Here is a 53,471-nt window from a genome sequence, read left to right on the forward strand (position 1 = left end):
TGTCATCGAGGACACCCGCCAGGCCAGGCGCTGGCTGGCCCGCGTCGACTCCCGCTGGCTGGGGATCTGCCTCGACACCTGTCATCTCGCCGTCGCGTTCGAAGACCCCGACGCCGCCTGCGCCCGGCTCGCGGATGCCGCGCTGCCCATCGTCAAGGCGCAGGCGTCCTGCGCCCTGCACGCCGGCCTCCCGGCCGATCCGGCGACCCGCGCGGCGTTGCGCGACTTCGCCGAACCGCGCTTCCTGCACCAGACCCGCACACCGCCCGCACGGGGCGGCGTACGAGGCGTGGACGACTTGACCGAGGCGCTGGACGGCGCACTGCCCGGCACCGCGCCCTGGCGGGTCCACTTTCATGTGCCGCTGCATGCCGACGTCCCGCCACCGCTGCGCACCACCCGCCCGGAACTTCTGCGGGCGCTGGCCGCGCTGCTGGGCGGCCCGACGGCGCTGACGGACCACGTCGAGGTGGAGACGTACACCTGGCCCGTGCTGCCCGGCGCACCGTCGCCCGGTGGACAGAGCCTGATCGATGGGATCGCCGCGGAACTGGCCTGGGCCAAGGACGCGCTCGTCGCGCTCGGCCTCGGCGAAGTGCGCGGCACTGACCACACCTTGGGAAAGGGGACCTCGTGAAGCGACTGGTGGTGCTGGACGTGGTCGGGCTCACGCCGCGTCTGTTGTCGTACATGCCCCGGCTCCGCGCACTGCGCGACGAGGGGTTCGGGGCGCGCCTCGAAACTGTGCTGCCCGCCGTCACCTGCTCCGTCCAGTCGACCCTGCTCACCGGTGAACCACCCGCCGGGCACGGCATCGTGGGCAACGGCTGGTATTTCCGCGACCTGGGCGAGGTACTGCTGTGGCGGCAGCACAATGCGCTGGTGGGTGGCGAAAAGGTCTGGGAGACCGCCCGCCGCGCCCGGCCCGGTTACACGGTCGCCAACATCTGCTGGTGGTACGCCATGGGGGCGGACGTGGACTGGACCGTCACGCCCCGCCCCATCTACCGTGCCGACGGCCGCAAGGAGCCCGACTGCTACACCCGACCGCCGGGCCTGCACGACGAACTCGTGGGCCGCTACGGCGACTTCCCGCTCTTCCGGTACTGGGGACCGACAGCCGGGCTGGCCTCGTCGCGCTGGATCACCGACGCCGCCCGGCACTTACTGCGCGCTCGCCGTCCAGACCTCACCCTCGTCTACCTGCCGCACCTCGACTACGACCTGCAGCGCCACGGACCCCTCGGCCCGCAGGCGGCTCGGGCGGCCCGGGGCCTGGACCGCACACTGGCGCCACTGGTCGACGACGCCCGCCGGGAGGGAGCGACCGTGGTCGCCTTGAGCGAATACGGCATCACCCCCGTACAGCGGCCCGTGGACATCAACCGCGCGCTGCGACGGGCAGGGCTGCTGGAGGTCCACACCCAGGCGGGCATGGAGTACCTCGACCCGTGGACCTCACGGGCGTTCGCCGTCGCCGACCACCAGGTCGCCCATGTCCAGGTGCGCGACGCCACCGATCTTCCCCGCGTACGCGACATGCTCGCCGGTCTGGAGGGCGTGCAGGCGGTCCTGGACGAGGCCGCGAAGAAGGAGCACGGGCTCGACCATCCGCGCTCCGGTGACCTGGTGGTCCTGGCCGACGACGATGCGTGGTTCACGTACTACTACTGGCTGGACGACGCGTTCGCCCCGGACTTCGCCCGGCTGGTCGACATCCACCGCAAGCCGGGGTACGACCCGGCGGAGCTGTTCTTCGACCACACCAGGCGGTGGGTCAGGGCCAACGCGGCGGCCGCTCTGGTGCGCAAGAGGCTGGGCCTGCGGTACACGATGGACGTGGTCTCCCTGAACCCGTCCCAGGTGCGCGGCAGCCATGGTCTGCTGCCCGCGCGCCCGCAGGACGGCCCGGTGCTGCTGTGCTCGGACCGCAGCGCGGCCCGCACCTCCGTGGCCGCCACCGGGGTCAAGCGGCTGTTGCTCGAACTGGCGGGTCTGGCAGTCCCGCGCTGACTCGGGTGCGGGCGGTGCGCCGTCAGCCGGTGCGGGAGAACCTGCTGGTGGCCACGGCCAGTGCGGCGGCCGCCAGCAGCGCGACGATGCCCAGTTCGAGGGCGACCGGCGGCGCCCACCCGTTCCAACGCGGCCCGCGCGCCACCCCGCCCAGGTCCAGCGAACCCGACAGGGTGCGGCGCAACGCGTCGATGCCGTAGGTGAGCGGATTGACGAGTACCGCCGCGTTGAGCCAGGCCGGCAACCGGCCCACGGGAAACAACGCGCCCGACAGGAACAGCAGCGGCATGAGGAACAGCCCGGCCACGACCTGGTAGGTGTCCGGTCGCCGCACGCACACCGCCAAGAGGACGCCGAGTGCGGTGAACGCGAAGGAGAGCAGGCCGACCTCCACCAGCGCCAGCAGCAGCCGGGCGTCGTAGGGGACGTGCGCCGTTCCGGCGAGCACCAGGACCAGCGCGCCGTGGGCCGCGCCCGTGCTGGCGCCACCCAGACAGATCCCGGCGATCAGCGCGGGACGGCGGACCGGGGCCACCAGCATCTGCCGCAGGAACCCCGACTGCCGGTCCCACAGGATCGACGCACCGACGGCGAGCGCGGGTGCCTGAGCCGCCATCAACAACATGCCGGGGAAGAGATAGGCGCGGTAGCTCCCCGCGTCGTCGCCGTCGCCGATCGCGGAGCCGAGGCCCGTGCCGAGCACGAGCAGGAACATCAGCGGGCTGACCAGCCCCATCGCGATCCGCACCCGGCGCCTGGCGAACCGGATCATCTCCCGCTGCCACAGAACGCGTATCGTCCGCAGGTCCCCCGCGGCCCGGTTCCGGGCAGGTGGCGGTGTGCCGGCGAACGTGGTCATCCCCTCGCCCCCGTCCAGTCGGTTGCCTCGCTGCCGTCCCTGATGGCCCGGCCGGTGTGATGCAGGAAGACGTCGTCGAGGGTCGGACCGACCGCGGCCTTGAGGTCCTCGGGGGTGCCCTCCGCGACGAGCCGGCCGTGATCCATGATCGCGATCCGGTCGCAGTGCTCGGCCTCCGCCAAGTGGTGCGTGGTCAGGAACACGGTGATGTCCTGCTCGCGCCGCAGCCGGTGCAGGTGCTCCCACACGACGGCCCGGCTCTGCGGGTCGAGTCCGGTGGTCGGCTCGTCCAGGAAGAGCACCCGCGGGGCGTGCAACAGTGCCCGGACGATCTCCAGCCGCCGTCGCATCCCGCCGGACAGCGCACGTACCGGCGTCCTGTGCCGCTCCGTGAGGCCCACCATCGCGAGCAGGTCGTCGATCGCCGCGCGGGCCCGGGCCCGGGGGACCCCGTAGAGATCCGCCTGGAAGCGCAGGTTCTCCTCGGCCGTCAGGTCCTGGTCCAGAGTGGTCTCCTGGAACACCAGCCCGATGGCCCGGCGCACCTGGTCCGGGTGGCGCAGTACGTCGTGCCCGCCGACCGCGGCGCGCCCGGCGTCCGGGCGCAGCAGTGTGCACAGCATGGCGATGGTGGTGGACTTGCCGGCGCCGTTGGGACCGAGGAAGCCGAAGACCTGCCCCGCGGGCACCGTCAGGTCGAGCCCGGCCACCGCGGTGGCCGGGCCGTACGCCTTGCGCAGGCCCTCGGCGAGCACGGCCGGTGCCCCGCCCACGGTCACGAGCGGCTTCCCGGACGCAGGCGTACGGTCATGGTGGTGTGGTACGGCGTCATGTCGCCCTGTTCGCCGACTGCGACCCCGTCCACCTCCACCCAGGCGTGTGCGCGGAAGGGCTGCGTACGGATGCCGGTGCACCAGTCGGGCCACCTGCCCCACAGCCGGCACTGCAGCACGGTGGCGACCGACCGTTGAAGACAGCCCTGCCCCGAGCACCGGGCGCTGACCGTCACGGCCGCCTGCCGTGCCGAGAGCGCCTGGGCCGTGGTGGCGGGCCGGGCTCCCTTGCTCAGCAGCCTCAGGACGCGGGCCAGTCGGCGTGGCGGCAGCAGGATCAGCAGACGTGCCGTCACCACCGCCCAACGGGCGGTGACCTGCCGATGCCAGGACAGGCGCACTCCCGCCTCGTATGTCACGGGCATGCTCATCGAGTCACCACCAGACGTGCCCGTCGCAGCCCGTCCACCAGAGAGCGCACATCGGCAAGGGCCCGCCCGGCCCCGTCCGGGGCCTGGTCGCCCAGTCTGCGGGCGGTGTCCTCGGGGGAGCTGCCGTCGAGCAGCATGCGCAGCGCCGTGGCACCGGTGCCGTTGAGGTGCCAGTACCGGCCGTTGCGCTGGTCGAGCAGCACCAGGCCGTTCTCGACGTCGGTGAGGGTGACGTCGGGGGTCAGAGCGAGGGTCATCGAGCGTCTCCTGCCGGGAGTTCGGCCGGGTCGGCCGCAGCGCTCGGCGAGCGGAGCCAGACCTCCTGGGCCAAGGTGTTGTAGAAGGGGTTGACGTGGCGGCTCTCGGGTCCGAGCGCCAGCAGTGCGGCACGCAGGCGGTCCGCGTCCACCAGACCCAGCCGGGACAGGCGCAGGTCGTCACAGAGCCCGAGCAGGAAGCGGCGGTTGCGGCGCATTCCGTCGTACACCTCGGCGGTGTACTCGCCCTTGCTGCGGCGCTGCAGGATCTCCTCGGGCACGACACCTCGCAGGGCGGCGCCGAGCACGGGCTTGTAGCGCCCGTGGGTGACCCGGTCCTGGACGCGTACGGACAGGGCGGCCTCGACGACCCGGTCGTCGAGGTAGGGGGCGTCCCATTCGACGCCGAACGGTGCGAGGCCCAGCCGCATCTGCCGCAAGGTGCACCCGGCCAGCACGGTCAGCTCCAGGATCTGGTGGGTGAGCCGGTCCGGACCCAGCGGTGCCGGGTCGCCGTCGGCGGCCTCCCGCATCAGGCGGCGGACCGTGCCCACCGCGTCCGGCGTGGCCCAGGACGGCAGCCGGGGCGCGAAGCCCCAGCCCAGGGCCGGCTCGAACGCCCCGCGCTGCGGGGCCTGGAGGAGATCCGCGGCCTGTGCCAGGGACTGGGCGAAGGAGGAGCGGTCCGTGAGGCCACGCAGGGTCGCGCCCGCCCGCCAGCGGTTCACGGCCCGGTGACGCCGTACGACCCGTAGCCCCAGGAGCGGGCTGCGGCGGACCAGGGTCCACAGATAGGTGGGGATCACTCCGAACAACTCGTCGCCGCCGAGCCCGATCAGGTGCACGTCGCAGCCGTCCGCCGCGTCCAGCCGCGCCAGGTGTTCCATCTGCGTGCGGTTGCGGTTCCACGCGGACAGGCCTTCGGCGTCGTCCCGCAGACCGTCGGGATCGTCCTGGCGGGCGAACCAGCCGGGCGCCTCGTGCGCCTCGAACACCTTGTGCCGGGCGTACGGCAGCCGGTCCGCGGCCCGCCGTGCCCAGACGGTGTCGTCGTTCCCCCGGTCCCGGGGCCGCCAGTGATGGGTCAGCAGCCTGGCCCCGGCTTCGGACGCCAGGAAACAGAGGCTGGTGGAGTCCAGTCCGCCGGAGAGGTCGGCCCCGATGCCGTCGCTCGCGCCGGCGCGTACGGCGAGCGCGTCCCGCAACGCCTCGCGCAACCGGTCGGCGGCCTCCTCCAACGGCAGCTCGGCGGCCGGGGGTTGCCACCACGGCACCGTGCGGTGTGTGCCGTCGGGTGAGGTCTCCAGCCAATGCCCGCTGGGCAGTTGGGACACCCCGGTCCACAACGTGCGCAGGGCCAGCGGCCAGGGCACCACCGGGTTCACCAACTGCAGCGCCAGACTCGCCTCGTCGAGAACGGCGCCGGTGAGGGCGGCGAGGGGGCGCGGAGTCGTGGCGGCCACGGTGATTCCGTCGACCCGGGCGAGGAAGAGCTGGCGTGCCGTCGACACGGAACCCTGGCTGCGGGTTCGGCCGCCGAAGGACACAGCGAGGTGCACACCGCCCGGCAGCGCGCGGGCCACCGCGTCGAGGTCCTGCGGGCCGCGAGCCCGGCCGAGCGCCCGGGCCACCGTGTCCGGGTCCAGCCGGGTACGGCCGATGACGGCCAGCCGCCGGTCACCGGCGGTCACCAGGGTCAGGTCCGGCGCGCTCCAAGCGCCGATCGGCACCAGCCAGGGCCGCCCGGAAGCGTGCGGGACGACCTGGCCGGCACCCGACGCGACGACACGTCGGGCCGGGCCCTCCGCCCCGTCACAGTCGGGAAGGATGAGGAAATCCGTGGTCATGACGGTCGACTGCCCTTCCGTGGAATCCTTCGGACGGCACCGGTGGCCGCTGGACGGTGGCCCTCGTGGCCACCGGTGGATGGCGTCAGCCCGGGTAGGACTGCCAGCCGAACCAGTCGTCGCCGGGGAGCACGGCACCCTGGGTGACGGCGGCGAAGTCGCCGATCTCCGTGAGGGCAGGTGGCTCGTGGACGTCTTGCTTCTGGGTCATGCGTGAGCTCTTTCTCGTGCAGGAAGGGTCGCGACGTCGGGGATGGCACCGGTGACCGCGGGGCCGCGGCCCCGCGGTCACCGGCGGACAGCGTCAGCCCAGCCAGGCGTACAGGCCGAACCAGTCGTCGTTTCCGTTGGGGAGGCCCATGGTGAGGTCCGCGAAGTCGCCGATCTCGGTGAGGGCAGGCGGCTCGTAGATGCCTTCGTTCTCGGTCATGCGTGTTCTCCGTCCCGTGAAGGAAGGGGTGAGGGCCGTTGCCGGTCCTCGCTGACACGGCCGAAGCTAGGCAGCCCGTTGTCCCGGGCGCATGGGATGCCGGCACCGTCCGTGTCCTGCTCGGGCCGGGTCAGGCGTCACGGCGGACCAGTACGAGGTAGCCGCCCAGCAGCGCCGCGGCGGTCCAGGCCACCAGGATCAGCAGCCCGGGGATGGGGCCGGGTCCTGGCCCCTGGGGCACGACCGCCATGACCCGAAGGCCGGCCTGGTCGGGCAGGTACCGGGTGACGGTGAGCAGGCCGGGGATCTTGCCGATCAGGCGGGAGAGTGCGAAGAAGAGCGGGATCAGGATGCCCAGGGACAGGGTCGAGCTGCGCAGCATCGCCGCGACCCCCATGGAGAACGCGGTGAGCAGCGTGAGATAGGCGCACATGCCGAGGACCGCGCGCAGCGCACCGGGGTCCTGGAGCGATGCGTTGTACCGTCCGCCGATCGCCGCCTCGGCCGCGAAGAAGGTGACGAACACCGTGAGCACCGACACGCCGAGCGCGGCGAGGGTGCCGGCGAGGACCTTGCAGCCGTAGAAGAGCCCGCGCGAGGGTACGGCGGTCAGGGAGGCTCGGATCATGCCGGTGGTGTACTCGGTGCTGACCACCAGCACCCCGAAGACGACGAACACCACCTGCGTGTAGAGGAAACCGCCGAGGCCGGTGGCGACGGGGTCGTAGTTCCTCACCGGATGGTCGGCCATCAGGGTGCGGACTGCGAATCCGAAGGCCACGCTCAGGCCGACGGTGGTGACAAACGCCAGCGCCAGGGTCCAGGGGGTCGACCGCACGGACCGGATCTTGATCCATTCGGCGGCGATGACCGCCGACAGGGACGACCTGCTCATGCGAGTGTCTCCTTTTCGCCGGCCTCCGCGTCCGCCGCGCGGTACTGCACGGTCTGCGCCGTCAGCCGCATGAACGCCTCTTCCAAGGAGGCCGGACGGGGGCTCAGTTCGTCGAGTGTGATCCCGTGGGCGGCGGCCAGGGAGCCGATGGCGGCCGGCCGGGCGCCGGTCGCCTCCAGGCCCCCGTCCGGCGTCGGCTCGGCGTCGATGCCCGCGCGGCTCAGTACCTCGCGCAGCCGCTGCGGCTCGGGGGTGCCGATCCGTACTCGGCCACGGGAGTTGCGAGCGATGAAGTCGTCCATGCCGGTGTCGGCGAGCACCCGGCCCCGGCCGATCACGATGAGGTGGTCGGCGGTGATGGCCATCTCGCTCATCAGGTGGCTGGAGACGAAGACCGTGCGTCCCTCGGCGGCCAGGCGCTTCATCAGCGTGCGGATCCACAGGATGCCTTCGGGATCGAGGCCGTTGACCGGTTCGTCGAGCAGCAGGACGGCCGGATCGCCCAGCAGGGCAGCGGCGATGCCGAGGCGTTGGGCCATGCCCAGGGAGAAGCCGCCGGCGCGCCGCCGGGCCACGTCGTCGAGACCCACCAGCGCGATCACCTCGTCGACCCGGCGCCTCGGGACACGGTTCGCGCGGGCCAGACACCACAGGTGGTCGTGGGCGCTGCGGCCGCCGTGCAGCGTCCGGGCCTCCAACAGTGCCCCCACGTGCCGCAGCGGTTCCGCGATGCGGTGGTAGGGCCTTCCGTCGAACAGCACGCTTCCCCGGTCGGGCCGGTCCAGGCTCAGCATCATGCGCATCGTGGTGGACTTGCCGGCACCGTTGGGGCCGAGGAAGCCGGTGATCCGGCCCGGTTCGATGTGGAAGGACAGCCCGTCGACGGCCACGGTACGCCCGTAGCGTTTGGTCAGTTCACGCACTTCGATCATCCGTCCACGCTCCTGCAGCACAGGGCGGCGGCACATCGGACCGGCCTCCGATTCACGCCGTCGACCTGAGGGACGACGGTGAACCGCGCGGACGCAGGGTGTCAGACCGGGGAGTGACATACCGGCGGGCGAGGCGCGGCGCGGGCCGGCCCGGTTACGGTCGGGACATGGAGTACCTGGCTTCCCGGTGGACGCCTGTGCCGCCACTCGGTCGACGCGGGCTGATCGCCGCCGACATCCTGGCCTGTCTGGTGTTCAGCGCCGTGCTGGCCGGCTTCACGGTCTCGGCGCACGGGCGGCCGTCGCAGGTGGGAGCACGGTCGGCGCCGCTGTGGGTGCTACTGGTGCTGGCGGCGGCGATCGGGCTGCCCGGGGCCGTCCGCCGGGTCTGGCCGCGCGGTGTGTTCGCGCTGGTGACCGTTGCCTCCGTGCTCTCGGCCTTCTACGGCGTCGTGCACGAGCCGTTCGTGGCGGCTTCCTTCGCCCTGTACACGGTCGCGGTAGGTGAGCCGCGACGGAGATGGCTGCCGACCCCGGTGATCGGCGCGGTGAGCGTGCTGGCTCTGCTTGCCGCCCTGCTGGGCAGTTCTCCGGGACGGTGGCGGGACGGTACCTCGCTGCTGGTCGTCGGATGCGCCCTGTTGGGCGGGGCCTGGACCGTGGGCCGTGCCGTGCGGGAGCGCCGGGCCTCGGCCAGGCGGCTCGCCGACCAGGTCACCCAGCGCGCGGTGGCCGAGGAACGGCTCCGGATCGCACGGGAGTTGCATGATGTGGTCACCCACAGCGTGGGGGTGATCGCCGTCAAGGCGGGCGTCGCCAACCATTTGGGACGCGGTCGCCCGGAGGCGGCGTACGAGGCGCTGGCCGCGATCGAGACGGTCAGCCGGAGCGCGCTGGGGGAACTGCGCCGGCTCCTGGGCGTGTTACGCGCGGAGGAGCCGGAGAGCGCGGCCGAACTGCGTCCCGTTCCCGCGCTGGACGGTCTCACTGTTCTCGTGGAGCAGGCCGAGATGGCGGGCCTACGTGTGGAGTTGTGTACCACGGGCACCGAAATACTCTCGGAGGGTGTCCAGTTGACCGTGTACCGCATCGTGCAGGAGGCACTGACCAATGCGGTGAAACACGCGGCGCCGGCGCGCTGCCAAGCGCGCGTCGTGGCGGAGGAACACGTGGTGACGGTGGAGATCACCGACGACGGACGGGCCGCGCCGGGTCGCGGCGGGTCTGCGACCGGACACGGGCTGACGGGCATGCGGGAGCGGGTGGCGGCGTACAGCGGGGAGTTCGAGGCCGGCCCCCGGCTCGACGGTGGCTACCGGGTGCTGGCCCGCATACCCTACGGGCCCACCGCCCACAGCGAGGGGGAGCCCACGTGACCGACCCCATCCGGGTACTGGTCGTCGACGACCAGGCACTGCTGCGCGGCAGTTTCCGGATGCTGCTGGACGCGGAACCGGACCTGAGGGTGGTCGGAGAAGCCGCCACCGGCGGACAAGCCGTCGAACTGGCCGCCGCGGAACACCCCGACGTGATCCTCATGGATGTCCGCATGCCAGGGATGGACGGAATCGAGGCGACCCGTCGGATCTGCGCCGCCGCCGGAGGGCCGCGGGTGCTCATTCTGACCATGTTCGACCTGGACTCCTACGTCTACACGGCGCTGCGGGCCGGAGCCAGCGGGTTCCTGCTCAAGGACACCCCGCCGGCTGAGCTCCTGACCGGCGTGCGCCTGGTCGCGGCCAGCGAGGGACTTCTCGCGCCCTCGGTGACGCGCCGGCTGATCGCCGAGTTCGCGAACCGGCCCGAGTCGTCCCGCCGGCCGTCCCGTGCGCTCGACGGTACGACCGAGCGGGAGCGGGAGGTGCTCACCTTGGTGGCCCGGGGACTGTCCAACCGCGAGATCGCCGACCATCTGCGGGTCAGCCTGCACACCGTCAAGACCCATGTCGGACACCTGCTGAGCAAACTCGACGCCCGGGACCGGGCACAGCTGGTCATCGTCGGTTACGAAACCGGGCTCGTCGCCCCGGCGAGGGACACCGGCCCGGGCACTCACTGACCCAGACCGGCGTCACGCGCCAGCACCACCGCCGCGGCACGGTCCCCGACCCCGAGCTTGGTGAACACGTGCGAGACGTGGTTGCGCACCGTCTTCTCCGACAGCATCAGCGCACGAGCGATCCGCCGGTTGTTGTGCCCACGGGCCACCAGATCCAGGACCTGCCTTTCCCGGTCGGTGAGTTCGGGCAGGGCGGCCCGGCTGGGCAGCTCGTGCACCGCCGAGAAGAGCGCGGCCAACCGCCCCGCCACCGCCGGGCTGAAAACGGCGCCGCCCCCGGCCGCCACCCGTACCGCCCGGACCAGGTCGTCGCCCGGCGTCTCCTTGACGAGATAACCGTGCGCGCCCGCCCGTAGCGCCATGACGACCGTGGAGTCGCTCTCGGAGGCCGACAGCGCCAGGAAGTACGGCGTCCGCTTCCCCGCTTCCGCGTCGAGCACCAACGACCGGATGACCTCGACACCCGACCGGTCGGGCAACTGGAGATCCACCAGGACGACATCGGCCGCGAAGTCCGGCGCCCGCAGGCTGTCCAGCGCCTGTTTCCCGGTGTGCGCCTCGCCGACCACCGCGATTCCGGCGTCCTCCAGCGCGACGCGCAGGCCGGTCAGGAAGAGCGGGTGGTCATCCACCAGGAAGACTCGCGGCTTCATCGGGGGCTCAGTGGCAACTCGGCGTGGACATCCGTCCCACGGCGGCCGCCCGCCCGGGCGCGCACCGCGCACCAGCCACCGGCCTCCGCCGCGCGCCGCGTCATCGAGGGCAGGCCGGTTCCGTGACGACGTCTCGTTGCCGGTGACGGTCCCACCCCGTCGTCCACGACGTCCAGAACCAGGACGTCCGAGGCGGCGCGGAGGCGTATCTCCACGTGCCGGGCGTGCGCGTGCCGGACGGCGTTGGTGACCGCCTCTGCGGCGATGCGATAGGCGGCCGTCTCGGTCTCCGCTCGCAGCACCCCGGGCAGGCCGGGATCCTCGGCCACCGACACCGTTGTCACAGGTCCCGTCATGCGTGTCGCCAACCGGCCGAGCGCGGCTGGCAGTTGTGCCGCGTCGAGGTCGGTGGGGGGCAGCCCGTCGATGACCCGGCGGGTCTCGGCCATCGCCTGGCGGGCGCCTGCGGCCGCATCCTCGACGAGGGTGCGGGCCCGCGGATCGTGGTCGAGCCGGCGCGCCGCGGTGTCCAGCATCAGCCTGAGCCCCGTCAGGACGGGGGTGAGACCGTCGTGCAGGTCCCGGCGGAGCCGATGGCGTTCCTCCGCACGCGCGACGGCGACCGGGCCTTCGGAATCCTCCCGTGCGTCGGGGGAGCGGCGGTCGGTCCGGTCCAGCCTGAACAGCAGGCGGCCGCCGACGAAGCAGAGCAACGCCGCGCCCAGCGGGGCCGAGAAGACGAACAGCGCGAGCAGCAGAGCGCCTACCAGCAGCACCCTCGCCCGCGCCCAGGAGACCACGCGCGTTCCGCGTAATCGGCCGACCAGGGTCACGTAGAGGGGGAGCAGCAGGACGAGGGGTATCAGTCGCAGGCACCAGATCAGCACCTGTTCCGGGAGCCACTCCGCCACGGAGCCGGAGCGTTCGGTCTGAGGTAGACCCCGAAGCGGGAGCAGGACGTAGGTCATGCACAGCAGCAGGAGTGCCACGGCGACGTCCCGCCGGCGTTCGGTCGGCACGCTTCTGACGTAGCGGAAGCGTGCGCGCTGCGGCCCAGGTGTCCGGATCTTTCGGATTTTGGATGTGACATCTGACAGTGTGGAACCTCGATGCATTTCTTTTCCCCCGTTGCACACCTATCTGACCGAATCCTAACGTCGGGATGGAATGTCCTTGTAGGGAATGATTCGGTCAACCTGTCCCTCGAGTGATGAGGCGCTCACCTCCTGGGACGAGCGGGACGTGTCCCTCCCCACAGAACACACGACCCCATGACGGCACGTCGGCAACACGAGTACCGGGAACCGTCCTTCGACGATTCCCGGGCACCCGCGTGCATGTCGGTCGCGCTACGGATTGAGCGTTATCGAGTTGATCGGCGTCAAGTCGAAGTGCTGGGAGTACTGCGCTTCGAGGGCCACGTGACAACCGACGCCGTTGTAGCCCGTGCACGTGCTCATGCTGGCGCCGCCGTACTGATTGTTGACGATCCAGTGGTCACCGTACTGGTTACTGAGGTTGTGGGCCCCGTAGCTCCAGTAGACGTTGGTCGGATGAGGATCGGCCCACGGGTTGACGTCCCGGCCGTAGATGCAGACGGCACCGTAAGGACAGCCCTGGTAGTCACCGTCTGCGGGCTTCGCCTGCGCCACCCCACTCATCGCCATCACAGCCGCTGCCGCTGCCGCGAAGGCGGCGGCGCCGCGGAAGATCTTGCGCATGTCTCCCCCTACTGCCGAGCCGGTCCCCTTACTGGCGTCACTATCCGGTGGAGAGCGGACAGGGCTGAACCATTTCGATGGTGCTCGAAAGGCCCGACGACTGGCGCAGCACTCCTGCGGCGAGCCCGCCCTACTCGGTCAGCTCAGGCTGAACTTCTGGGCGGTGGCGCCGTTGCAGTCCCAGATCTGCGGGCCGTTGCAGTCCCACAGTTCCACCTTGGTGGCGTTCGCCGTGCCGTTGCCCACGATGTCCAGGCAACGGCCGAGGGTGGATAGGGAGTTGTCGGGGTTGTGGGTCCAGTGCTGGTCCTCGGCATAGGGCTGGCAGTCCCACAGCTGGACGGCGGCGCCGTTGGTGCCGGTGTCGTCGGCGGCGACGCCGACGCACTTGCCGCCCGGTCCGGTGATGGTGCCCTGGGGGCCGTTCGGTACGTCGGTTTCGCCGCTGTAGCCGACGGAGGTGACGTTGGCCTGCACGGCGTTCTCGGCGGCGTCGGTGGGATAGCCGGAGACCATGACGCCCTCGAAGAACGTGCCCCGGTTGTGGCGATGGATACGGCGTCCATGTGTCCGTTGCCGGTGTCGGCCGGGGTGCTTTCGGCGTTGCCGTAGTCGAAGGAGCAGGCGGAGCCGACGTGGGTGCCGCTGGCCACCATGTAGACCCCTTCGGGCCGGCCGTTGACGGCGACGCCGGAGGCGACACCGGTGTAGCGGTAGCCGACGCCCGGCGAGATCCACAGGCCGTAGACCTTGTGGCCGCCCGCGCTGACGGAGATCTCGGAGGCGTCGGCGCCGCGGTCGGCGCCTATGCCGGCGGTGCCGGCGGTGCCGGCGGTGCCGGGGGTGAGGTCGTTGTGGCGGCTGCTGTGTTCGTAGATCTTCGTGATGCGGCAGCCGCCGCTGTTCGCGCAGAAGGCGTCCTGCGCCGCCGCGTTGGCGTAACCGCCCTGCGCGAGCAGGCCGATGTGGGCCGTGGCCCCGTCGGACACGCGGGTCACCTGGTAGAGCGGCCCGTTGTACGAGGACAGCAGGGCGCGGGTGACGCTGTGCGCGGCCACACACGGGGTGCCGGCCGCGGCGTAGATGTCGCACGGGAGCGAACCGGCTGCCTCGGAGGCCGTGGGGAGACCGAGCAGGACGCCGAGGGTGAGGACGAGCGCGCTCAGTGCGGAGGCCGCGCACCGCCAGGGTGAGCGCGCCGGGCACAGGTGGAGGTGGACCGGTTTTGGCGAGGATATGACATTATTTGTTGCCTTTCTTGGTACGGACTAAGAGCCCGCGCAGATAGGCAGCGTGGAAAGTGGGTGGGTCCAGGCCCCAGTGATCATGTAGTTGCGACGTTCTGTAACCACTGGCGAGGCCTGTGCCAGTCTGATGTTTCAGGTCGCCTGCCTGGCCAGCCTGTGCAGGGTCCGCGCGGCAGGTGATCCGGGGTCGGCCGTGATCAGGACGACTTCCTGGTCATCCTCGGGCACGAGCAGGACGTCACAGTTCAACCGCAGCGTGCCGGTCTCCGGGTGATCGAGGATCTTGGTGCGGTGCCCGGGGGCGTGGACCGGACGCGTTTGCCATATCTGTCGGAACTCCTCGCTGCCGGTGTGCAGTTCGGCCAGCAGAGCGGTCAGCTGCGGGTCATGCGGGTAGCGGTCGGCGGCCCGTCGCAGCCGCGCCACCACGATGTGCCCGAACTCCTCAGCGCTGGAGCTCTCGTACATCCGCCCCTGGCCAAGGAAGCGGCGCCGGGCCAGGTTCATCCTCCCGCCTCCGAGATCGCCGCCGAGCAGTGCCTGGGCCAGGGGGTTCCAGGCGACGACTCCGTACGCCGCATCAGTGACGATGGCACCGGTCTCCGGCAACCGCTCCAGCATCCCGGCCACATGCGGGCGTACCCGCCGCACGGCGCTGATGCCGGGCGGCGCGCTCGATCCCGCCAGGCGGAACAGGTGGCTGCGCTCGGCCGGCGTGAGCCGCAGTGCCTGGGACAACGCGTCCAGGATCCGGGTGGACGGCCGCGGGCCCCGGGCCTGCTCCAGCCGCGTGTAGTAGTCGACCGACATGTGGGCGAGTTCCGCCACCTCTTCGCGGCGCAGGCCTGGTGTCCGGCGATCGGTGCCCGTCGCCGTCAGGCCGATCTCGTGTGGACGCAGGCCCGCCCGGCGGTCCCGCAGGAAGCGGGCCAGCTCTTGCCGTGCCATGCCGCTTCCTCTCACTGCCTGGTACAGGTTGTCCCTGGCAGGGCGCGCACAGCCAGGGAACGGTAGTTGCCATGAACGATCGCACAGCTCTTGTCACCGGTGCCAACAAGGGCATCGGCAAGCACATCGCCCGGCTCCTGGCCGCCGAGGGCCTCACCGTGTACGTGGGCTCACGCAACCGCGGGCTCGGACAGCGAGCCGTCGAGGAGATCGGCGCAGGCGCCCGCCTGCTGGTCCTCGACGTGACAGATCTTGACGGCATCGCACGGGCCGCGAGCCGGGTGGACCGTCTGGACGTGCTGGTCAACAACGCCGGGATCTCACCGTCACTCGCCCCGCCGGCCGACACGAGCGTCGAGGAGTTCCGGCGCACATACGAGACCAACGTCTTCGGGGTGGTGGCGGTGACCAATGCCTTCCTGCCCGCCCTGCGCCGGTCCCCGCATCCGCGCATCGTCAACATCTCCAGTGGCACCGCATCGCTGACCTGGAGCACGAACCCCAACCCCCAGTTCACCCCGGGAAGCGGTGGCGCCGCCGCCTACCGGTCGTCCAAAGCCGCCCTCAACGCCCTCACCGTCCTTTACGCCCAGACGCTGGCCGAGGACGGCTTCAAGGTCAACGCGCTCGCCCCCGGCATGCGGGCCACCGACCTCAACCCCCTGGCCGCCGCTGCCGGCGACGACCCGGCCGAGGCCGCCCAGGGAGCCGCCCGCCTGGCCCTGCTGCCAGACGACGGCCCCACCGGTGGCTTCTTCTCCTGGGACGGAACGCCCGTGCCCTGGTGAGCGGCGCTGAGATCCCAGGCGACGGCACTGGCACGGATCGATCGTGGGATGCCTGGGCAACAACGCCGCGAATTGGTCCCACAGCGGGTCGGTCAGCCATGAAGGAAGAACGGGCACAGGTCTCCCAGTGGTCACAGAGCGTCGCAACTCCATGATCGCCGGGATCTGGCCTGCCTCCATGCCGGGCCTCCCCAGGCCGCCTATCTGCGCGAGCTCTAAAGTGGAGGCGCTGGGGCGTCGTCGACGGTTGACCGCCGACATCGAGCCGCGGGGATACTGAGTCATGGGATTCGTCTTCTTCATGACTCTGCCCGGCCTGGTCGTCGTCCTGACCCTGCTGGCCTTCGCCGACCAGTTGATGCTGCGCGCGGGACGGGCCGGCGTGCTGCCGTGGCGGAACAGCGTACGGCAGGGGCAGATATCGGCGACCGGATTCGAGCAGCTGCACGCGAGTCTTTCGCCCGGGAAGCAGAACGAGTTGAAGGAACGGCAGTCGGCACTCGTCATGCCGGACAACGAGGACGACGGAGCCCCGCCGAACAGGACCACGGTCGATCTGGCCGGAGGAACCGCGGTCGTCCGGATGCCTCGCCTGGACCGATGAGCCAACACCCCCGAGCGGTGCGGGGTGCGCGGGCCGCTGGCCGTATGGGTGGTGGAACACGGTGGCCCACTCGACCAGGGCGCTGGTCTGGTCGAGTGCGGCAGTGCGTGGGCCTTCCGCGCGGCACCGTGATCACCTGGAAGCCGCCGCAGCGGCTTGCCGACGGACGTCAGGCGGGCTGCTCTTCCGCCGCCTCGTCCCGCTGGGCGGCCTCGGCGGTCTCGGGGGTGGTGTAGAAGACGGACCTGCCTTGCTTGGTGCGCTGGGCCTGGTTCTTGGCCACGAGTCCTTCCAGCGTGAGACGCACGATCTTGGCCTTGAACTCGCGCTCGGGATGCTGCTGTTCCAGAGAGGCCGCGATTTCGGCGGCGGAGCGGGGCTCGTGCAGTTCGGTCAGGTGTTGGCGGACGAGATCGACGAGCTTGGTCGAGGGCGACGGCGCGGCCGGCGACGCGACGGCGGTCTTCTTGGCGGCCCGCTTACGTGCCGGGGCGGATGACTTGGCGGCGCGGGCCTGCTTGCTCGCGGCCGGTCGGGCCGATGTCTTCCGCTTGCGGGGAGCGGGAACCGCCGCGACGGCCTCCGCCTCCGGCTGAACGGACGCCGCCGGGCCCCCGAGAGCCTGCTGAATGTTCACCAGGACGGTCTGGTCCTGCTGCAGGGCGGACAACTGTGCCTGCAGTGCCTCGATCTCGCCCTGTACGCGCTCCTGTTCCTTGAGGTTGCGCTCAAGGTCGCCGGCCACCTGTGTGCTGTACTGCGAGGTCAACTCGGTGGTACTCGTCGTGGTTTCGGACATGGTGCTCACACCCTTTCCCGGGCGCCACGGCCGGTGGGTAGCAGGCTGCGGCATGTGCGGAATTTCATGCGTGTGCTGTTCATCCTGATAGCCAGGTTTGCGGCAGCGGTTACTGCTGCACACCTGCGTCCTAGCGATAGTACGGAAGACATGTGCATTGTTCTCTACCGGATGGCTGAAATCCAACAAATGAGTGCCTTGCCGTGGTCAGGGAGCAAGTTGTGTGCAGCGGTGCGCATGCCATGCCCTGATGAGCACGCGTGAAGGCCGGAAGTGTCTCGGAAACGAACAACGCGCCCTGCTGGAGGGCGAGTTGACCGGCGCGACAGGCCTTGAACTCCGCTTGTGCGTGGGACGACGGTCCGCCCTTGTGCCCGCTCGGCGTCGGCGAAGAGCTCGAACACTCGGCCGATCACGTCGTGTGCCTCGTTCACGATCCGTTCCACCAGATCCCCCGCCGGTGCGATGTCACGCACCAGTCCCTGTGACAGGCCGACGGACCAGATGCCGGTTTCGAGGTCGCCGTCCTCGAAGACCCGGCGCCCGCGCACACCGGCCACCAGGTGCTGGACGTCAGGGAACGTAACGCCGTCAGCCAGGATCCGGACGACCTTGTCGCTGACCGAGTTGCGGGCCACTCGGGCGGTGTTGCGCAGCTCGCGGAAGACAAGGTCGGTGTCGAGCTCGCCGGCCTCGACGATCCGTCGCTCGACCGGCTCGGCGACCGGTGCCTCCGTCGAACACAGGAAACGGGTGCCCATGTTGACCCCGTCGGCGCCCAGCATGAGTGCGGCCGCCAGGCCGCGGCCGTCGCAGAAGCCGCCGGAAGCGATGACAGGGATCGACAGCGCGTCCGCGGCGGCGGGAATCAGTATCAGCCCGGGTATGTCGTCCTCACCGGGGTGCCCCGCGCATTCGAATCCGTCGATCGAGACGGCTGCCACACCGAGTCGTTCGGCCGTGACGGCGTGCCGGACGCTCGTGCACCTGTGGATCACCTGGACGCCGTGTCCGGCGAAGAACTCCATGTGTGGTTCCGGGCTCGACCCCGCCGTCTCGACGATCGTCACCCCGGAGTCGACGATGGTCCGCCGATACTCGTCGTACGGCGGGGGCGTGATCGTCGGCAGGATCGTGAGGTTGACGCCGAACGGCTTGTCGGTGAGCTTGCGCGTGCGCTCGATCTCGCGCCCGAGGTCGGCCGGGGTGGGCTGGGTGAGGGCCGTGACGATGCCCAGGCCGCCCGCCTCGGAGACGGCGGCGGCCAGGTCGGCCCGGCCGACCCACATCATCCTCCCCTGGACGACGGGGTGTTCGATGCCCAGGAGCTCGGTGAGCCGGGTGCGCAGCGAGGCTCCGGCCGGGGCGCGCTCAGGCAAGGATCTCACCGCGCTCGGCGCGCTCCACCAGCGAGGCGGACGGCAGGAACCGCTCGCCGTAGGCCGCGGCGCTGCTTGAGCGGTGCCGACTCGAAGACCGCTTCGATGACGAGGTCGACTCCGGTGAAGTCGGCGGCATCGGCCGTCGTGCGGATCCGCCCCAGGAGCGCGTCGGACGCCTCCTGGGTCGTCCTGCCTTCCGCCAGTGCAAGGGGGACGGCCCGCGGAGTCACGCCTCGGAGCGGAGGTTCAGACGGTGGCGGCCGGAGCCGAGCCGCTCAGTGGGACATGGGCAATTCCAAGAACCACATGATCCCTCGAGGTGCGGTGATCCCGCACCTCGACAAACCCCTTTGAGACAGGTGCGCGGGCCACGGCAGGATGATCGCGGATCACCCGCCGTGTGAGAGGAACGTCGGATGAGGCTGAGGCGGCTCGGAAAGAGCGGTGTGCAGGTCACGGAACTGGGCTTCGGGGGTGGTCCGCTCGGCGGCCTGTTCGCCCCGCTGGACGACGAGACCGCCGCGGAGGCCCTCGAGGCGGCCTGGGACAGCGGGATTCGCTACTTCGACACCTCTCCGCACTACGGGATCGGACACTCCGAACGCCGCGTCGGCGGGTTACTGCGGAGCAGGCCGCGGGCGGAGGCGACCCTGTCGACGAAGGTCGGCAGGCTGCTGGTCCCGCAGGATCCGGCGGGCCGCACGGACGAGGCCTTCGCGGTGCCCGCCACGCACCGTCGAGTGTGGGACTTCTCGCGGGACGGTGTGCTGCGCAGTGTGGAGGACTCGCTCGAGCGGCTGGGCGTCGACCGTATCGACCTGCTGCTACTGCACGACGCGGAGGAGCACTTCGAGGACGCGCTGAGCCAGGGCCTGCCGGCCCTCGTCGAGCTGCGCGCCCAGGGAGTGGTGGGCGCGATCGGCGCAGGCATGTACCACCCCGGCAAGCTGACCCGGCTGGTCGAGGAGTCGGACGTCGATGTGGTGATGCTGTCCGGCCGCTACACGCTCCTGGACCAGAGCGCCCTGGACGAGTTGCTGCCCGCGTGTACCGATCGGGGAGTCTCGGTCCTCGCAGCCTCGATCTTCAACTCCGGCCTCCTCGCCACGGCCCGCCCCTCGGTCGGAGCCACCTTCGATTACGCCCCCGCCGCACCACAGATGATCGAACGCGCCCACCGCATCGCTGACGTCTGCGAAGCACACGGTGTGACACTCCCGGCCCTGGCGATGGCCTTCCCCCTGCTCCACCCGGCCGTCTCGGGCATCGTGGTCGGCATGCGCACCGCGGAGGAAGTACACCGCAACGTCGCCGCGTTCGCCACGGAATTCCCGGACCAGGTCTGGGACGACCTACGAGGCGAAGGACTGCTCGACGAGCGGGCACCGGTGCGCGCCTGACCAGGGGTGAGCCGGAAGGACACGAAACCCGCGTGGAGGGTTCGAGGTGGGTTACGCATTGCAGGCGGTGATCGCGGGCAACGAGTTGCTGCGGGCCGCGTCGCGGGAGGTCCCTGCAGCCCTGGTGGCGCCTCTTCGTCAGGGTCTGGCACTGATGCCGATGACCGATGAGGTCTTCGACGCCGTCACGGACGGCAGCGAAGAAGCAGCCCTGGGGTTCTGGCGGCTGCCGGGCGGCTTCGACAAGATGCTGGCCCAGTGGTCCGCCGCGGGACCCGTCGCGTATGTGGAGTCCCAGTACTTCGGTGGGGCCGGCGAGCAACGAGCGGCTGTCTGGGCCGACGGGGCACTCACGTTGGGACCGCTGGAAGATCCGGCGAAGAAGCGGTTCTCCAGAGCAGTCAGCCCCATCTCCCAGGCCCTCCAGCGGCTGGGCGCACGAGCGAGCCTGGCCGGGGACGAGTTCGAGGCCGTGGGCCTGGACCGGCACCGCAGCAACGAGGCGTGGATCGCGTCGAGCGCCTGACAGGGACGACCACACCTGCGGCAGCGGCCCTCATCCCTGCCGGGGTCGTTCGTGTGTCCCCGTGGCTCTCGGGGCGATCACGGAATGCCGGCTCAGGTGACCGGATTTCCGCCCCCGCGTCCCCGTCCCCGGTCCTGATCCATCCGGAAACGGGCACCCAACGGGCACGCATCAGTCCTCGAGCAGTCACCCGTTCCCCTTTCCCCGACGCGCTCCACCGCGGCGAGCAGGGATTCCGTGCTCCGAAAGACGGTCACATTCGGTCACGAACTTCGCTACGACGAGCCTGGTCAGTAGCCGCTGTCCCCTTGTAGAAATTTGGCCACCGGAGGCCGCACGGGACGGGCTCCGGACTCGGCCCACTCGGGCACACAACGCGGAGCCGTGGAACGGAGGTGTCGCCGTGGACACCGAGGAACGAAGACGTGGAATCCTGGAATCGGCACGCCGTGACGGCTCCGTCGACGTCGGGCAACTCGCCGTCGAGCTGAAAGTCTCCAAGGAGACCGTGCGGCGAGACCTCAACGCACTGGAAAGACACGGGCTGGTCCGGCGCACGCACGGCGGCGCACACCCCGTGGAGAGCGCGGGCTTCGAGACCACGCTCGCCTTCCGAACCACCATGCACGTCCCCGAGAAGTCCCGCATCGCGGCCGCCGCGGTGGAACTCCTCGGCGACGCGGAGACCGTCTACATCGACGAGGGCTACACCCCCCAGCTCATCGCCGCCGCCCTTCCCCGCGACCGGCCACTGACCGTGGTCACCGCCTCGCTGTCCACCGCCGGCGCCCTGGCATCCGCCGAGAACATCAACGTGCTGCTGCTCGGCGGCCGGGTGCGCGGCGGAACGCTGGCCACCGTCGACCACTGGGCCACCCGCATGCTGTCCGGCTTCGTCATCGACCTGGCGTACGTCGGCGCGAACGGCATCTCCCGCGAGTACGGACTCACCACTCCCGACCCCGCGGTCGGCGCACTGAAGGCCGAGGTCATGCGGGTCGCCGAACGCCGGGTGTTCTCCGGCGTCCACACCAAGTTCGGTGCCGTCAGCTTCTGCCGTTTCGCGCAGGTCACCGACTTCGAGGCCATCGTCACCGACACGGGACTGCACAGTTCCGAGGCCCGCCGCTACGCACTGCTGGGCCCCCAGGTCATCCAGGCCTGAGCCGCAGCCCACCTCTCGCACATCCCACCCTCAAGGCCCTGGGCCTGGTTCCCCATGCCCTCGAACACCCCTGGAGTCAGTCATGCGTACACGGAGAATGATCCAACTCCTCGCCACGGCCACGGCCGCCGGCTCACTGCTGGTCGCCTGCAGCGGCGCGGGTGGTTCGTCGAGCTCCGGTGGCGGCGGCAAGAGCATCAACGTGCTGATGGTCGGCAACCCGCAGATGGAGGACATCGCCAAGCTGACCAAGAGCACGTTCACCAAGGACACCGGCATCAAGGTCAACTTCACCATCCTTCCCGAGAACGAACTGCGCGACAAGGTCACCCAGGACATCGCCACCCAGGCCGGCCAGTACGACGTCGCCACCATCGGCGCCTACGAGGTACCGATCTGGACCAAGAACGGCTGGCTGCACGAACTGGGTTCCTACGCCGACAAGGACACGGGCTTCGACAAGGCCGATCTGCTCAAGCCCATGGTGCAGTCACTGTCCGGCGCCGACGGCAAGCTGTACGCCCTTCCGTTCTACGGCGAGTCGTCCTTCCTCATGTACAACAAGGACGTCATGAAGGCGAAGGGCGTCACGGTGCCCGAGCATCCGACTTGGCAGCAGGTCGCCGACATCGCGGCCAAGGTCGACGGCGCCGAGCCCGGCATGCGGGGTATCTGCCTGCGCGGTCTGGCCGGCTGGGGCGAGCTCGGCGCACCGCTGACCACCATGGTGAACACCTTCGGCGGCACCTGGTTCACCAAGGACTGGAAGGCGCAGGTCGACAGCCCCGCGTTCAAGAAGGCCACCAACTTCTACGTGGACCTGGTCAAGAAGCACGGCGAGGCGGGCGCGGCGCAGTCCGGCTTCACCGAGTGCCTCAACGCCATGAGCCAGAAGAAGGTCGCCATGTGGTACGACGCCACCAGCGCCGCCGGATCCCTGGAAGACCCCGCGTCCAGCAAGATCGCCGGTCACGTCGGCTACGCCTACGCCCCGACCGCCCAGACCAAGAGCAGCGGATGGCTGTGGAGTTGGGCCTGGGCCATGCCCAAGACCACCAAGAACGCGGACGCCGCGGCGAAGTTCATGCTGTGGGCATCCAGCAAGAAGTACGAGAACCTGGTCGGCCAGAAGCTGGGCTGGGCCCGGGTTCCCTCCGGCAAGCGGGCCAGCACGTACGCCATTCCGCAGTACCAGAAGGCCGCCGGGTCGTTCGGTGACATCACCCTGAAGTCCATCGAGCAGGCCGACCCGGCCAACCCGGGCGTCCAGCCGCGCCCGACGGTCGGTGTCCAGTACGTGGCCATCCCGGAGTTCCAGGACCTGGGCACGAAGGTCACCCAGGAGATCTCCGCCGCCATCGCCGGCAAGACCAGCGTGGACAAGGCGCTGAACGACGGCCAGAAGCTCGCCGCGGACGTCGCCAAGAACTACCAGAAGTGACCTTCACCGCCCGGCCGGCCCCGCATCGGCCGGGCACCGCTTCCCCACCCCGGCCGTCATCGGCGGAGGAACCATTCATGACCACGCTCACCGCCCCACCCAAGACAGCGTCCCCTCCCGTCCGCCCGCGCACATCCCAGGGCGCCGGCGCGTGGAAGCGCCGCTTCCCGCTGCTGCCGGCGCTGGTCTTCACGATCATCGTGACCCAACTGCCCTTCGTGGCCACGCTCGTGATCTCCACCTTGCAGTGGAACATCCTCAAGCCGGGCGAGCGGCACTTCGTGGGCCTGTCCAACTTCAAGTTCGTCTTCACCGATGAGCGGCTGCGCACGGCGGTCCTCAACACCGTCGTCCTCACCGCGTCGGTGGTGCTCATCAGCGTGGTCCTGGGCCTCGGTCTGGCCATGCTGCTGGACCGGCGGTTCGTCGGCCGGGGCCTGGCACGGACGATGCTCATCGCGCCGTTCCTGGTCATGCCGGTCGCGGCGGCGCTGCTGTGGAAGCACGCGATCTACAACCCCGACTACGGGCTGCTCAACGGCACCCTGAACGCCCTATGGCGCCTGTTCGGAGCCGCCAACGGCCCCACGGTCGACTGGGTCTCGTCGTATCCCATGCCCGCCGTCGTCATCTCCCTGGTGTGGCAGTGGACGCCGTTCATGATGCTGATCCTGCTGGCCGGTCTGCAGGCCCAGCCCGGAGACGTGCTGGAGGCGGCGCGCATGGACGGGGCGTCGGCGCTGCAGACCTTCCGCCACATCACGCTGCCGCACCTGCGCCAGTACATCGAACTGGGCGTCCTGCTCGGCACCATCTACGTCGTGCAGACCTTCGACGCGGTCTACACGATCACCCAGGGCGGCCCCGGCTCCCAGACCACCAACCTGCCCTACGAGATCTACCTGACCATGTTCCGCAAGTACGAGTACGGCCAGGCGGCCGCCGCCGGCGTGGTCGTCGTCCTGGGCTCGATCGTGATCGCGACCTTCGCGCTGCGCACCATCGCGTCCCTGTTCCGCGAGGAGGTGTCCCGATGACCGCTCACGCAGCGACAACCCTGCCCGGCGCGAGGCTGAGGAAACTCGTCCGCCGCCGAGACGACCACGGCGGTGCGCCGAAGCTGTCCCCGCTGTGGACGTTCGTGGCCTGGCTCGCGACGCTGGCGTTCTTCGCGCCGGTGGCCTGGATGGTCCTCACCTCCTTCCACCAGGAGGCCGACGCGGCCACCAACCCGCCCAGCCTCCTCGCGCCCCTCACCTTCGACCAGTACAAGCTGCTGTTCAGCCGCGACATCACCCCGTTCCTCCTCAACTCGGCCATGGCCAGCGTCATTTCGACCCTGCTGGTCCTCGCCCTGGCCGTCCCCACGGCCTACGCGCTGTCCATCAAGCCGGTGCGGAAGTGGACGGACGTGATGTTCTTCTTCCTGTCCACCAAGTTCCTGCCGGCCATCGCGGCCCTGCTGCCGGTGTACCTGATCGTCAAGGACGCCGGGATGCTCGACAACGTCTGGACCCTGATCGTCCTCTACACCGCCATGAACCTCCCCATCGCGGTGTGGATGATGCGCTCCTTCCTCGCCGAGGTCCCCAAGGAGATCCTGGAGGCCGCCGAGGTCGACGGCGCCAACCTGCTCACCGTGCTGTGGCGGGTCGTCGCCCCCGTCGCCATGCCCGGGCTCGCCGCGACCGCGCTGATCTGCTTCATCTTCAGCTGGAACGAGTTCATGTTCGCGGTCAACCTCACCGCGACCAACGCCTCGACCGCGCCGGTCTTCCTGGTCGGCTTCATCACCAGCGAGGGCCTCTTCCTCGCCCGGCTCTGCGCCGCCGCCACGCTGGTGTCCCTGCCCGTGCTCATCGCCGGTTTCGCCGCCCAGGACAAACTGGTCCGCGGCCTGTCCCTAGGAGCAGTCAAGTGAAAGCCGCCGTCATCGAAGCCCCCGGCCAGGTCACCGTCACCACGGTGCCCGACCCCACTCCCGGGCCGCGCGAAGTCGTGGTCGACGTGGCGGCCTGCGGACTGTGCGGAACCGACCTGCACATCCTTCAGGGGGAGTTCGCGCCGACCCTCCCCGTCGTCCCGGGCCACGAGTTCGCCGGCGAGGTCGTCGGCCTCGGCAGCGAGGTCACCGAACTCGCCCTCGGCGACCGGGTCGCCGTAGACCCCTCGCTGTACTGCAACGAGTGCCGCTACTGCCGGGTCGGCCGCAACAACCTGTGCGACCGCTGGCAGGCGATCGGCGTGACCGTGGCGGGAGGCGCCGCCGAGTACGCCGTGGCACCCGTCGCCAACTGCGTACGGCTGCCCGACCACGTGGACGTCCAGGACGCGGCCCTGATCGAACCCCTGTCCTGCGCCGTGCGCGGCTACGACGTCCTCAACAGCAGACTCGGCGCGCACGTGCTGATCTACGGCAGCGGGACCATGGGCCTGATGATGCTGGAACTCGCCAAGCGCACCGGCGCCGCCTCGGTGGACGTCGTCGACATCAACGCCGAGCGCCTGGCGACCGCCGAGAAGCTGGGCTGCTCCCAAGCAGCCGCGAACGCCGACGAGTTGGGCCACCCGCAGGGCTGGGACGTGGTGATCGACGCGACCGGCAACGCCGCAGCCATCCAGGACGGCCTGGAACGCGTCGCCAAGGCCGGCACCTTCCTGCAGTTCGGTGTCTCGGACTACGCGACGACGGCCACCATCTCGCCGTACCGCATCTACAACCAGGAAATCACCATCACCGGTTCCATGGCCGTCCTGCACAGCTACGAGCGGGCGGCGGAACTCTTCGCGACGGGAGTCCTCGATCCCCAGATCTTCATCAGCCACCGCATGCCCCTGACTCAATACCCGCAGGCGCTCGACCAGTTCGCTGCAGGCCAGGGACGCAAGATCGTCGTACTGCCGTAGCCCCCTCGTCGCACAGGTATCGTGTCCCGCCCGTGCGAACGGGTGAGGCGGGACGTCGGCCGACCGGCGGGACTTCAGCTCTGGATCCTGCGCAGGTACTGGGTGAGGGTCCGACCAGGGATCGACCCGGACGGCACACGGCCGACCGGGACGCCTCCCATGGCCTCATAGAAAGGCTCCGCGTTCGGGTCCGCGTCAATGGTGAACCGGCTGAAGCCCAGCGCCTCGGCAGTCTCCACCGCATGAGTGAACAGCAGTCGGCCGACACCCTGCCCAATGGCACGGGGCTCGACGAACATCATGCCGAGGACCCCCTGCGGTGGCTCGCCCTCCAAGGTCACGAAGCCCACGACGTCGCCGTCGCGCTCCGCAACGGCCGTGCGACGGCCGGCGAGTTCGGGACCTTTGAGGGTGAGTTCCTCGCGACACGACGCAAGAAACTCGGCGTCATACCCCCAGTGGGCCTTCGAACGAAGCGCCAGCTCGGTCAGGAAGCCGGCTTCCTCGTCCCGGGCGGGCCGGATCGAGATCGTCACTCGGCGCTTCCAGACAGCGTGTCGATCTCGGCGATCAGGGCCTCGACGCGCTTCTGGATCTCGTCGCGAATGGGGCGTACGGCCTCGACGCCCTTGCCCGCCGGGTCCTCCAGGGCCCAGTCGAGGTAGGTCTTACCGGGGAAGACCGGGCAGGCGTCGCCGCAGCCCATGGTGATGACGTAGTCGGACGCCTGGACGGCCTCGGTGGTCAGGATCTTCGGCGTGGCCGCGGCGATGTCGACGCCGACCTCCCGCATGGCCTCGACCGCTGCCGGGTTGACCTGGTCACCGGGGACGGAGCCGGCGGAGCGGACCTCGATCCGGTCGCCCGCCAGGTGGTCGAGGAATCCGGCGGCCATCTGCGAACGCCCGGCGTTGTGGACGCAGACGAACAGCACGGACGCGAGCGGGCTGGAGGACATCGTTCTTCCTTCGTCGATGGACCAAGAACGCAGGAGCGGCAGGATACTGCGGCGATGCGCATCCCGCGGATCAGTGCTGGCTGGTATCAGTGCAGAATGATGTGACAGTATCAGCCCATGATGACCTCGGTCGACCCTGACCTGATGCGGGTTCTCGCGGACCCGCTCCGCCTCCGGATCGTCACTTTGCTGGCCCAGGAGACGCTCTGCAGCACCCACCTCATCGAGGAGACCGGTGCGAAGCAGACCAATGTCTCCAACCACCTGAGAGTGCTGCGTGAGGCGGGGGTCGTGGAGACCGAACCGTGTGGCCGGTACCTGTACTACAGGCTGCGTCCCGACGTCATCGCCTCGCTCGCCGGCCAGTTCGCCGGACTGGCCGAGTCCGCCCGCCGCGCCGCCGACAACAAGAGGGCCTGCCCGTGACCCGCACAGAAGCCACGACCACCGGGGAGTCCTCGGTCGTCGCGAAGCTGTCGACGCTCGACCGATTCCTCGCGGTCTGGATCCTGGCCGCCATGGCCGCCGGCCTCGGTCTGGGCCGGGCGGTACCCGGCCTGAACGACGCCCTCGCCGAGGTCGAGATCGGCGGCGTATCCCTGCCGATCGCCGTCGGCCTGCTGATCATGATGTACCCGGTCCTGGCCAAGGTCCGCTACGACAGACTCGACGCCGTCACCGGCGACCGGCGGCTCATGATCTCGTCGCTGGTCATCAACTGGCTGATCGGCCCGGCCGTGATGTTCGCGCTGGCGTGGATCTTCCTGCCGGACCTGCCCGAGTATCGCACCGGCCTGATCATCGTCGGGCTCGCCCGCTGCATCGCCATGGTCATCATCTGGAACGACCTCGCCTGCGGCGACCGGGAGGCTGCCGCCGTCCTGGTCGCGCTCAACTCCGTCTTCCAGGTCCTCGCGTTCGGCCTGCTCGGCTGGTTCTACCTCGAACTGCTGCCAGGCTGGCTGGGATTGGGCGACGGTCGGCATCTGGACATCTCCATGGGGAAGATCGCCCTGAACGTCGTCATCTTCCTCGGTGTCCCGCTGCTGGCCGGATTCCTCACCCGCCGCATCGGCGAAAGGAAGCTGGGCCGCGAAGGGTACGAAACGCGTTTCCTGCCGAGGATCGGCCCGTGGGCGTTGTACGGCCTGCTCTTCACGATCGTCGTCCTGTTCGCACTGCAAGGAAAGACGATCACTTCCCAGCCCCTGGACGTGGCCCGCATCGCACTGCCGCTGCTGGCCTACTTCGCGATCATGTGGTTCGGCACCTTCGCCCTGGGCAAGGCCATCGGCCTGGCCTACGACCGCACCGCCACCCTCGCCTTCACCGCCGCGGGCAACAACTTCGAGCTGGCGATCGCGGTGGCCATCGCCACCTTCGGAGTCACGTCCGGCCAGGCACTCTCCGGCGTCGTCGGCCCGCTGATCGAGGTACCCGTCCTGGTCGCGCTCGTCTACGTCTCCCTCGCCTGGCGGCGCAAGTTCGCAGCCGCCCGGCAACGCGTCCTCGCGCCGCAGGAGGGTTGAGGGACTGCCCGGACCACTCCGGCGTCGGGGCGCCGCCGCGGTGGGCGTGGGCGACAGAAGGACCGGGGCTGCGTGGAGCCCCGCATCCCGCTCACGTCGCCGACGGCGGAAGCGTCAGCAGCCTGCCCATCGTGGCCAGTACGGACGGCTCGACCCGGTAGTAGACCCAGGTGCCGCGCCGTTCGGAACTGAGGAGGCCGGCGTCCTTGAGCTTCTTCAGATGGTGGGAGACGGTCGGCTGTGAGACGCCGACGTCGGAGATGTCGCACACGCACGCCTCGCCGCCCTCGTGCGAGGCGACCGCGGAGAACAGCCGCAGCCGCACCGGATCACCGAGAGCCTTGAACATGCGCGCGGCGGTCTCCGCCTCGTCCGCGGTGAACGGGCGCTCGGTGAGGGGCGGGCAGCATGGTGCCGCCCCCTCACCGACGGCGGGCTCCAGCAGCGGCAGCACCTTGGTGTTCGACATGCATCTATGTTGACACATGTCGAACCAACCTTACTGATTCGATTAACGTCTATATTGACTTTCATCGAATCCATTGCCATGCTGGCCGCGTACTCATCGACGAATGTCGAAGCAAAGGGGAATCCCGTGGCTGTGCCCATCAACAGCGTGCCCGCGACCGACCAGCCGCCCGTCGTGGTCGTCGGCGCCGGTCCCATCGGCCTGGCCGCCGCTGCCCACCTCGTCGAGCGCGGCATCGAACCGCTGGTCCTGGAGGCCGGACCGTCCGCCGGCACCGCCGTACGGGCCTGGGCGCATGTGCGGCTGTTCTCGCCCTGGGCCGAGGTCACCGACCCCGCCGCCGAGAAGCTGCTCGCCCCGACCGGCTGGACCCGCCCCGACAGTGCCGCCTACCCGACCGGCGGCGACTGGGCCGAGAAGTACCTGCAGCCGCTCGCCGACGTCCTGGGCGACAAGGTCCGCTACGGCGCCACGGTCACCGGCGTCGCCCGCGCGGGCCGAGACCGCATCGTCGACTCCGGCCGCGACGAGCAGCCCTTCACCGTGCACCTTCGCACCACGGACGGCCGCGAGGAGCGGATCACCGCCCGCGCCGTCATCGACGCCTCCGGCACCTGGTCCACCCCCGGTCCGATGGGAGCGGACGGACTGCCCGCCCTCGGCGAGAAGGCCGCCGCCGACCGCGTCTCCTACCGCGTACCCGACCTGAGTGACCCGTCCGTCCGCGCCCGGTACGCAGGCAAGCGGACCGCAGTCGTCGGCTCGGGCGCCTCGGCTTTCACCGCCCTGGCCCACCTCGCCGACCTGGCGGAGGAGGACGACGCCACGCACGCGGTGTGGATCCTCCGGCGCGGCATCGGCACGGACACCTACGGCGGCGGCGAGGCCGACCAGCTCCCCGCACGCGGCGCCCTGGGGCTGCGTGCCAAAGCAGCCGTCGACAGCGGACACGCCGGCGCGGCCACGGGCTTCCGCGTCGAGGCCGTGGAGCGTGACAGCGACGACCGTCTGGTCCTGGTCGCCGAGGACGGCCGCCGCCTCGACCCGGTCGACGAGGTGATCGTCCTGACCGGCTTCCGCCCCGACCTGTCGTTCCTCTCCGAGGTCCGCCTGGGCCTCGACGAGCGCCTGCAGGCCCCGACCGCGCTGGCCCCGCTGATCGACCCGAACGTCCACTCCTGCGGCACCGTCTACCCGCACGGCGTCAACGAGCTCTCCCATCCCGAGCAGGGCGTCTACCTGGTCGGCATGAAGTCCTACGGCCGTGCCCCCACGTTCCTCGCGATGACCGGCTACGAGCAGGTCCGCTCCATCACCGCCGCCATCGCCGGGGACCAAGAGGCCGCCGAACGCGTCGAGTTGACCCTGCCGGAAACCGGCGTGTGCGGTGGCGCCGGTCTGTTCGACGACCCCGACGCCGCACAGGGCGGTGAAGGCGGCGGGTGCTGCGCCGCCCCGGCCACGCTCCAGATCGGCATCGGTGCCCCGGCCTCGACCGGCGGCTGCTGAACCTCCCGTCCACGAAGAGAGGTTGGCGGAGCTCGGCGGCCTGGACGGTGTCGTCGTGTGCGTCGGTGTCGCGGCCTTCGGGCCGGCCGGCGACGTGGAGGACGCGGTCTCCGAACATCTGATGGCGGTGAACGCGCTCGCCCCCATGGCGTTCCTGCGGGCCGCCGTGGACCGGGTGTCCGAGGGCGGTGTCCTCGCCGCCGTCACCGGGATCGTGGCCGAGTCGGCACCGGCCCGGATGGCGGACTACGCCGCCGCCAAGGCGGCGCTGGCCACCTGGCTGACCGCCGTCCGCCGCGAGCAGCGGCGCAGGGGAGTGAGCGTGCTGGAGATCAACCTGCCTCACATGGACACGGGCTTCGCCGGGCGCGCCGTCGTGGGCGAAGCGCCGCCGCTGCCGCGGGGCCTGGCGGTCCAGGAGGCCGTGGACACCATCGTGCAGGCGCTCTCCGAAGGGGCGAAACTGGTGCGCCCCGGCTCCGGTACGGCGCTCGAAGTGGTGCGGTAGGGCGGGCATGCCGAGAATACGTCTCGCGTACAGCCCTCCGTCCCACCACGCCCGGCCCGCGGAGGCGTTGACACCTCTGGCTCCCCATACGGTGCGGCGCGTGCTGTTCCGGCAGCAGTGGTGGGACCTGGTGTTCCTGCACTGGACGGCCGACCCGTTCGAGGTGGCCCGGCTGCTGCCGGCCGGCACCGTGCCCGACCTGCACCAGGGCCGGGCGTACGTCGGCCTGGTCTTCTTCCGCATGGACGACCTCGCCTTCGGCCGGACGCCCGCCCTGCCGTACCTGGGGAGCTTCGGCGAGGTCAACGTCCGGCTCTACAGCCGCGACGCCTCGGGCCGACGCGGGGTGGTCTTCCGCTCGCTCGACTGCGACCGGCTGCTGCCCGTACTGACCGCGCGTGGCGCCTTCGGACTGCCCTACCGGTGGTCCCGCATCAGCAGCCAGTGGTTCGACAACCGGCTGCTGTACAGCACGAATCGGCGCCAAGGTGCGCGTGCGGGGGCACGTGTGTGGCTGGACGTGGAGGACGAGCCGGTGGCGGCGGGACCGCTCGAGGCGTTCCTCACCCAGCGGTGGGGGCTGCACGAGCGGTTCCTCGGGCGCACCTACTACCTGCCCAACGCCCACCCCGCCTGGTCCTTCCGCAGGTGCACCCTGCTGGGGTGGAAGGACGACCTGGTCGCGGCGGCGGGTCTGTCGAGGCCGCAGGGCGAGCCCGTGAGTGTTCTGTACGCGCCCGGCGTTCCGGTGGTCTTCGGCGCGCCGGTGCCCCTGCCCGCGTCCGGCACGCGGCTCGGCTGACCCACCGTGGCACGCCGGCGGTGCGCATCAGTCCGTCGACGAATGCCGGCCCATGGCGGCCAGCAGCTTCCCGGCCGCCCACCCGGGCCCCCGCCGCCGTACCGACGCGGCCAGTTGGGGCATGCGCGGGCTCACGGTGAGCCACAGTGTCTTCAGCGCCGCGGGGACGTCGGCCGGCGACAGCCTGTTCGGGTCGAGCACCACACCGGCGCCCGCGCGCTCCGCGTCCCGGGCCACGGAGAACTGGTCGCTGGAGAACGGCAGTACCACCGCGGGCACACCCGCCCGCAGGCACTCGGTGAAGGAGTTGCTGCCACCGTGATGCACCATCGCGTCCACACGCTCCAGCAGCGCACGCTGCGGCACCGAAGGCACCACCACGGCCCTTGCGCCGGCGAGGTCGTCCAGCGCGGCGGCCCGTTCTCCGGCCGCGACGACGACCGACACCTCCGGCATGCCCTCGAGCAGTCCCTCGACGACGGTGCGCAGGACGTCGTCGCGCGCGGACAGGAACGTGCCGAGCGCGACGAGGACGACGCGCTCTCCGCTCGTACGCAGCATCTTCAGCCGCGCGTCCCATTCCGCGTCGAGGGGGTCCGGGACGGCGGCCATGTGCCCGGCGAACAGGCGCGCCGGGCCCGGTGGAGGCGCCGGCAGCCACGGGAACGCCGGGTAGGCGTAGACGACGGCGTGCGGTGAGCTCAGGGCGAAGGCCCGGCCCGGAGCCGGCCGGGAGGGTGCCTGTCGCCGGGCGAAGGCCGCGAACAGGGCGGTGAAGGCCTCGTCGTTCTGCCGCGCCGCGGCCTGCAGTTCCCGCAGCCGCTCCGCATCGGGCCGCAGCGCGTCGGGCCAGGCGTAGGGGACGCCGAAGTAGGCATCGGGACCGCAGAGCACGTAGCTGGGATGCCCGGGGCAGAAGGTCGCGTACGGCAGTCCCAGGCAGTGCAGCGCCAGGGTGACCGGGTAGCTGAGCTGGTCCACGACGTACCAGTCGGGTCGTAGCCGCCGGTCGGCCGAGCGCAGCGCGTCGAGCACGCCGTCCGGGTCGGCCAGCATGTCCGCGCGCCGGTGGCGGGCCTGGGCCAGCAACGCGGCTACGGCACCCTCCCGGGTGGCGTCGAGGAACTCCGCGAGCCGGGCAGCCTCCCGAGCGCCCTGCTCGGTCGCCTCGGCCACCCCGGTGTTGGCGTTGCGCGTCACGGACAGCGACTCGAAGCCCACCCCCGCCTCCCGGGCCAGGTGCTCGAACGCCGGAGCACAGGCGAAGTACACGTCCGCACCGCGCAGGCGCAGGGCACCGGCCAGCACCGACAACGGCCGCGCATGGGACATGAAGGGCGGACTGACGACAACGACACGCGGCATGCGAACCCCTCGGCCAGACATGTTCCGTCCGCTGCCCGTCGGAGCGGCGCCAGCGCATCGTAGCCACGTTCGGGCAGGTCGGACGCTGTGGCGATCAGCACCGCAGGCAGGTGCATCCAGAAGGCCGACACCCCGGGAACCACAGAGGTCAGCGCCGTCCCTGAGACAGGAGAACCCGTGGCCGGCACCGCTTACGCACCCCCCTCGGCGGCCCACGACCCCGGACGGTCAGCAGGAGTCGGCCACGGGGACCGTGACCCCTTGGTGACCGCCCGAACCGCGTTCTTCAACGGCTCCGGCTGGACCGCACACCTCCCCGAGCCGAGACACGACCGACGCCTTCCGGGCGCGACGGGCGAACTAGCGAGGCTGCTGGAAGCCGAGTACGGGCTGCGGCCACGGGCCGTGCCGCCCGGCGACGGGCCCGGCGTCGCCCGCCGGGACAAGGCCGTGGCGGGACTGCGCCGCGCGGCCCGCCTGGGCGTACCGCTGACGCCGGAGGCCCTGCTCGCCCACCGGGAGGGCGACCCACGGCTCATGGCCGTGTTGACGGAGCTGTGGCCGGAGACCGTGCGCTGGCACGGCCCCCGGCACGCCGAGGACGTGCTGCGCGCCATGCTCGGCGAGTCCTGCGACGGACCGGCCGCGGGCCACCTTCTGGACCTCGCGGTGGCCGCCGGCCTGCATCCCCTCACCCCGTCCGCGTGCGCGTCCCTCGCGCGCAAGAGCACCCACCGGGCAGTACGCCACTCCGCGTGGCGGTACCTGCGTCAGCTCCCCGGCGGTTCGGCTCACCTGCCCGGCCCTTCCGAGGCCGGGGATGTCTACGAACGGCTTCTGCTGGCGCCGCCGGCGCCCGTGCTCGGCCCGGAGCGGGACGGGCCCGCGGGCCGGCTGGTCGCCCAGAGCATGCTGCTGGGCGGCCTGGACACCCCCGGGCAGGGACTGAGCGGTGGACTGGCGGTGCTGCTGGGCGGGCTCGGCGACCGACTGGCCGCGACCGACGGAATAGCCGGCGTGATCACGGTCGTGACGGCCGGGCACGAGGACCTGGCGGCCGACGACCGGCTCGCCCACGAACGCGCGCCCGGGCAGTGGGTCCTGCGGCTTCCCGTGGACACGCCCTCAGCCCCCGCCCAGCCGGAGATGCACCGCCACCGCCCCGCACTCACCTGGCGGGCGGCCCGTCTGCTCGGCGGAATGCCACGGCCCTTGGACGTCCTGCACGTCAGATACGCCGACGACGGCAGCCTCGCGCTCGCCGACGCCGCCGAGCGCCTGAGCGCCGCGCTGGTCTTCACGGCCACACCCGACCCGCATCGCGGATTCGCCGAGCGCCATGCCGCGAGCGATCCGGCCGACCCGACGGCGGCGGAGGCACTGCGGCACGATCTGCACCGGGTGTTCCTGGCCGACCGGCTCGTCGAGCGCGCGGACACGGTCGTCGGCATCCCCGGACGCGGCGGCACACGCGAACTCGTCCGCCACTTCCCCGGCCTCGCCCGGCTCAACGAAGGACGCGGGCCCAGCGCGCCGCCCGAAGGCATCGCCCCCTACCGGCCCGCACCCGACGAGGACGACCGGCGGCGCGAGGCGCTGGAACGGCTCTACCGGGACGGGACACGCCCCGACGCCCTGGACCCCCGGGACCGTGAACTGCCCGTGCTGCTGTGCGTGGGCCGACTCCACCCGGTCAAGCAGCAGGACCTCCTGGTCCGGGCCTGGCTGGCGACGGGCGCCCACCGCACCACGACCCTGGTCCTCGTCGGCGGCAGTCCCGGCGCCGGCACGGCCGTCGAGGACGACATCCGGCGCCGTATCGACGCACTGCTCGCCGCGTGCCCGCAGGCCGCCGGACGGCTGGCGCTGCTGCCCGCCCTGCCGAACGCGGAGGTACGCCGCCTGCAGCGTGCCCTGACGCAGCGCACGACGGACGCCTGCTGCTGGTACGTGTGCCCGAGTGCGAAGGAGGAGTTCGGGATCGCGGTACTGGAGGCGATGGACGCGGGCCTTCCCGTGGCCGGTCCCCGCCGCGGGGGAGTCGCGCACTACCTCCGCGACCAGGTCAACGGCATCCTGATGGACACCTCCGGTCAGGCAGGGCTGATGCGGGGCCTACGGCGCATCACGGCCGCTTCCGCCGACGACCGACGCCGCTACGCGGCCGCGGGCAGGAAGCTGGTCGCCGAGCGGTTCTCCGTGGCACGCATGGCGGACGAACTGGCCGCCGAGTACGCCGCCCTGCACACGGGCTGACGGGCGGCTGCGCGGGGCTGTCGACAAGGGGAGGAGCCGTGCCGTGGCTCGGAGCAGCCTCCCCGCCGCTTCACCACAACCGCGTGCCCGGCCCGCCCTTGAACGGCCCCCGCACCTCCGACGTGATCCAGCCGCCGTAGAAGTCGCCCTCCTGGGCCGTGACGTCCTCTCCGGCGACCGCGCAGCGGTCCATGCGGCTCGGGTAGAAGGCGAAGAAGTCGGTGAGAGCCGCGTAGTCGGGCTCGGGACGGGGATAGCTCCAAGCGGCGCGGGCGCGTACGTCGTCTCCCACGACGACGTCCCAGTAGCGGGCCGAGCCCTTCCACTCACACCAGGTCCGGCCCGAGACCGCCGGGAGCAGAAACTCCGTACGGACGTCCTCCGGAGGGATGTAGAACACCGGGGGATGACTGGTCTCCAGCACCCGGACCGACCTCCTGGTCTCCGCCACCACATGGCCGGCGCACTCGACACGCACGAGGCGGTCGTCCTCCCGTACGGCGGGCGGCCGCGGGTAGTCCCAGACGGACTCGGGCGGCCGCGGGGCGGGGTGTGGCACGACTTCTTCGGGCAGCGGGTCCAGGTACACCTCGTCCTCGTAGCACCAGGCCCATTCCTGGCCGCGTGCCAGGGAGCGTGCCACCGGGTGGCCGCTGGAGTCGAAGTGCTGCGTGGCGTGAGCGCCGGGGGAGCCGTCGCTGCAGCCCACGTGACCGCAGGTCAGGCAGAGCAGCAGACCGTCCGGTGCCCGTCCGCGCGCCGCGCAGGGCGGGCAGGTCTCACTCAGCTGCGCCGGGTCGGCCGTCCAGGCATGGGAACAGGAAGTCCCCGAGGGCCGTCCACCGTCGGGTAGGGGCACCCACTTCGTCATCGGTGATCACCGGCCGGTGAAGTGCTGTTCACGATCTCTCCTCTGCCGTCCCTGTCCTCCCCCTTGCTTCACCCCCACCCCGCGCAGGGGATGCAGACGGTGAGCATGTGTGAAGCACATCGAGCACGTTGGACTTGCCATGGAGTGCGCTCCAAGTCATAGCGTCGAGGACGCAACGGCGCACAAGGACCAGGAGAGGCTGGGACACGACATGCAGAAGCGTAGTCTGCGGGATTTGCGGGTATCGGCGATCGGCCTGGGGTGCATGGGGATGTCCGCCTTCTACGGGTCCACCGACGAGGCGGAGGGCATCGCGACCATCCGGCACGCCCTCGACCTCGGAGTGGACTTCCTCGACACCGCGCAGATGTACGGGCCACTCACCAACGAGTCCCTCGTCGGCGAGGCGGTCCGAGGGCATCGCGACGAATACGTGATCGCCACCAAGTTCAACTACCGGATGGACGACGCCGTCCCGGGCGACATCAGCACGGTCGGGCCGCAGGACGGCTCGGCTGAGCACGTCCGCAGCTCCGTCCACGGCTCCCTGAAGCGTCTGGGGACCGACTACATCGACCTGTACTACCAGCACCGCGTCGACCCGAACGTGCCCATCGAGGAGACGGTCGGCGCGCTGGCCGAACTGGTCGCCGAGGGCAAGGTGCGCCACATCGGGCTGAGCGAGGCGAGCGCGCAGACCATCCGGCGCGCTCACGCCGTGCATCCGGTCACCGCCGTGCAGAGCGAGTACTCGCTGTGGTCGCGGGACGTGGAGGCCGAGGTGCTGCCCGCCTGCCGGGAGCTGGGCATCGGCTTCGTACCGTACTCGCCGCTCGGCCGCGGCTTCCTCGCCGGGCGGTTCACCTCCCCGGACGACCTGGACGCCAACGACTGGCGCCGCCAGAACCCCCGCTTCCAGGACGCCAACCTGGAGGCGAACCTGCGGCTGGCGGCCAAGGTGAAGGAGATCGCCGCCGAGAAGGACGTGACGCCGGCTCAGCTGGCCATCGCGTGGGTGCTGGCACAGGGCGACGACCTGGTGCCGATCCCGGGCACCAAGCGCCGCACCTATCTGGAGCAGAACGCCGCAGCGGTCGACATCGTCCTGACCAAGGACGATCTGGCGCGCATCGACGCGGAGCTGCCGGAGGCGGCCGGTGAGCGCTACGACGAGGCGGGCATGCGGTCCGTCAACCGGTAGACACCCGAGGCAGGCGGCCTCCTCATCCTCCTGAGCGCCTCACGGCACGTGGTGAGGCGCCCAGTTCCCGGTGGCAGGTCTTGTTGAACGCCTGCAGGTCGGGGATGCCGACGGTCGCGGCGATCGCCGGGATGGCGAGCGTGGTGGCGATCAGGAGGTGCCGGGCGCGTTCCATCCGGCGGTGCCGGATGTAGCCGATGACCGTGAGCCCGGTGTCCTTGCGGAACAGGCGCGTGAGCTGAGTGTGGGAGATTCCGGCGGCACGGGCGATGTCCGGGACGCTCAACTGCTCCGCCAGATGCTGCTCGATGTGGGCCATGGCCGCCCGCAGGGCGGGGTGCCGGGCTCCCTCCCCGTTTCCGGGTGTGCGGGCGAGGGCGGTCATGCGCCACAGCACGGTCCAGAGTTCCGCGGCGGCGCGTGCGGGGGAGTGCGTGCCCGCCGCCACCGTCTGCCGCAGCATCGCGGTGAGCAGCGCGGCGTCCGCGCCCGCGTCCTGCATCGCCGGGACGTGACGCCGCTCGCCGTTTCCGGGCAGTGCGAAGTGGGCGTACAGGTGCTGGGAGGGCGTCCGGTCGTAGTGGAAGTGGACCTCTGTGGCGGGCGGTACGAGGCTGACGTGTCCGGGGCGGATCGGATGCCGGAAGCCGTCGAACTCCAAGGTCCCGGAGTAGGCGTAGAGATGGAGCTGCCACAGGTGCGGCAGCCGGAACACCTCGTGAGGCCCGGCGTGCCCGTGGATGCCCACCCCCGCGTTCTTCACGTGCGGAGGCAGGTCGAGGGCCAGCTCCACGAAGTGCGTCATGGCGGAAAATTACCAGCGATCGCTGATTACAGCCCACGACAGCCCAGACGTCTCTTTCTACGGTTGCCGTATGTCAACCACACGACAACTGCTGAGTTCTGCCCAGGTGGCGCGGTTCGTGGCACACGGTTTCCTGCGCCTGGACGGCGTCGTGCCCCGTGAACTGAACGAGGAGGCGCTCGGCGTCTTCGCCGAGGGACTGGCACCGGTTCCGTACGGTACGGCCGTACCGAAGGCGTTCCCCGAGGGATCTTTCGCCCGGCGGCTCGTCGAACTGCCGTCGGTCGCGGGCGCTCTGGAGAGCCTGGTGGGCCCGGATCCCACGGTCGACCACCACTTCGTGCACACGCGTGAGCCGCACGAGGGCAGTGCGCAGCCCCTGCACGCCGACGCCCTCATCGACCTGCGGACCGACGCCTTCGACGTGCAGCTGATGTACTACCCGCAGGAGGTCACCGCGGACATGGGCGGCACGCTCATCGTCCCGGGCAGCCATCTGCGGCGCATCAACGAGTCGGACACCGGCCGGTACCAGAACCTGCGCGGCCAGACCCGGCTGACCTGCCCGGCCGGCACGGTCATGCTGCTGCACCACGGCATCTGGCACGGCGGCCGCCGCAACGACAGCGACACCGTCCGGCACATGTACAAGATCCGTTTCAACCCGACCGTGCCGCAGACACGGCTGTGGGACACCACGGACCTCCACGACCCGGCTGTGCGCGAGGAGTTGGGACGGACCTTCCCCTGGTACGAGCAGGCCACCGGCCGTCTGGAGATCCACAACCGGATCAGGCTCTGGCGGGTCCTGTCCGCCGACCCCGACTTCGACATCGAGTACTGGGCCACCCGGATCTCGAACCGACCTGCGCAGAGGAGCCACGCGTGACCAGCCCGAACACCGTACGGCAGCAGGTCCTCGTCCTGTACCTGGGCACGTCCGCCCTGGACTCCCCGGTCATCGGATGGGCCCGATACGACGGCACCGGCACGACCCGGCCCACCACCGGAGACGACGACCAGCCGCCGTACGAGACCGGCGTCGCCGCACTCCAGGACGGCTGGCGCCTCTTCCAGGCCGCTCAGCTCATCCCCCCGTACCCGGGGGGAGAGCACGAGACGTCGTTCCTCAAGCACGAGTTCTTCTTCGAGAGACTCGTGGCGGCGTGAACCGGATCCGACGCTGCCGCCGTCCTCAGTCGGTGGGTGTGCCGAACCAGCGGGAGAGGTGGCCGTCGAGGTCCTGCTGATCGTCCCCGATCCAGGCGACGTGGCCGTCGGGGCGCAGCAGGACGCACGGGACATCCAGTGCCGCGGTGGGATCGGCGACGTGGTCGACCCGGTCCGACCAGCCACCGACGCTGAGGCGTTCGGTGCGGTCCAGCAGCAGACCGCGGCCGCGGTGGAGCAGATCGTAGAGACGGCCCTGTCTCACGTCGATGTCCCGCAGGCGGCGGCCGAGCAGGTCCGGGCCCGCGCCGAAGTCGTAGCGGATGCCGATCGCGGTGATCTTCTCGGTCAGGTGGCGGTTCACCCCGTCGAAGTCCATCAGTTCGGTGAGCAGCCTGCGCACGGCCTGCGGGCCCGGTTCGGTGGAGTGCAGTTCCATCTGGGCGCGGGTGTTGTCGAGTACGTCCTCGGCGACCGGACGACGTTCGCTCTGGTAGCTGTCCAGGAGTGTTTGCGGTGCCCATCCGCGGATCTGTGCGGCCAGTTTCCAGCCGAGGTTGAACGCGTCCTGGACGCCCAGGTTGAGTCCCTGTCCGCCGGTGGGCGGATGGATGTGTGCCGCGTCGCCGGCCAGCAGCACCCGCCCGACCCGATAACGTTCGGCCAGCCTGGTGGCATCTCCGAAGCGGGACAACCAGCGCGGGGAGTGCACGCCGAAGTCGGTTCCGGCGACGGCCCGCAGCTGTTGTCTGAAATCCTCGAGGGTGGGCGGTTCCGCGCGATCGTCGACCCCCGCGGCGGGCACGATGACGCTGTAGATCTTCTCGCCGAGCGGCCGCAGCCAGAATCGCTGATGGGTTGCGCGGATCTCGTTCACCCTGGCGGCGATCTCCTCCTGCGGCATGTCCACTTCCAGCTCGCCCATCAGCGTCTCGTTGCGCGAGGGTTCGCCGGGGAAGCCGACGCCGAGCAGTTTGCGTACCGTGCTACGGCCGCCGTCGCAGCCGACGAGATAGCGCGAGCGCAGCCGTTCGCCGTCGGCCAGTTCGACGGTCACACCCTCGTCGTCCTGCTCCAGATCGGCGACCGCACAACCGTGCCGGACCTGCGCACCCAGGTGGACCGCGTGTTCCTCCAGCAGGCGGACGACGGTCGGCTGCGGGATGCCCAGCAGATAGGCGTGCGCGGAATCCAGGTCCTTGGGCGCGGGTTTGGCGATGGCGGCGAAGAAGCCGCCGGCCGGGCGCTGCCGTCCGTGGGCGAACATGCGCTCCAGGAGTCCGCGCATGGCCATCAGCTCGACACTGCGCACATGCAGACCCACGATGCGGGCGAAGGACACGGGCTCGGTCTCCCGCTCCAGGACGAGTACCCGTACATCGTGCAGCCGCAGTTCGGCGGCCAGCATCGCGCCGGTCGGCCCGCACCCGGCAATGATCACGTCGTACATGAGGGGCGTGTGGACGGCGCGCCCTGGGGTCCTTTTCGACGACGGCTCGGCGGTGAACTGCACAGAGTCCATTGGTGTTGCCTTTCGGGAGTGCCTTGTGGTGGGGGCGCTCCCGACGACACCTACCTCAGTCGCCGGCCGTGACCACACGGGGGAGCACCCACGTCGATACAGCGTTCATGGGTCTCACCTCCTCGGGTGGTGTCACGATCCACTGCAAGCTACAAGCCCGGGCATCGCCCGTCCAACGCTTTTCGCGGGGGAGCCGGAACGGTGGCCTGTCGCGCAGGGCGGCGTCGGCCAGGTCGACGTATCCGGACCCGGCGTGGTCGACGGCCGTGCGTCGGCGGCTACTTCGCCGGTTTCACTGACGCATCCCCCTTCACAGCAGCTACACACGGCGTGCGAAGATTCCGTCGCCCGCACGTACATCGGTGTGCCGGCAGAGGGGAAAATCGAGTGAAATCAAGGAAACTGAGCCGCAGACGGCGTCACGTGACCATAGTGACGGCGGCCGCCGCATCGGTGGTCGCCGGTGCGGCGCTGCTGCCCAACTGGAGTGCGGGTGCAGCGGTCGGGACCGACCAGCCGACCGTGGACCCCGCGACCAAGGCCACCTTCCAGCGGCTGGCCGACGCGGTCTTCACCGAGCGTACGGACGCTCTGCTGGACAGCGGCAAGGGGCAGCACAAGCCGCTGTCGTCCCGCTTCTCCGGCGACGTGAGCATGTCCTCCACGCTGTCGGACGGCGAAAAGTCCGCTCTGTCCCAGCTGCGGAACCGCAAGTCCCGTCTGCGGGCGCTCGGTGAGAGCTACAGCGCGGGCAACACGAAGGTCTCGCTGGACAAGACGGTCGTCCAGGGCCGGCACGCCACGGTCCAGGTCACCGAGACGACCACGCTGACCTACAAGAAGGTCGGCGGCAAGAAGGTCAGCGGCAACGAGCCGAAGACGACCGGCTTCCAGGCTCACCACCGGCTCACCTTCACGGCCGACGCCAACGGCAACTGGCAGCTGTCGAACATCCGGGAGACCGACGCGGGCTACCTCGCGGTCAACCAGCCGGCCAAGCCGTCCATCAAGGCGGCGCCGACCACCGCCGACGACAACATGCCGCAGGCGGCTCGCTCCGCCACCACGTGGCCCGCGCCGGCGAACCCGAAGAACTTCTCCGCCAGCGGCTACGACTACAAGGCGATGGCCGCGTACGCGGAGAAGTACTGGAGCAACTACAACCCCGCCTACCCGAACTTCAACGGTCAGGGTGGCGGAGGCGACTGCACCAACTTCGTCAGCCAGTCGCTGAAGGCGGGCGGCTGGAAGCACGTTCCCGGCTACGTGTACGACTACACGAAGTGGTTCGGCAACTCCGACATCCAGTCGGACTCGTTCGTCGGCGTCAACGAGTTCTCCTGGTTCGCTCTGAACTCGAAGCGAGTCACCAGCCTTGCCAACGTCTACCAGCTGGACGTCGGCGACGTGCTGCAGATGGACTTCGACAAGGACGGGTCCAAGGACCACACGATGATCGTCACCTACCGCAGCCCCCAGGGCGTGCCGTACGTGACGTACCACTCCACCAACACCTACCGCAGGTCGGTGGCCAGCATCGTCGCGTCGTATCCGAACTCGGCGTACTACGCCTACCGGACCTGACCGGTGCGTGACCGGGGACCGGGCGACCGGTCCCCGACTTCACCGGGGCACTGTGGTGCCGTGCGGTGGCGTCGTCGCCGAGGTCGGCGTGTTCTTGATCCGTGTTCGTAGGCGCCCGCTATGTTTGCCCCGATCACCCGACAGGCGGAGCGGCGATGCAGCGAACAGCGGAACGGGCGGAGGCGGCCGAGCAGGCCGATTCGGACAGAACGGCGAAGGACGAGGCAGCCCCCGGCTGGCCCCGGAGCTGGCCGCTCGTCCTTCTGGCTGCGGCCATCGTCCCCGGAACGGCGCTGTACCTCGTGGGCAAGGGCTTGCAGACGCCCGCGATGCAGGCGTGGCGGACCGTGTGCCTCGCCGTCACGGTGCAGGCACTGCCGTTTCTTCTGCTGGGCACCGCGTTGTCCGGTGCCATCAACGCGTTCGTGCCCGCTCGGGTGTTCAGCCGCGTGCTGCCGCATCGCCCGGTGCTCGCCGTGCCGGTGGCCGGTCTGGCGGGAGTGGTCCTGCCGGGCTGCGAGTGCGCGTCGGTGCCGGTGGCGAACAGTCTGATCGGCCGGGGCGTCACGCCCGCGGCCGCCTTCGCGTTCCTGCTGTCGGCGCCGGCGATCAACCCCGTGGTGCTGACGGCCACCGCTGTCGCCTTCCCCGGGCAGCCGGGCATGGTCGCCGCCAGGCTGCTGGCCTCGCTGGTCACGGCGTCGGTGATGGGCTGGCTGTGGTTGTGGCTGGGCCGCGCCGAATGGCTGCGCCCGGCCGTACGGCACACCGGCCACGAGACCGGGGCCAACCGGTGGCGGGAGTTCCGGGCCGGTTTCCAGCACGACTTCCTGCACGCCGGCGGATTCCTGGTGGTGGGCGCGATGGCGGCGGCCACGTTCAACGTGGCGGTGCCCCGTTCCGTGTTGGAGACCTTCTCCGGTTCGGCCTGGTTGTCGGTGCTGTTCCTGGCCGGGCTGGCGATCGTGCTGGCGGTGTGTTCGGAGGCGGACGCCTTCGTGGCCGCCTCACTGAGCGGATTCTCGCCGGTCGCGCGCCTGGCGTTCATGGTGGTCGGCCCCATGGTCGATCTGAAGCTGATCGCCCTGCAGACGGGCACCTTCGGCCGGGCCTTCGCGATCCGGTTCTCCGCCGCCACGGTCGTCGTCGCGATCCTGTCCAGCGCGCTGATCGGGGGAGCACTGCTGTGAGACGTCCGCTCCAGATCACCCTGCTCGCCCTCAGCGGGATCGGCCTGCTGCACATCGCCCTCTTCACCGACCTGTACCTGCGCTATGTCAAGGAGGGGATGCGCCCGCTGCTCATCGCCTCCGGCGTCGTCCTGATCCTGCTCGGCGTGGCGGACGCGGTGTCGTACGGAAGGAGCGACAAGCACGACGAGCACGCCTCTCATGGCGAGGGCGGCCACGGGCACGACCATTCCGGCGCACCCCTCGTCGCGTGGCTGCTGTTCCTCCCGGCTCTGAGCCTGCTCCTCTACGCGCCGCCCGCCCTCGGCGCGTACACCGCCTCGCGTGAACCGGCCAAGGCGGTCAGACACCAGGACGGATTCGACCCGCTGCCCGCCACCTCGCCGCTTCCGATCACGCTCACCGACTTCACCCTCCGCGTCCAGCAGGACCGTACGCGGGCCATCAAAGGACGCACGGTCCAGTTGAGCGGTCTCGTCACGCCCGGCAAACAGCGTGGCAGCTGGTACCTGACCCGCATCATCATTTCCTGCTGCGCGGCCGACGCCCAGTCCGTGAAGCTACGGATCTACGGCTCGGCCCCGCCCGCCGACACCTGGGTGTCCGTCACGGGTACCTGGCACCCCGGCGGAACCCTGGGGACCAGGACCGCGTCCGTCGCGCTCGACGCCCGTTCCGTGGGGGAAGTCGCCAAGCCGGTGAACTCGTACACCGACGATCTTCCGTTGGTCCCCACGCGATAAGCAGGCGTCCGTGCCGACTGCGGGGGCGAGGCGGCCGTGGGTGTCACACGTGTGGGCCGGGCGGTGTCTTCATGCCGAACAGCCTCACCGGCACCCACACAAGGAGACACGACATGACACTGCGCCTCCCGAAGGCCGAGCTCCCCGCTGAGCTCGCGCAGAGCATGATCAAGCAGTTGGGCCTCGTGCCCGAGAACGTCGAGGTCTCCTGGCACAGTCCCCGGGTGACGCAGGACAACCTGGAGTTCGGTGCGAGGGTGGGGGCCTGGGACGGCGTCGACCCGGGCCTGAAGTCGTTCGCGCACATGGCCGTCGCGTCGCAGGTCGGCTGCAGCTGGTGCCTGGACGTCGGCTACTTCCAGGCGCGGAACGCGAACCTGGACCTGACCAAGGCGAGCCAGGTGCCACGCTGGCGGGAGGCGAGGTCTTCGACATGCCCTACGACGAGGTCGCCGCAGCCGTGGGCAAGACCCCCGCCGCGGTCCGGCAGGTCGCCCGGCGGGCCCGGGCGCACGTCGCCGCTCGCCGGCCACGCGTCGAAGTGAGCCGGTCGGAGCACAGGACCGTCGTGGACCGTTTCATCGCCGCGCTGCACACCGGGCGCATCCAGGACCTCCTGGAGATCATGGCGCCGGATGTGGTCCTCATCGCCGACGGCGGTGGGATCACGGCCGCCGCTCCGGCCCCCCTCCACGGTGCCGAGCTGGTGGCGAAGATGCTCGCGGGCACCGATCGGGCAGCCTTCGAGACCACGGCGGTATGGCTCAACGGCGCCCCCGCCATCCGGATCGCGTCCGACAGCGGAGGGGCCGCGGTCAGCCTCGTGGTCGAGAACGGGCGCGTCACCCGGATCTACGCGACATCCAATCCGCAGAAGCTGTCACGGCTCGACAAGCCGACGGATCTCACCAGGTAGGCACCGGCGCGGGGTGCCGAGGCCCACGCAGAGGGCGTCCTGGTCACGGGGGCGTCCGTCAGACGCTGCTTCGGGGCCCCGCGGCGCGGCGGAGGCGGTTGGCGATCGCCAAGCCCAGTCCTTCCTCCACCGGCAGGGAGGCCACGATCAGGTCGCAGCCCTGTCGGTCCAGCTCGCGAAGGAACCCGAACAGGCCCTGAGCGTAGTCACTCATCGAATCGGGGACCGGCACCACGGCGTGGGCCTTCAGCGAGCCGTCGGCGAAGGAGGACGGAAGGAAGACGCCCACCTGGTGCCCCATTGCCTGCGCGCGCTCCGCTTCGGCGACGACGTCCTCGGGCTCCACGAGGACGACCCGCGCGCGTGGCGCGTAGTGGGACGGATGCTGGCCCGGCACCCGGATGTCACTGCTGGTGGGAACCGCGAGCGGATACCCCAGCACCGCTTCGAGATCCTCTCGCGTGACTCCGCCGGGCCGCAGGATGCCGGGAAGCTCTCCCGTGGCATCGACGATGGTCGACTCGACGCCGACCTCGCACCGGCCGCCGTCCAGCACACAGTCGACGGCATCGCCGAGCTCGGCGCGGACATCGTCGGCGGTGGTGGGGCTGACGGAGCCGAAGCGGTTGGCGGACGGGGCGGTGACACCGCCACCGAAGGCCGACAGCAGCGCGAGGGCGACGGGGTGCGCGGGCACGCGCACGGCCACCGTCTCCAAGCCGCCCGTCGCCTCAAGAGGCACGCGGGGACCGCGCCGCAGGACCAGGGTGAGCGGCCCGGGCCAGAAGTGCTCAGCCAGCAGGCGAGCCGTTTCGGGCACGTCCTTCGCCCAGTCGTCCAGCTGCTCCGCGCCACCGATGTGGACGATCAGCGGGTGGGACGGCGGACGTCCCTTGACCTGGAAGATGCGCGAGACGGCGGCGGGGTCCTCGGCGTTGGCGCCCAGTCCGTAGACGGTTTCGGTCGGAAGGCCCACCAGGCCGCCGGCGCGCAGCACACCGGCTGCCTTGTCGATATCACTGAAGCTTGCCGTCACTCGCGCCATTCTAGGTGCGCCGAGGACCGCCGCCGGCCATGATCAAACGCGCCGGTGTACCGTTCCCGTGGGGTCCGCAGCCCAGGACGCCAGCAGGCGCAGGCTGTCGTGGGTCGGGGTGCCGGCTTCCGCCGTCCACACGATGATCTGCAGGTCGGGGTCGGCGGCCCAGGTCACGGCGTTCCAGTCGAGATACAGGTCCCCGACCACGGGGTGGCGCAGGTGCTTGGTCCCGGTGTCTCTGGACATCGCGAGTGGTTCCACGGCCGCCGGGGCCGCCGTCGTCCAGAGCACACCTTCCAGCGGCGACTCCCAGAAGTGGACGCTCACCGCTCACCGACGCGGGCAGCGGCTACTACAAGGTCAAGAACGCGGGCAGCGGTCTCAGTGTCGGCGTCGCCCAGTCCTCCACCAGCGACGGTGCCGCCGTCATCCAGTGGAACGACCCGAGCGTCGACGACCAGCTCTGGAAGATCGTCCGCATCAACTGACCCGACGAACAGAGCCGCCTGCTACGCCGGGCCGGTGCCGATCCCCGACGAGGAGCCGGTTTCCGTCGCCGGTTCGCTGCGGGCGTCCGGGACTGCCGGGTGCGGCACGGTGGGCGCCGACGGACGGTGTACGGTCAGGGTTTCGACGCGGTAGGACAGTTCGGTGGCCGTGGGGTCGGGGCGCGGGTGGTAACGGCCCGCGCAGACCGAGAGGTTGACGATCAGGTAGGCGTGCCAGCGGGCTCCGACGCCGTGGCCGTCGGCGAAGACCTGCGTCCCGTTCAGGGACCACACCACATCGCGGCGGCCGAACGTGACCTGCAGGTCGATGGTCGCGCCGGGGCCCACCGCGGGGTGCCGCAGGTAACTGTGGCCCTGCCGCACGTGGTTGGAGAGTTCCAGGAGGTCCGGGTTGTCGGGGTGGTATTCGAAGACGTCGACTTCGTTGCCTCCGTCCCGCCAGGTCCAGATCGCGGGCCAGGCGCCGAGCCCGGTGGGCAGGCAGACCCGGGCCTGGAGCCGGTCGCCGGTACGGACCATGAAGCCCTCGTCGCTTCCTTCCGTGGTGAGCAGACCGGCGTTCCACCAGCCGTCCGTTCGACGGGTGGCGCGGAACGTGCCGGTGCGGGAGTAGGCCGGGTCCGCGGTGAGGTAGTCCAGTTTGTTGTCGCCCGGGTTGGTCGGGCCGCCGTCGGGATAGGCCCACGAACGCCCCGCGACCCACTGGCGTTCGGAGGTGAAATCGGCAGTGAAGACGACATCGCTCACGTGCGTGCTCCGTGGTGGCCGAAACGGCGTAGGGATCGGCCGAGTGCTGCCCGTGCGGGGCCCCGGCCATGCGGTGGCCACAGCACCGCGCTCTCATTTCGTTCCCCCGGGTGAGCAAGATGTGCCCCGCGGTCGAACGCTCGGATGAGACGCGAATGCGGGCGCGCCTCCTTCGACCCCGGGTGAGGTGCCGCTCATCCCGTCCCGGGCCCCGACGGCCCGGCCAGGAGAAGATGCTCCATCGCCTCGTAGCGGTCTCCTTCTCGCACGTGTGCCCGTCTGCGCGTCAGCAGGGTGCCCAGTACGCCGCACAGGAAGCCCACCGGTACCGAGACCAGGGCGGTGGTGGTGAAGGGGAACCAGTTGAAGTCGGCCTCGGGGAAGGCCGATTGCGGGCTTCCGGAGACGAGGTTGGTGCCGGTGATGAGGACGAGAACGCTCAGCGTGCCGCCGATGAGGGTGCACAGCAGGCCGGTGCGGGTGTAGCGGCGCCAGAAGAGGCTGAAGACGAGCGCGGGGGCGATGGCCGAGGCGCCCAGGCAGAAGGACAGGATGGCGAGCGGCTGGAGACTGCGGTGCTGGGCCGCCACGGCGAGCAGAATCACCGGGAGACCCACGGTGAGTGCGGCCAGCCGGGCCAGTGCCGTCTCCCGCTGCGGCCCCATGGGGCGGCGCGTGGCGGCGACGTCGTGGGCCAGGGAGTTGGCGCAGGCGAGCGTCATGCTGGACACGGAGGCCAGCAGCGTCAGGAAGATCGCCGTGGTGACCGTGGTGAACAACAGGCTCTCCGCATGGGAGAGCCGCATCCCGAACGCGGCCCGCGCGCCCAGCAGATAGGCGGTGTTGCCGTGTGCGTCCGCGGCCGTGACGCCCGTACGCCCGATCAGGGCCGTCGCTCCGACGGCGATGACGATCACGACGGCCATGAACAGGGCCACCGTGGAGACCGCCCAGCTCATCGCGCGCCGGACCTGGCGTGCGCTGCCCGCGCTGTACATGCGCATGGTGACGTGCGGCAGACAGGCGCCCCCGAGCACGATGGCGCACTGGGTGCTGACCATGTCGAGGTCCCTGTGCGGGCCGCCCGCGAACTGCAGACCGGAGCGCAGGTAGGCGTCACCGGCTCCGCTGTGCCGCGCGGCTGTCTGAAAGAGGCTCCGCGGGTTCCAGCCGAAGGTGTGCAGGATGAGCCCGGCGACGATCAGCCCGGACCCGAGCAGCATCACCGTCTTGAGGATCTGGATCAGCGCCGTGCCCCGCATGCCCCCGATGGCCGCATACGTGATCATCAGCGCGCCGGCTCCGATGACGCAACCCGTCCGCATCGCACTGTCCGTGAAGCCGAGCACGTACGCCAGCAACTGCCCCACACCGGCGAGTTGTACGACCATCATCGGCACCAGTGACGTCAGGGTGACCACACAGGCCGTGATGCGCACGGCTCGGCCCGACAGGCGTCGGCCCAGCGCGTCGCCCATGGTGAACCGGCCGGTGTGATGCAGGGGTTCGGCCAGCAACACCATCAGCAGCAGCAGCGACAGCAAGGTGCTCAGAGCCAGTACGACACCGTCGTAACCGCACAGCGCGATGACGCCGCCGATGGTGAGCACGGTGGCTGCGGAGATGTAGTCACCGGCGATGGCCAGGCCGTTGCGCAGGGGCGACAGGGATCGGTAGCCGGTGTAGAACTCGGCGAGGTCGTCTCGGTCCGGGCCGGTCAGTACGCACAGCAGCAGGGTGAGGGTGACGACCGTGCAGAACGCGACGAGGGACCAGGACTGCGCGGTGCCGGAGAAGTCCGTCACGGCCGCCCCTCCCCGTCGTCGGCGCCGCACGCGTACCGGCGTACGCGCCGGGCGAGGGGGTCGACGTACCGGCGTGCGGTGAACTCGTAGAGGAGCACCGCCAGCCAGGTGACGGGGAGTTGGGCGACGGCGAGCAGAAGGCCGGTGGGCAGCCCGCCGGGTGCGGGGCGGGTCATGAGTGAGGGGAGCCGGACGGTCAGGGTGAGGAAGACGGCGAAGTAGCCCAGTGCGGCGAACGTCGCCACACGGCGCAGTCGGCGGCTCGCCCGTCGCAGCAACCGCAGATCGCGGTGTGGGCCCGTCCACGAACGGACGCGGGCCGGCACCCGGACCTCGCTCGCGCGATGCGACTGAGGGCCCGGGCCCCGGGTGGGAAAGGCGTGCCGGGCGGGCCGGTGCTGCGCCGGGTGTAACTCGGAGCTGTCGGACGACATCCCAAGATCTCCTGGTGGTCGGGGCCCAAGAGGTGCGGACCGCGGGCGTGGGGGAGCGGTTCGGGATTCCGCACGTTATGCGGCCCGCGGGCCCCGCGCAGCGGCTTCCGGGGAAGTGCCTGGTGGCGCCCGGTTCCCGCGCTGACCTTGGGTGTTGCGGGTGTGGCGAGTGTGGCCGAGGTGCCAAAGCGGGTGCGCCGACGGTGTTGCTTACGGCTCCGGCTTCTCTGTGCGGTAACAGCTGTTACCATGTGGTGCATGGCGAAGACACAGCTGGGTGCCCGCGTGGACGAGGACGTGGCGGAGCTCGCGCGGAAACGCGCTGCCGATCTGGGGCTGAGTATCGGCGACTACCTCGCCAGGCTGGTGCAGGACGATGCCAGCGGTCTGCGTGCCCGGGCGGTGGACGCGGCTTCCCGCTTCCTGGCCGAACACCAGAGCGTCTTCGACGAGGCCGAAGAGGCCCAGCAGTCGCCCGGGGGAGCGCGCGCGGCCTGATGGACCTGCACATCGACGTTCCCTGGATCCTTCAGGTCGCCGAGGCCGCCGGGGCGGACGATCCGGCTCCCGACGACTACGGCGTTCCCGTCTCGGCGGTCGCCCGCCACCGGGCCGAGCTGTTCGAGCAGCCCGTCTACGACGGCCCCTACGCCAAAGCCGCCGCCCTCGTGCACACGCTGGGCCGGTGCCGCTGGCTGGAGCGCTCCAACATGGCCGTCGCCGCCGCCTCCGGCGTCATGTACCTGGAAGCCGCCGGCGTCACCGTCAAGCCCGCCCGCGAGGACGCCGTCGCCCTCAAGGACCTGCTGCTCGATCCCACCTGCACCGCCGGGAGGATCGCCGCCTTGCTGCGGACCTGGCCGACCGCCACGTGACGGCGACACGGCGGTGGCCTTGGCGGGCGACGTACGGCCGGCGGCCGATGGAATGTGTCGAACTGCAGCGCTGCGAAAGTCGAACTCCAGCGCAGTGAAAATCGCGTGTCTCCGCGCTTGGTGTACCACTAGCGTGTGCCCATGATCGAGGACATGTGGGCGGGGGTCAGGGAGCGGGTGCTCCGACTGGCCGACCACCCCGGGGCGTCGAAGATCTTCGGCGCGCGAGGCCACGGCTTTCGGCTGAGTCCGGTCATGGACGACGCGGAGCTGCGGGCGCTGGAGGCGGACCTGGGGATCGGCCTGCCGGTGGAGTACCGGAGCTTTCTGCTCCGTGTCGGAGGCGGCGGCGCCGGCCCCGACTACGGCCTCTTGACGCCGGTTTCGGGCGACGACGGGTGGCAATGGCGCGGCGTCGGACTCGCCTTCCCCGGGCAGCCCACCATGGCCCGGTTCGCCGGACAGCCCTTCGTGGCCGAGGCGCTGCAGAAGGAACTCGACTCGCTCGAGACGCAGGAGCCCGAGACGGACGCCTTCGCGTCCGACGAGGCGTTCCGTCGCGCGTACGCGGCATGGGACGCACGCTACGAGGAGCTGAGTGACGCTCAGGAGGCCGGAGCGGTGTTCCTCAGCGAGCAGGGATGCGGCTACACGTCGCTGCTGGTGATGACGGGCCCGCACCGGGGTGCCATCTGGGAGGACCTGAGGCCGGCGGACCTGGGTATCAGGCCGTCCGGACAGAACTTCGCCCAGTGGTACCGGAGTTGGCTCGAGCGCACGGAACAGCGGCTCCGGGCCCTACCGCCGGCACAGCAAGACCCGGATCGGGTCTGACCGACACCACTCCGTCGCGACCACTCCCATCTCGACCACTCGGTCAGCGCCACCGACCCCGTTGAGTACGACTGATCGCGTACGGATAGTTTCTATCCAGCAATGGTTGGCATATAAATCTCTCAGGGTTCCGGTTGTCTACGAGGGAGCATCAGTGGCGTGGTTCTCGAAGCGAAGACGGGACGAACCTGCCTCCGACTTCAAAGATGCCCCCGCGGCCATTGAGCTGAGTCAGGCGGACTTCCGCATCCTCGTCCGCGTGATCGAACATGCCAGAAAGCGGATGGAAGCCATCGGCGGCAGTGACGCCGACACGATCCGCAACGCAAGCGGTGTCGAACTCCTGCCGATGCTCTACCCCCGCGTCGGAACAGCGGTCGCTCGCGGCCACGCGGTGGCGATGCTCGTGTCCGAGATCCGGCATGTCGAGGCTGCCGTCATCAACCTGGAGTCCTACGGCGGACACGAGACCGTCCTCGTAGAGGGCTACGCCCTCTTGAAACGGCTGGACGCACTCAAAGAACAGGCCCGAGTGGCAGAGACGGTCGATGGGATTCTCACGCTGCCGCGCCCCACGCCGCACGCTCCTTGCACCTGAACCAGATCAGTCGGTTCGTCGCAGAACCCTGTGCTCAAACGCGCGCCGCACGAATGTTGCGTAGTGGCCACAGTGTCACGAGGTGTTTGCAGGACCGTGGGCGCACTGTCACGGACAGCAACCAGGCCGGGCCGGTGCCGGTTGGCAACGTCATGAACGAGCACCCCCAGCACGATGAGTACGTTTCCGGCGTGCGCGCCGGACAGGTCGAGCCCTTTGCTCATGACGACGGCTGCTTCGCGAGAGCCGATGCGGAGTGTTCCTGGTGCGCCCAGATGCAGGCCGCAGAGGAGGCGGCCGCCTGCCTCCGCCGACCGGAAGGGCGCGCGTCCCAGCGCCCGTGATCGTGATCGTGATGCAGCGCCGCATGTTTGTCGCCGCCTGCACAGCGGCGGATATGACAACCATCGGATTGCATCCTTCGCGTGGTAGCTCGCGCAGACCGCAACTGACAACCGGCCAACTCGCCTCTCCCACATCGACAACGACACCCCCCGTGAGCAAGGAGCGCGGTATGACCCTGACGACCGACTCGTTGATCAGCACTCTCCACACCGACGACCACCTGCTGCCGCCCCCCAACCCCGCGCACCGGCTGCCCCGTCACATCGAGCCGCGTGATCTGCGCCGGCTGGAACTGCACGCGGTGCTCACCGCGGCCGGCATCGCCCCGCTGCCCGGCGACTGCGAAGCCATCGACCAGATCAGCGCCCTGCCCGCAGAGGTTCATCAAGCCCTGCACCGCTGGCTGACCGCGTAGACGGCCGCCGACCGGTCAAGCCCTGCGGTCGGTTCGGGCCGTGCACCGCAGCCACTCGCCACGACGTCCTCGCACTCGCCGAGGGCCGGATCACGACTCCCACCAGGCGCGTAGGCCGGAGACCGGTCGGCACACGGACTCGACGAACCAACCTCGCCCTGAACCATCCTCCTCGCCCCCTGTATGCCACTGCCGGGCCAAGTCAGCACACCTCTCCTGAGAGCTGTAGCGCGGGCATGCATACAGTGGGGCCAGGTGTCTCGGCCGGAGGCACCGCATGATGCGCTCGTGCGCGCGGCGCAGCCGTGTGCTGTCGTACGGCCGCAGCGAAGATCAGGAGGCCCGACGTGAGCGAGTACCCCAGTAGTCCTGTCGAGCCGTCGGACGGGGAGCAC

At 70.3% G+C, this 53,471-nt stretch carries 61 protein-coding genes and 4 pseudogenes (2 of these 65 running past the window's edge); 33 read left to right on the forward strand and 32 right to left on the reverse strand.

The features are described 5' to 3' along the window. Both eboE and ACQF4J_RS43715 read left to right on the forward strand, forming a co-directional pair. On the forward strand, window positions 1-637 hold the 3' portion of the coding sequence (eboE, locus tag ACQF4J_RS43710) for a metabolite traffic protein EboE (protein WP_427168280.1). It extends 563 nt beyond the left edge of the window; only the last 637 of its 1,200 coding nucleotides appear in the window; its start codon lies beyond the left edge, outside the window; the stop codon is at window positions 635-637. Beyond that, window positions 634-2,013: an alkaline phosphatase family protein gene (locus ACQF4J_RS43715; protein WP_427168281.1), complete on the forward strand. Its 1,380-nt coding sequence runs from the start codon at window positions 634-636 to the stop codon at window positions 2,011-2,013. The genes eboE and ACQF4J_RS43715 overlap by 4 nt, the downstream gene beginning before the upstream one ends. 22 nt (window positions 2,014-2,035) lie before the next feature. Here ACQF4J_RS43715 and ACQF4J_RS43720 read toward each other — a convergent pair whose 3' ends face one another. The 9 genes from ACQF4J_RS43720 to ACQF4J_RS43760 form a co-directional block, all read right to left on the reverse strand. Then, window positions 2,036-2,872 carry an ABC transporter permease gene (locus ACQF4J_RS43720; protein ID WP_351806611.1) on the reverse strand — a complete coding sequence of 279 codons (837 nt, stop codon included), beginning with the start codon at window positions 2,870-2,872 and terminating at the stop codon, window positions 2,036-2,038. Then, on the reverse strand, window positions 2,869-3,651 hold the full coding sequence (locus tag ACQF4J_RS43725) for an ABC transporter ATP-binding protein (protein WP_427168282.1): 783 nt from the start codon (window positions 3,649-3,651) through the stop codon (window positions 2,869-2,871). The genes ACQF4J_RS43720 and ACQF4J_RS43725 overlap by 4 nt, the downstream gene beginning before the upstream one ends. Then, a complete protein-coding gene (locus tag ACQF4J_RS43730; protein ID WP_351806609.1) occupies window positions 3,648-4,076 on the reverse strand; it encodes a lasso peptide biosynthesis B2 protein in 429 nt (142 codons plus the stop codon). The genes ACQF4J_RS43725 and ACQF4J_RS43730 overlap by 4 nt, the downstream gene beginning before the upstream one ends. Continuing rightward, entirely contained in the window at window positions 4,073-4,333 is a 261-nt protein-coding gene (locus tag ACQF4J_RS43735) for a lasso peptide biosynthesis PqqD family chaperone (protein ID WP_351582942.1), read from the reverse strand. The genes ACQF4J_RS43730 and ACQF4J_RS43735 overlap by 4 nt, the downstream gene beginning before the upstream one ends. Next, window positions 4,330-6,180, reverse strand: coding sequence for an asparagine synthase-related protein (locus ACQF4J_RS43740; protein WP_427168283.1), 1,851 nt, complete (start codon window positions 6,178-6,180; stop codon window positions 4,330-4,332). Before ACQF4J_RS43740 ends, ACQF4J_RS43735 begins: the two co-directional genes overlap by 4 nt. A gap of 85 nt (window positions 6,181-6,265) precedes the next feature. After that, a complete protein-coding gene (locus ACQF4J_RS43745) occupies window positions 6,266-6,391 on the reverse strand; it encodes a lasso RiPP family leader peptide-containing protein (RefSeq protein ID WP_351582936.1) in 126 nt (41 codons plus the stop codon). A 93-nt stretch (window positions 6,392-6,484) separates the two neighbouring features. Next, complete coding sequence (locus ACQF4J_RS43750; protein WP_351806603.1) at window positions 6,485-6,610, reverse strand: lasso RiPP family leader peptide-containing protein; 126 nt, start codon at window positions 6,608-6,610, stop codon at window positions 6,485-6,487. Window positions 6,611-6,740: 130 nt separating this feature from the next. Next, on the reverse strand, window positions 6,741-7,505 hold the full coding sequence (locus ACQF4J_RS43755) for an ABC transporter permease (protein ID WP_351584763.1): 765 nt from the start codon (window positions 7,503-7,505) through the stop codon (window positions 6,741-6,743). Then, window positions 7,502-8,437 carry an ABC transporter ATP-binding protein gene (locus ACQF4J_RS43760; RefSeq protein WP_427168284.1) on the reverse strand — a complete coding sequence of 312 codons (936 nt, stop codon included), beginning with the start codon at window positions 8,435-8,437 and terminating at the stop codon, window positions 7,502-7,504. Before ACQF4J_RS43760 ends, ACQF4J_RS43755 begins: the two co-directional genes overlap by 4 nt. Before the next feature lie 167 nt (window positions 8,438-8,604). On the opposite strand from ACQF4J_RS43760, the gene ACQF4J_RS43765 reads away from it, so the two are divergent. Continuing rightward, window positions 8,605-9,813, forward strand: a complete 1,209-nt coding sequence (locus ACQF4J_RS43765; protein ID WP_427168285.1) for a sensor histidine kinase — start codon at window positions 8,605-8,607, stop codon at window positions 9,811-9,813. Next, entirely contained in the window at window positions 9,810-10,496 is a 687-nt protein-coding gene (locus ACQF4J_RS43770) for a response regulator (RefSeq protein ID WP_427168286.1), read from the forward strand. Before ACQF4J_RS43765 ends, ACQF4J_RS43770 begins: the two co-directional genes overlap by 4 nt. On the opposite strand, the gene ACQF4J_RS43775 is transcribed toward ACQF4J_RS43770, so the two are convergent. The 6 genes and pseudogenes from ACQF4J_RS43775 to ACQF4J_RS43800 all read right to left on the reverse strand — a co-directional run bounded on the left by ACQF4J_RS43775 (window position 10,490) and on the right by ACQF4J_RS43800 (window position 15,065). Then, window positions 10,490-11,149, reverse strand: coding sequence for a response regulator transcription factor (locus ACQF4J_RS43775; RefSeq protein ID WP_351584769.1), 660 nt, complete (start codon window positions 11,147-11,149; stop codon window positions 10,490-10,492). The two genes, ACQF4J_RS43770 and ACQF4J_RS43775, sit on opposite strands and share 7 nt — an antisense overlap. Beyond that, window positions 11,146-12,168 (reverse strand): sensor histidine kinase, encoded by a 1,023-nt coding sequence (locus ACQF4J_RS43780; RefSeq protein WP_351584771.1) that lies wholly within the window; start codon window positions 12,166-12,168, stop codon window positions 11,146-11,148. Before ACQF4J_RS43780 ends, ACQF4J_RS43775 begins: the two co-directional genes overlap by 4 nt. 330 nt (window positions 12,169-12,498) lie before the next feature. Next, the gene (locus ACQF4J_RS43785) at window positions 12,499-12,870 is read right to left on the reverse strand and encodes a hypothetical protein (protein WP_351584773.1); all 372 of its coding nucleotides are present in this window, start codon (window positions 12,868-12,870) and stop codon (window positions 12,499-12,501) included. A 138-nt stretch (window positions 12,871-13,008) separates the two neighbouring features. Further along, window positions 13,009-13,386: a ricin-type beta-trefoil lectin domain protein gene (locus tag ACQF4J_RS43790; protein ID WP_427168287.1), complete on the reverse strand. Its 378-nt coding sequence runs from the start codon at window positions 13,384-13,386 to the stop codon at window positions 13,009-13,011. 53 nt (window positions 13,387-13,439) lie between these two features. Further along, a pseudogene (locus ACQF4J_RS43795) lies at window positions 13,440-13,928 on the reverse strand (arabinofuranosidase catalytic domain-containing protein); the annotation flags it as partial. Window positions 13,929-14,249: 321 nt separating this feature from the next. Then, window positions 14,250-15,065: a helix-turn-helix transcriptional regulator gene (locus ACQF4J_RS43800; protein ID WP_351584775.1), complete on the reverse strand. Its 816-nt coding sequence runs from the start codon at window positions 15,063-15,065 to the stop codon at window positions 14,250-14,252. Between the two features lie 71 nt (window positions 15,066-15,136). Here ACQF4J_RS43800 and ACQF4J_RS43805 point away from each other — a divergent pair, with 71 nt between their 5' ends. Beyond that, complete coding sequence (locus tag ACQF4J_RS43805; RefSeq protein ID WP_351584777.1) at window positions 15,137-15,853, forward strand: SDR family oxidoreductase; 717 nt, start codon at window positions 15,137-15,139, stop codon at window positions 15,851-15,853. 33 nt (window positions 15,854-15,886) lie between these two features. Here ACQF4J_RS43805 and ACQF4J_RS43810 read toward each other — a convergent pair. Beyond that, window positions 15,887-15,970: pseudogene (locus ACQF4J_RS43810) on the reverse strand (IS5/IS1182 family transposase); the annotation flags it as partial. A 166-nt stretch (window positions 15,971-16,136) separates the two neighbouring features. Here ACQF4J_RS43810 and ACQF4J_RS43815 point away from each other — a divergent pair. Continuing rightward, on the forward strand, window positions 16,137-16,457 hold the full coding sequence (locus ACQF4J_RS43815; RefSeq protein ID WP_427168288.1) for a DUF6191 domain-containing protein: 321 nt from the start codon (window positions 16,137-16,139) through the stop codon (window positions 16,455-16,457). Window positions 16,458-16,626: 169 nt separating this feature from the next. On the opposite strand, the gene ACQF4J_RS43820 is transcribed toward ACQF4J_RS43815, so the two are convergent. The 3 genes from ACQF4J_RS43820 to ACQF4J_RS43830 all read right to left on the reverse strand — a co-directional run bounded on the left by ACQF4J_RS43820 (window position 16,627) and on the right by ACQF4J_RS43830 (window position 18,868). Next, the gene (locus tag ACQF4J_RS43820; RefSeq protein ID WP_351806593.1) at window positions 16,627-17,256 is read right to left on the reverse strand and encodes a hypothetical protein; all 630 of its coding nucleotides are present in this window, start codon (window positions 17,254-17,256) and stop codon (window positions 16,627-16,629) included. Window positions 17,257-17,420: 164 nt separating this feature from the next. Continuing rightward, complete coding sequence (locus ACQF4J_RS43825) at window positions 17,421-18,644, reverse strand: NAD(P)H-dependent flavin oxidoreductase (RefSeq protein ID WP_427168289.1); 1,224 nt, start codon at window positions 18,642-18,644, stop codon at window positions 17,421-17,423. Further along, window positions 18,641-18,868 carry a 3-hydroxyacyl-CoA dehydrogenase NAD-binding domain-containing protein gene (locus ACQF4J_RS43830; protein WP_427168290.1) on the reverse strand — a complete coding sequence of 76 codons (228 nt, stop codon included), beginning with the start codon at window positions 18,866-18,868 and terminating at the stop codon, window positions 18,641-18,643. The genes ACQF4J_RS43825 and ACQF4J_RS43830 overlap by 4 nt, the downstream gene beginning before the upstream one ends. 186 nt (window positions 18,869-19,054) lie before the next feature. On the opposite strand from ACQF4J_RS43830, the gene ACQF4J_RS43835 reads away from it, so the two are divergent. The 7 genes from ACQF4J_RS43835 to ACQF4J_RS43865 all read left to right on the forward strand — a co-directional run bounded on the left by ACQF4J_RS43835 (window position 19,055) and on the right by ACQF4J_RS43865 (window position 26,077). Then, a complete protein-coding gene (locus tag ACQF4J_RS43835; RefSeq protein ID WP_427168291.1) occupies window positions 19,055-20,038 on the forward strand; it encodes an aldo/keto reductase in 984 nt (327 codons plus the stop codon). A gap of 46 nt (window positions 20,039-20,084) precedes the next feature. Beyond that, window positions 20,085-20,564: a hypothetical protein gene (locus tag ACQF4J_RS43840; protein WP_427168292.1), complete on the forward strand. Its 480-nt coding sequence runs from the start codon at window positions 20,085-20,087 to the stop codon at window positions 20,562-20,564. A 403-nt stretch (window positions 20,565-20,967) separates the two neighbouring features. Further along, the gene (locus tag ACQF4J_RS43845; protein WP_351584962.1) at window positions 20,968-21,729 is read left to right on the forward strand and encodes a DeoR/GlpR family DNA-binding transcription regulator; all 762 of its coding nucleotides are present in this window, start codon (window positions 20,968-20,970) and stop codon (window positions 21,727-21,729) included. 82 nt (window positions 21,730-21,811) lie between these two features. Then, window positions 21,812-23,170 carry an ABC transporter substrate-binding protein gene (locus ACQF4J_RS43850; RefSeq protein ID WP_427168293.1) on the forward strand — a complete coding sequence of 453 codons (1,359 nt, stop codon included), beginning with the start codon at window positions 21,812-21,814 and terminating at the stop codon, window positions 23,168-23,170. Between the two features lie 77 nt (window positions 23,171-23,247). After that, a complete protein-coding gene (locus tag ACQF4J_RS43855) occupies window positions 23,248-24,207 on the forward strand; it encodes a carbohydrate ABC transporter permease (protein WP_427168294.1) in 960 nt (319 codons plus the stop codon). Beyond that, window positions 24,204-25,091 carry a carbohydrate ABC transporter permease gene (locus tag ACQF4J_RS43860; RefSeq protein WP_427168295.1) on the forward strand — a complete coding sequence of 296 codons (888 nt, stop codon included), beginning with the start codon at window positions 24,204-24,206 and terminating at the stop codon, window positions 25,089-25,091. The genes ACQF4J_RS43855 and ACQF4J_RS43860 overlap by 4 nt, the downstream gene beginning before the upstream one ends. Next, a complete protein-coding gene (locus tag ACQF4J_RS43865; RefSeq protein WP_427168296.1) occupies window positions 25,088-26,077 on the forward strand; it encodes a zinc-dependent alcohol dehydrogenase family protein in 990 nt (329 codons plus the stop codon). The genes ACQF4J_RS43860 and ACQF4J_RS43865 overlap by 4 nt, the downstream gene beginning before the upstream one ends. Window positions 26,078-26,151: 74 nt before the next feature. On the opposite strand, the gene ACQF4J_RS43870 is transcribed toward ACQF4J_RS43865, so the two are convergent. After that, window positions 26,152-26,613, reverse strand: a complete 462-nt coding sequence (locus ACQF4J_RS43870; protein ID WP_351573865.1) for a GNAT family N-acetyltransferase — start codon at window positions 26,611-26,613, stop codon at window positions 26,152-26,154. Continuing rightward, window positions 26,610-27,035 (reverse strand): arsenate reductase ArsC, encoded by a 426-nt coding sequence (locus ACQF4J_RS43875; RefSeq protein WP_351573862.1) that lies wholly within the window; start codon window positions 27,033-27,035, stop codon window positions 26,610-26,612. The genes ACQF4J_RS43870 and ACQF4J_RS43875 overlap by 4 nt, the downstream gene beginning before the upstream one ends. Before the next feature lie 117 nt (window positions 27,036-27,152). On the opposite strand from ACQF4J_RS43875, the gene ACQF4J_RS43880 reads away from it, so the two are divergent. Both ACQF4J_RS43880 and arsB read left to right on the forward strand, forming a co-directional pair. Then, a complete protein-coding gene (locus ACQF4J_RS43880) occupies window positions 27,153-27,461 on the forward strand; it encodes an ArsR/SmtB family transcription factor (protein WP_351573859.1) in 309 nt (102 codons plus the stop codon). Further along, on the forward strand, window positions 27,458-28,564 hold the full coding sequence (gene arsB / locus ACQF4J_RS43885; protein ID WP_427168297.1) for an ACR3 family arsenite efflux transporter: 1,107 nt from the start codon (window positions 27,458-27,460) through the stop codon (window positions 28,562-28,564). Before ACQF4J_RS43880 ends, arsB begins: the two co-directional genes overlap by 4 nt. Before the next feature lie 91 nt (window positions 28,565-28,655). On the opposite strand, the gene ACQF4J_RS43890 is transcribed toward arsB, so the two are convergent. Continuing rightward, the gene (locus ACQF4J_RS43890; protein WP_351573853.1) at window positions 28,656-29,033 is read right to left on the reverse strand and encodes an ArsR/SmtB family transcription factor; all 378 of its coding nucleotides are present in this window, start codon (window positions 29,031-29,033) and stop codon (window positions 28,656-28,658) included. A 126-nt stretch (window positions 29,034-29,159) separates the two neighbouring features. Between ACQF4J_RS43890 and ACQF4J_RS43895 the strand changes: the two genes are divergently transcribed. The 3 genes from ACQF4J_RS43895 (at window position 29,160) to ACQF4J_RS43905 (ending at window position 31,852) form a co-directional block, all read left to right on the forward strand. Then, entirely contained in the window at window positions 29,160-30,542 is a 1,383-nt protein-coding gene (locus ACQF4J_RS43895) for an FAD-dependent oxidoreductase (RefSeq protein ID WP_427168298.1), read from the forward strand. Between the two features lie 22 nt (window positions 30,543-30,564). After that, entirely contained in the window at window positions 30,565-31,050 is a 486-nt protein-coding gene (locus ACQF4J_RS43900) for an SDR family NAD(P)-dependent oxidoreductase (protein WP_351804062.1), read from the forward strand. Between the two features lie 100 nt (window positions 31,051-31,150). Then, entirely contained in the window at window positions 31,151-31,852 is a 702-nt protein-coding gene (locus tag ACQF4J_RS43905; protein WP_427168299.1) for a DUF2071 domain-containing protein, read from the forward strand. Window positions 31,853-31,879: 27 nt separating this feature from the next. Here the strand turns inward: ACQF4J_RS43905 and ACQF4J_RS43910 are convergent, their stop codons facing one another. Further along, window positions 31,880-33,217 carry a glycosyltransferase gene (locus tag ACQF4J_RS43910; RefSeq protein WP_427168300.1) on the reverse strand — a complete coding sequence of 446 codons (1,338 nt, stop codon included), beginning with the start codon at window positions 33,215-33,217 and terminating at the stop codon, window positions 31,880-31,882. Between the two features lie 264 nt (window positions 33,218-33,481). Here ACQF4J_RS43910 and ACQF4J_RS43915 point away from each other — a divergent pair, with 264 nt between their 5' ends. Further along, window positions 33,482-35,473 carry a glycosyltransferase gene (locus ACQF4J_RS43915; protein ID WP_427168688.1) on the forward strand — a complete coding sequence of 664 codons (1,992 nt, stop codon included), beginning with the start codon at window positions 33,482-33,484 and terminating at the stop codon, window positions 35,471-35,473. A gap of 70 nt (window positions 35,474-35,543) precedes the next feature. Here ACQF4J_RS43915 and ACQF4J_RS43920 read toward each other — a convergent pair whose 3' ends face one another. Next, window positions 35,544-36,062: a DUF427 domain-containing protein gene (locus tag ACQF4J_RS43920; RefSeq protein WP_427168690.1), complete on the reverse strand. Its 519-nt coding sequence runs from the start codon at window positions 36,060-36,062 to the stop codon at window positions 35,544-35,546. Beyond that, window positions 36,060-36,344: pseudogene (locus ACQF4J_RS43925) on the reverse strand (UBP-type zinc finger domain-containing protein); the annotation flags it as partial. The gene ACQF4J_RS43920 and the pseudogene ACQF4J_RS43925, both read right to left, overlap by 3 nt. A gap of 211 nt (window positions 36,345-36,555) precedes the next feature. On the opposite strand from ACQF4J_RS43925, the gene ACQF4J_RS43930 reads away from it, so the two are divergent. After that, a complete protein-coding gene (locus ACQF4J_RS43930; protein ID WP_351573841.1) occupies window positions 36,556-37,545 on the forward strand; it encodes an aldo/keto reductase in 990 nt (329 codons plus the stop codon). Window positions 37,546-37,567: 22 nt separating this feature from the next. Here the strand turns inward: ACQF4J_RS43930 and ACQF4J_RS43935 are convergent, their stop codons facing one another. Next, a complete protein-coding gene (locus ACQF4J_RS43935; RefSeq protein WP_351804056.1) occupies window positions 37,568-38,350 on the reverse strand; it encodes an AraC family transcriptional regulator in 783 nt (260 codons plus the stop codon). 70 nt (window positions 38,351-38,420) lie between these two features. Between ACQF4J_RS43935 and ACQF4J_RS43940 the strand changes: the two genes are divergently transcribed. Then, window positions 38,421-39,239, forward strand: a complete 819-nt coding sequence (locus ACQF4J_RS43940) for a phytanoyl-CoA dioxygenase family protein (RefSeq protein ID WP_427168301.1) — start codon at window positions 38,421-38,423, stop codon at window positions 39,237-39,239. After that, window positions 39,236-39,520, forward strand: a complete 285-nt coding sequence (locus tag ACQF4J_RS43945) for a hypothetical protein (protein ID WP_427168302.1) — start codon at window positions 39,236-39,238, stop codon at window positions 39,518-39,520. The genes ACQF4J_RS43940 and ACQF4J_RS43945 overlap by 4 nt, the downstream gene beginning before the upstream one ends. Before the next feature lie 25 nt (window positions 39,521-39,545). Here ACQF4J_RS43945 and rox read toward each other — a convergent pair whose 3' ends face one another. Further along, entirely contained in the window at window positions 39,546-41,042 is a 1,497-nt protein-coding gene (gene rox, locus ACQF4J_RS43950; protein ID WP_427168303.1) for a rifampin monooxygenase, read from the reverse strand. 423 nt (window positions 41,043-41,465) lie between these two features. Between rox and ACQF4J_RS43955 the strand changes: the two genes are divergently transcribed. The 4 genes and pseudogenes from ACQF4J_RS43955 to ACQF4J_RS43970 form a co-directional block, all read left to right on the forward strand. Beyond that, complete coding sequence (locus tag ACQF4J_RS43955; RefSeq protein ID WP_351573826.1) at window positions 41,466-42,626, forward strand: amidase domain-containing protein; 1,161 nt, start codon at window positions 41,466-41,468, stop codon at window positions 42,624-42,626. 155 nt (window positions 42,627-42,781) lie between these two features. Then, the gene (locus tag ACQF4J_RS43960) at window positions 42,782-43,816 is read left to right on the forward strand and encodes a permease (protein WP_427168304.1); all 1,035 of its coding nucleotides are present in this window, start codon (window positions 42,782-42,784) and stop codon (window positions 43,814-43,816) included. Further along, window positions 43,813-44,559 (forward strand): TIGR03943 family putative permease subunit, encoded by a 747-nt coding sequence (locus ACQF4J_RS43965; RefSeq protein ID WP_427168305.1) that lies wholly within the window; start codon window positions 43,813-43,815, stop codon window positions 44,557-44,559. The genes ACQF4J_RS43960 and ACQF4J_RS43965 overlap by 4 nt, the downstream gene beginning before the upstream one ends. Before the next feature lie 421 nt (window positions 44,560-44,980). Beyond that, window positions 44,981-45,475: pseudogene (locus ACQF4J_RS43970) on the forward strand (RNA polymerase subunit sigma-24); the annotation flags it as partial. 58 nt (window positions 45,476-45,533) lie between these two features. On the opposite strand, the gene ACQF4J_RS43975 reads toward ACQF4J_RS43970, so the two are convergent. Both ACQF4J_RS43975 and ACQF4J_RS43980 read right to left on the reverse strand, forming a co-directional pair. Continuing rightward, window positions 45,534-46,520: an L-threonylcarbamoyladenylate synthase gene (locus ACQF4J_RS43975; protein ID WP_351804050.1), complete on the reverse strand. Its 987-nt coding sequence runs from the start codon at window positions 46,518-46,520 to the stop codon at window positions 45,534-45,536. A gap of 33 nt (window positions 46,521-46,553) precedes the next feature. Then, window positions 46,554-46,760 (reverse strand): hypothetical protein, encoded by a 207-nt coding sequence (locus ACQF4J_RS43980; protein ID WP_427168306.1) that lies wholly within the window; start codon window positions 46,758-46,760, stop codon window positions 46,554-46,556. Window positions 46,761-46,765: 5 nt separating this feature from the next. On the opposite strand from ACQF4J_RS43980, the gene ACQF4J_RS43985 reads away from it, so the two are divergent. Further along, window positions 46,766-47,002 (forward strand): RICIN domain-containing protein, encoded by a 237-nt coding sequence (locus ACQF4J_RS43985; RefSeq protein ID WP_427168307.1) that lies wholly within the window; start codon window positions 46,766-46,768, stop codon window positions 47,000-47,002. A 21-nt stretch (window positions 47,003-47,023) separates the two neighbouring features. Here the strand turns inward: ACQF4J_RS43985 and ACQF4J_RS43990 are convergent, their stop codons facing one another. The 3 genes from ACQF4J_RS43990 to ACQF4J_RS44000 form a co-directional block, all read right to left on the reverse strand. Then, window positions 47,024-47,770, reverse strand: a complete 747-nt coding sequence (locus ACQF4J_RS43990; RefSeq protein ID WP_427168308.1) for a beta-glucanase — start codon at window positions 47,768-47,770, stop codon at window positions 47,024-47,026. A 194-nt stretch (window positions 47,771-47,964) separates the two neighbouring features. Continuing rightward, window positions 47,965-49,575 (reverse strand): cation acetate symporter, encoded by a 1,611-nt coding sequence (locus ACQF4J_RS43995; protein WP_427168309.1) that lies wholly within the window; start codon window positions 49,573-49,575, stop codon window positions 47,965-47,967. Beyond that, window positions 49,572-50,009: a DUF485 domain-containing protein gene (locus tag ACQF4J_RS44000; protein WP_351573802.1), complete on the reverse strand. Its 438-nt coding sequence runs from the start codon at window positions 50,007-50,009 to the stop codon at window positions 49,572-49,574. Before ACQF4J_RS44000 ends, ACQF4J_RS43995 begins: the two co-directional genes overlap by 4 nt. Window positions 50,010-50,267: 258 nt before the next feature. On the opposite strand from ACQF4J_RS44000, the gene ACQF4J_RS44005 reads away from it, so the two are divergent. From ACQF4J_RS44005 to ACQF4J_RS44030, 6 genes are all read left to right on the forward strand, one after another. Then, window positions 50,268-50,507 carry a hypothetical protein gene (locus tag ACQF4J_RS44005; RefSeq protein ID WP_200699468.1) on the forward strand — a complete coding sequence of 80 codons (240 nt, stop codon included), beginning with the start codon at window positions 50,268-50,270 and terminating at the stop codon, window positions 50,505-50,507. After that, window positions 50,507-50,884, forward strand: coding sequence for a fic family toxin-antitoxin system, toxin component (locus ACQF4J_RS44010; protein ID WP_351573799.1), 378 nt, complete (start codon window positions 50,507-50,509; stop codon window positions 50,882-50,884). Before ACQF4J_RS44005 ends, ACQF4J_RS44010 begins: the two co-directional genes overlap by 1 nt. Before the next feature lie 141 nt (window positions 50,885-51,025). Further along, on the forward strand, window positions 51,026-51,718 hold the full coding sequence (locus tag ACQF4J_RS44015; protein WP_427168310.1) for an SMI1/KNR4 family protein: 693 nt from the start codon (window positions 51,026-51,028) through the stop codon (window positions 51,716-51,718). A gap of 154 nt (window positions 51,719-51,872) precedes the next feature. Further along, the gene (locus ACQF4J_RS44020) at window positions 51,873-52,316 is read left to right on the forward strand and encodes a hypothetical protein (RefSeq protein ID WP_351573793.1); all 444 of its coding nucleotides are present in this window, start codon (window positions 51,873-51,875) and stop codon (window positions 52,314-52,316) included. A 514-nt stretch (window positions 52,317-52,830) separates the two neighbouring features. Then, a complete protein-coding gene (locus tag ACQF4J_RS44025) occupies window positions 52,831-53,076 on the forward strand; it encodes a hypothetical protein (RefSeq protein WP_351573791.1) in 246 nt (81 codons plus the stop codon). A 347-nt stretch (window positions 53,077-53,423) separates the two neighbouring features. Next, window positions 53,424-53,471, forward strand: partial view of a GAF and ANTAR domain-containing protein gene (locus ACQF4J_RS44030; protein ID WP_427168311.1) — the beginning only. The gene runs 807 nt beyond the window's last position; the window shows 48 of its 855 coding nt (coding positions 1-48); its start codon is at window positions 53,424-53,426; its stop codon lies off the right edge, out of view.

Source organism: Streptomyces sp. C1-1, from assembly GCF_050214755.1.
In the GTDB taxonomy this organism is placed as follows: domain Bacteria; phylum Actinomycetota; class Actinomycetes; order Streptomycetales; family Streptomycetaceae; genus Streptomyces.

Bases quoted from the DNA above. Each gene is read 5' to 3' on its own strand.
- ACQF4J_RS43735 (WP_351582942.1), bottom strand. From the start codon at position 4,333: ATGACCCTCGCTCTGACCCCCGACGTCACCCTCACCGACGTCGAGAAC.
- ACQF4J_RS43785 (WP_351584773.1), bottom strand. From the start codon at position 12,870: ATGCGCAAGATCTTCCGCGGCGCCGCCGCCTTCGCGGCAGCGGCAGCG.
- ACQF4J_RS43740 (WP_427168283.1), bottom strand. From the start codon at position 6,180: ATGACCACGGATTTCCTCATCCTTCCCGACTGTGACGGGGCGGAGGGC.
- ACQF4J_RS43890 (WP_351573853.1), bottom strand. From the start codon at position 29,033: ATGTCGAACACCAAGGTGCTGCCGCTGCTGGAGCCCGCCGTCGGTGAG.
- ACQF4J_RS43910 (WP_427168300.1), bottom strand. From the start codon at position 33,217: ATGCCGCGTGTCGTTGTCGTCAGTCCGCCCTTCATGTCCCATGCGCGG.
- ACQF4J_RS43750 (WP_351806603.1), bottom strand. From the start codon at position 6,610: ATGACCGAGAACGAAGGCATCTACGAGCCGCCTGCCCTCACCGAGATC.
- ACQF4J_RS43775 (WP_351584769.1), bottom strand. From the start codon at position 11,149: ATGAAGCCGCGAGTCTTCCTGGTGGATGACCACCCGCTCTTCCTGACC.
- ACQF4J_RS43745 (WP_351582936.1), bottom strand. From the start codon at position 6,391: ATGACCCAGAAGCAAGACGTCCACGAGCCACCTGCCCTCACGGAGATC.
- ACQF4J_RS43855 (WP_427168294.1), top strand. From the start codon at position 23,248: ATGACCACGCTCACCGCCCCACCCAAGACAGCGTCCCCTCCCGTCCGC.
- ACQF4J_RS43800 (WP_351584775.1), bottom strand. From the start codon at position 15,065: ATGGCACGGCAAGAGCTGGCCCGCTTCCTGCGGGACCGCCGGGCGGGC.
- ACQF4J_RS43935 (WP_351804056.1), bottom strand. From the start codon at position 38,350: ATGACGCACTTCGTGGAGCTGGCCCTCGACCTGCCTCCGCACGTGAAG.
- ACQF4J_RS43765 (WP_427168285.1), top strand. From the start codon at position 8,605: ATGGAGTACCTGGCTTCCCGGTGGACGCCTGTGCCGCCACTCGGTCGA.
- ACQF4J_RS43755 (WP_351584763.1), bottom strand. From the start codon at position 7,505: ATGAGCAGGTCGTCCCTGTCGGCGGTCATCGCCGCCGAATGGATCAAG.
- ACQF4J_RS43975 (WP_351804050.1), bottom strand. From the start codon at position 46,520: ATGGCGCGAGTGACGGCAAGCTTCAGTGATATCGACAAGGCAGCCGGT.
- ACQF4J_RS44010 (WP_351573799.1), top strand. From the start codon at position 50,507: ATGGACCTGCACATCGACGTTCCCTGGATCCTTCAGGTCGCCGAGGCC.
- ACQF4J_RS43790 (WP_427168287.1), bottom strand. From the start codon at position 13,386: ATGGTCTCCGGCTATCCCACCGACGCCGCCGAGAACGCCGTGCAGGCC.
- ACQF4J_RS43850 (WP_427168293.1), top strand. From the start codon at position 21,812: ATGCGTACACGGAGAATGATCCAACTCCTCGCCACGGCCACGGCCGCC.
- ACQF4J_RS43815 (WP_427168288.1), top strand. From the start codon at position 16,137: ATGGGATTCGTCTTCTTCATGACTCTGCCCGGCCTGGTCGTCGTCCTG.
- ACQF4J_RS43860 (WP_427168295.1), top strand. From the start codon at position 24,204: ATGACCGCTCACGCAGCGACAACCCTGCCCGGCGCGAGGCTGAGGAAA.
- ACQF4J_RS43875 (WP_351573862.1), bottom strand. From the start codon at position 27,035: ATGTCCTCCAGCCCGCTCGCGTCCGTGCTGTTCGTCTGCGTCCACAAC.
- ACQF4J_RS43805 (WP_351584777.1), top strand. From the start codon at position 15,137: ATGAACGATCGCACAGCTCTTGTCACCGGTGCCAACAAGGGCATCGGC.
- ACQF4J_RS44000 (WP_351573802.1), bottom strand. From the start codon at position 50,009: ATGTCGTCCGACAGCTCCGAGTTACACCCGGCGCAGCACCGGCCCGCC.
- ACQF4J_RS43930 (WP_351573841.1), top strand. From the start codon at position 36,556: ATGCAGAAGCGTAGTCTGCGGGATTTGCGGGTATCGGCGATCGGCCTG.
- ACQF4J_RS43880 (WP_351573859.1), top strand. From the start codon at position 27,153: ATGATGACCTCGGTCGACCCTGACCTGATGCGGGTTCTCGCGGACCCG.
- rox (WP_427168303.1), bottom strand. From the start codon at position 41,042: ATGGACTCTGTGCAGTTCACCGCCGAGCCGTCGTCGAAAAGGACCCCA.
- ACQF4J_RS43730 (WP_351806609.1), bottom strand. From the start codon at position 4,076: ATGAGCATGCCCGTGACATACGAGGCGGGAGTGCGCCTGTCCTGGCAT.
- ACQF4J_RS43980 (WP_427168306.1), bottom strand. From the start codon at position 46,760: ATGTCCAGAGACACCGGGACCAAGCACCTGCGCCACCCCGTGGTCGGG.
- ACQF4J_RS43820 (WP_351806593.1), bottom strand. From the start codon at position 17,256: ATGTCCGAAACCACGACGAGTACCACCGAGTTGACCTCGCAGTACAGC.
- ACQF4J_RS44025 (WP_351573791.1), top strand. From the start codon at position 52,831: ATGACCCTGACGACCGACTCGTTGATCAGCACTCTCCACACCGACGAC.
- ACQF4J_RS44015 (WP_427168310.1), top strand. From the start codon at position 51,026: ATGATCGAGGACATGTGGGCGGGGGTCAGGGAGCGGGTGCTCCGACTG.
- ACQF4J_RS43940 (WP_427168301.1), top strand. From the start codon at position 38,421: ATGTCAACCACACGACAACTGCTGAGTTCTGCCCAGGTGGCGCGGTTC.
- ACQF4J_RS43835 (WP_427168291.1), top strand. From the start codon at position 19,055: ATGAGGCTGAGGCGGCTCGGAAAGAGCGGTGTGCAGGTCACGGAACTG.
- ACQF4J_RS43760 (WP_427168284.1), bottom strand. From the start codon at position 8,437: ATGATCGAAGTGCGTGAACTGACCAAACGCTACGGGCGTACCGTGGCC.
- ACQF4J_RS44005 (WP_200699468.1), top strand. From the start codon at position 50,268: ATGGCGAAGACACAGCTGGGTGCCCGCGTGGACGAGGACGTGGCGGAG.
- ACQF4J_RS43960 (WP_427168304.1), top strand. From the start codon at position 42,782: ATGCAGCGAACAGCGGAACGGGCGGAGGCGGCCGAGCAGGCCGATTCG.
- ACQF4J_RS43720 (WP_351806611.1), bottom strand. From the start codon at position 2,872: ATGACCACGTTCGCCGGCACACCGCCACCTGCCCGGAACCGGGCCGCG.